The 57,671-nt window shown below is 72.4% G+C and carries 47 protein-coding genes; 18 read left to right on the forward strand and 29 right to left on the reverse strand.

The features are described from left to right. The first annotated feature begins 272 nt into the window (after positions 1 to 272). Positions 273 to 1,811 (forward strand): P-loop ATPase, Sll1717 family, encoded by a 1,539-nt coding sequence (locus MXD59_RS11940; protein ID WP_248824734.1) that lies wholly within the window; start codon positions 273 to 275, stop codon positions 1,809 to 1,811. Between the two features lie 69 nt (positions 1,812 to 1,880). Beyond that, a complete protein-coding gene (locus MXD59_RS11945; RefSeq protein ID WP_248824735.1) occupies positions 1,881 to 2,519 on the forward strand; it encodes a hypothetical protein in 639 nt (212 codons plus the stop codon). An 18-nt stretch (positions 2,520 to 2,537) separates the two neighbouring features. On the opposite strand, the gene MXD59_RS11950 is transcribed toward MXD59_RS11945, so the two are convergent. The 7 genes from MXD59_RS11950 to MXD59_RS11980 all read right to left on the reverse strand — a co-directional run bounded on the left by MXD59_RS11950 (position 2,538) and on the right by MXD59_RS11980 (position 10,467). Beyond that, a complete protein-coding gene (locus tag MXD59_RS11950; protein ID WP_248824736.1) occupies positions 2,538 to 3,911 on the reverse strand; it encodes an alpha/beta hydrolase family protein in 1,374 nt (457 codons plus the stop codon). A 226-nt stretch (positions 3,912 to 4,137) separates the two neighbouring features. Next, positions 4,138 to 4,326, reverse strand: coding sequence for a (2Fe-2S)-binding protein (locus tag MXD59_RS11955; RefSeq protein WP_308222782.1), 189 nt, complete (start codon positions 4,324 to 4,326; stop codon positions 4,138 to 4,140). Positions 4,327 to 4,681: 355 nt separating this feature from the next. Then, complete coding sequence (locus tag MXD59_RS11960) at positions 4,682 to 5,494, reverse strand: family 1 encapsulin nanocompartment shell protein (RefSeq protein WP_248814691.1); 813 nt, start codon at positions 5,492 to 5,494, stop codon at positions 4,682 to 4,684. Further along, complete coding sequence (locus tag MXD59_RS11965) at positions 5,491 to 5,907, reverse strand: encapsulin-associated ferritin-like protein (protein WP_248824737.1); 417 nt, start codon at positions 5,905 to 5,907, stop codon at positions 5,491 to 5,493. Before MXD59_RS11965 ends, MXD59_RS11960 begins: the two co-directional genes overlap by 4 nt. A gap of 68 nt (positions 5,908 to 5,975) precedes the next feature. Further along, positions 5,976 to 7,133 carry an OmpA family protein gene (locus MXD59_RS11970; protein WP_248824738.1) on the reverse strand — a complete coding sequence of 386 codons (1,158 nt, stop codon included), beginning with the start codon at positions 7,131 to 7,133 and terminating at the stop codon, positions 5,976 to 5,978. A gap of 525 nt (positions 7,134 to 7,658) precedes the next feature. Continuing rightward, positions 7,659 to 8,645, reverse strand: a complete 987-nt coding sequence (locus MXD59_RS11975; protein ID WP_248824739.1) for a phosphatase PAP2 family protein — start codon at positions 8,643 to 8,645, stop codon at positions 7,659 to 7,661. A gap of 388 nt (positions 8,646 to 9,033) precedes the next feature. Next, positions 9,034 to 10,467, reverse strand: a complete 1,434-nt coding sequence (locus tag MXD59_RS11980) for a L,D-transpeptidase (RefSeq protein ID WP_248824740.1) — start codon at positions 10,465 to 10,467, stop codon at positions 9,034 to 9,036. An 893-nt stretch (positions 10,468 to 11,360) separates the two neighbouring features. Between MXD59_RS11980 and pucL the strand changes: the two genes are divergently transcribed. Continuing rightward, on the forward strand, positions 11,361 to 12,263 hold the full coding sequence (gene pucL / locus MXD59_RS11985; protein ID WP_248824741.1) for a factor-independent urate hydroxylase: 903 nt from the start codon (positions 11,361 to 11,363) through the stop codon (positions 12,261 to 12,263). A 121-nt stretch (positions 12,264 to 12,384) separates the two neighbouring features. Here the strand turns inward: pucL and MXD59_RS11990 are convergent, their stop codons facing one another. Both MXD59_RS11990 and MXD59_RS11995 read right to left on the reverse strand, forming a co-directional pair. Further along, a complete protein-coding gene (locus MXD59_RS11990; RefSeq protein ID WP_248824872.1) occupies positions 12,385 to 13,248 on the reverse strand; it encodes an SAM hydrolase/SAM-dependent halogenase family protein in 864 nt (287 codons plus the stop codon). Positions 13,249 to 13,321: 73 nt separating this feature from the next. Further along, positions 13,322 to 13,786 carry a DUF3099 domain-containing protein gene (locus tag MXD59_RS11995; protein ID WP_248824742.1) on the reverse strand — a complete coding sequence of 155 codons (465 nt, stop codon included), beginning with the start codon at positions 13,784 to 13,786 and terminating at the stop codon, positions 13,322 to 13,324. 332 nt (positions 13,787 to 14,118) lie between these two features. Between MXD59_RS11995 and MXD59_RS12000 the strand changes: the two genes are divergently transcribed. The 4 genes from MXD59_RS12000 (at position 14,119) to MXD59_RS12015 (ending at position 18,467) form a co-directional block, all read left to right on the forward strand. Next, the gene (locus tag MXD59_RS12000; RefSeq protein ID WP_248824743.1) at positions 14,119 to 15,234 is read left to right on the forward strand and encodes a glycosyltransferase family 4 protein; all 1,116 of its coding nucleotides are present in this window, start codon (positions 14,119 to 14,121) and stop codon (positions 15,232 to 15,234) included. 152 nt (positions 15,235 to 15,386) lie between these two features. Next, positions 15,387 to 16,616: a glycosyltransferase gene (locus MXD59_RS12005; protein WP_248824873.1), complete on the forward strand. Its 1,230-nt coding sequence runs from the start codon at positions 15,387 to 15,389 to the stop codon at positions 16,614 to 16,616. Between the two features lie 10 nt (positions 16,617 to 16,626). Then, complete coding sequence (locus MXD59_RS12010) at positions 16,627 to 17,643, forward strand: SGNH/GDSL hydrolase family protein (protein ID WP_248824744.1); 1,017 nt, start codon at positions 16,627 to 16,629, stop codon at positions 17,641 to 17,643. 29 nt (positions 17,644 to 17,672) lie between these two features. Then, positions 17,673 to 18,467, forward strand: coding sequence for an Rv1486c family protein (locus tag MXD59_RS12015; protein ID WP_248815543.1), 795 nt, complete (start codon positions 17,673 to 17,675; stop codon positions 18,465 to 18,467). 85 nt (positions 18,468 to 18,552) lie between these two features. Here MXD59_RS12015 and MXD59_RS12020 read toward each other — a convergent pair whose 3' ends face one another. From MXD59_RS12020 to fabG, 4 genes are all read right to left on the reverse strand, one after another. Next, on the reverse strand, positions 18,553 to 19,068 hold the full coding sequence (locus MXD59_RS12020; protein ID WP_248815450.1) for a DUF3090 domain-containing protein: 516 nt from the start codon (positions 19,066 to 19,068) through the stop codon (positions 18,553 to 18,555). A 16-nt stretch (positions 19,069 to 19,084) separates the two neighbouring features. Continuing rightward, positions 19,085 to 20,290, reverse strand: coding sequence for a ferrochelatase (locus tag MXD59_RS12025; protein WP_283096791.1), 1,206 nt, complete (start codon positions 20,288 to 20,290; stop codon positions 19,085 to 19,087). Positions 20,291 to 20,352: 62 nt separating this feature from the next. Next, positions 20,353 to 20,658 carry a hypothetical protein gene (locus MXD59_RS12030; protein ID WP_248815451.1) on the reverse strand — a complete coding sequence of 102 codons (306 nt, stop codon included), beginning with the start codon at positions 20,656 to 20,658 and terminating at the stop codon, positions 20,353 to 20,355. A gap of 812 nt (positions 20,659 to 21,470) precedes the next feature. Continuing rightward, positions 21,471 to 22,187 (reverse strand): 3-oxoacyl-ACP reductase FabG, encoded by a 717-nt coding sequence (gene fabG, locus MXD59_RS12035; RefSeq protein WP_248824746.1) that lies wholly within the window; start codon positions 22,185 to 22,187, stop codon positions 21,471 to 21,473. A gap of 232 nt (positions 22,188 to 22,419) precedes the next feature. On the opposite strand from fabG, the gene MXD59_RS12040 reads away from it, so the two are divergent. Further along, positions 22,420 to 25,368 carry a pyruvate dehydrogenase gene (locus tag MXD59_RS12040; RefSeq protein WP_248824747.1) on the forward strand — a complete coding sequence of 983 codons (2,949 nt, stop codon included), beginning with the start codon at positions 22,420 to 22,422 and terminating at the stop codon, positions 25,366 to 25,368. 9 nt (positions 25,369 to 25,377) lie between these two features. Here MXD59_RS12040 and fabI read toward each other — a convergent pair whose 3' ends face one another. From fabI to MXD59_RS12055, 3 genes are all read right to left on the reverse strand, one after another. Further along, positions 25,378 to 26,151, reverse strand: a complete 774-nt coding sequence (gene fabI / locus MXD59_RS12045) for an enoyl-ACP reductase FabI (RefSeq protein WP_163550110.1) — start codon at positions 26,149 to 26,151, stop codon at positions 25,378 to 25,380. Between the two features lie 91 nt (positions 26,152 to 26,242). Next, positions 26,243 to 27,427, reverse strand: a complete 1,185-nt coding sequence (locus MXD59_RS12050) for a cation:proton antiporter (protein WP_248824748.1) — start codon at positions 27,425 to 27,427, stop codon at positions 26,243 to 26,245. Positions 27,428 to 27,446: 19 nt separating this feature from the next. Further along, positions 27,447 to 27,932, reverse strand: coding sequence for a cation:proton antiporter regulatory subunit (locus MXD59_RS12055; RefSeq protein WP_248815454.1), 486 nt, complete (start codon positions 27,930 to 27,932; stop codon positions 27,447 to 27,449). A gap of 358 nt (positions 27,933 to 28,290) precedes the next feature. Here MXD59_RS12055 and MXD59_RS12060 point away from each other — a divergent pair, with 358 nt between their 5' ends. Further along, the gene (locus tag MXD59_RS12060) at positions 28,291 to 28,842 is read left to right on the forward strand and encodes a PGPGW domain-containing protein (protein ID WP_248824749.1); all 552 of its coding nucleotides are present in this window, start codon (positions 28,291 to 28,293) and stop codon (positions 28,840 to 28,842) included. Here MXD59_RS12060 and MXD59_RS12065 read toward each other — a convergent pair. Then, positions 28,808 to 29,206: a hypothetical protein gene (locus MXD59_RS12065; RefSeq protein WP_248824750.1), complete on the reverse strand. Its 399-nt coding sequence runs from the start codon at positions 29,204 to 29,206 to the stop codon at positions 28,808 to 28,810. The two genes, MXD59_RS12060 and MXD59_RS12065, sit on opposite strands and share 35 nt — an antisense overlap. Before the next feature lie 179 nt (positions 29,207 to 29,385). On the opposite strand from MXD59_RS12065, the gene MXD59_RS12070 reads away from it, so the two are divergent. The 4 genes from MXD59_RS12070 (at position 29,386) to MXD59_RS12085 (ending at position 34,758) form a co-directional block, all read left to right on the forward strand. Next, on the forward strand, positions 29,386 to 31,287 hold the full coding sequence (locus MXD59_RS12070; RefSeq protein WP_163549316.1) for a glycoside hydrolase family 15 protein: 1,902 nt from the start codon (positions 29,386 to 29,388) through the stop codon (positions 31,285 to 31,287). Between the two features lie 57 nt (positions 31,288 to 31,344). Beyond that, a complete protein-coding gene (lhgD, locus tag MXD59_RS12075; protein ID WP_163549312.1) occupies positions 31,345 to 32,628 on the forward strand; it encodes an L-2-hydroxyglutarate dehydrogenase in 1,284 nt (427 codons plus the stop codon). A gap of 30 nt (positions 32,629 to 32,658) precedes the next feature. Continuing rightward, on the forward strand, positions 32,659 to 33,858 hold the full coding sequence (locus tag MXD59_RS12080) for an aminotransferase class V-fold PLP-dependent enzyme (RefSeq protein WP_248824751.1): 1,200 nt from the start codon (positions 32,659 to 32,661) through the stop codon (positions 33,856 to 33,858). 234 nt (positions 33,859 to 34,092) lie between these two features. After that, positions 34,093 to 34,758 (forward strand): response regulator, encoded by a 666-nt coding sequence (locus MXD59_RS12085; protein WP_248824752.1) that lies wholly within the window; start codon positions 34,093 to 34,095, stop codon positions 34,756 to 34,758. Between the two features lie 230 nt (positions 34,759 to 34,988). Here the strand turns inward: MXD59_RS12085 and MXD59_RS12090 are convergent, their stop codons facing one another. Continuing rightward, on the reverse strand, positions 34,989 to 35,816 hold the full coding sequence (locus MXD59_RS12090) for a hypothetical protein (protein ID WP_248824753.1): 828 nt from the start codon (positions 35,814 to 35,816) through the stop codon (positions 34,989 to 34,991). Between the two features lie 100 nt (positions 35,817 to 35,916). Beyond that, on the reverse strand, positions 35,917 to 37,125 hold the full coding sequence (locus MXD59_RS12095) for a hypothetical protein (protein WP_248824754.1): 1,209 nt from the start codon (positions 37,123 to 37,125) through the stop codon (positions 35,917 to 35,919). Positions 37,126 to 37,892: 767 nt separating this feature from the next. On the opposite strand from MXD59_RS12095, the gene MXD59_RS12100 reads away from it, so the two are divergent. Next, entirely contained in the window at positions 37,893 to 38,120 is a 228-nt protein-coding gene (locus tag MXD59_RS12100) for a hypothetical protein (RefSeq protein WP_248824755.1), read from the forward strand. Positions 38,121 to 38,842: 722 nt separating this feature from the next. Here MXD59_RS12100 and pyk read toward each other — a convergent pair. Further along, on the reverse strand, positions 38,843 to 40,258 hold the full coding sequence (gene pyk, locus MXD59_RS12105; protein WP_248824756.1) for a pyruvate kinase: 1,416 nt from the start codon (positions 40,256 to 40,258) through the stop codon (positions 38,843 to 38,845). Positions 40,259 to 40,476: 218 nt separating this feature from the next. Here pyk and MXD59_RS12110 point away from each other — a divergent pair, with 218 nt between their 5' ends. Continuing rightward, positions 40,477 to 40,686, forward strand: coding sequence for a hypothetical protein (locus tag MXD59_RS12110; protein ID WP_248824757.1), 210 nt, complete (start codon positions 40,477 to 40,479; stop codon positions 40,684 to 40,686). A gap of 657 nt (positions 40,687 to 41,343) precedes the next feature. Here MXD59_RS12110 and MXD59_RS12115 read toward each other — a convergent pair. Further along, positions 41,344 to 42,171: an enoyl-CoA hydratase/isomerase family protein gene (locus MXD59_RS12115; protein WP_248824758.1), complete on the reverse strand. Its 828-nt coding sequence runs from the start codon at positions 42,169 to 42,171 to the stop codon at positions 41,344 to 41,346. Positions 42,172 to 42,173: 2 nt separating this feature from the next. Beyond that, entirely contained in the window at positions 42,174 to 42,392 is a 219-nt protein-coding gene (locus MXD59_RS12120; RefSeq protein WP_248815464.1) for a helix-turn-helix domain-containing protein, read from the reverse strand. 750 nt (positions 42,393 to 43,142) lie between these two features. On the opposite strand from MXD59_RS12120, the gene MXD59_RS12125 reads away from it, so the two are divergent. Further along, entirely contained in the window at positions 43,143 to 44,678 is a 1,536-nt protein-coding gene (locus tag MXD59_RS12125; protein WP_248824759.1) for a DUF4175 domain-containing protein, read from the forward strand. Positions 44,679 to 44,690: 12 nt separating this feature from the next. Here MXD59_RS12125 and MXD59_RS12130 read toward each other — a convergent pair whose 3' ends face one another. The 3 genes from MXD59_RS12130 to MXD59_RS12140 all read right to left on the reverse strand — a co-directional run bounded on the left by MXD59_RS12130 (position 44,691) and on the right by MXD59_RS12140 (position 48,823). Further along, positions 44,691 to 45,674, reverse strand: coding sequence for a cation diffusion facilitator family transporter (locus MXD59_RS12130; RefSeq protein WP_248824760.1), 984 nt, complete (start codon positions 45,672 to 45,674; stop codon positions 44,691 to 44,693). Positions 45,675 to 45,717: 43 nt separating this feature from the next. After that, a complete protein-coding gene (locus tag MXD59_RS12135; RefSeq protein ID WP_248815467.1) occupies positions 45,718 to 47,331 on the reverse strand; it encodes an ABC-F family ATP-binding cassette domain-containing protein in 1,614 nt (537 codons plus the stop codon). A gap of 127 nt (positions 47,332 to 47,458) precedes the next feature. Continuing rightward, entirely contained in the window at positions 47,459 to 48,823 is a 1,365-nt protein-coding gene (locus tag MXD59_RS12140; protein WP_248824761.1) for a glycosyltransferase 87 family protein, read from the reverse strand. A 539-nt stretch (positions 48,824 to 49,362) separates the two neighbouring features. Here MXD59_RS12140 and MXD59_RS12145 point away from each other — a divergent pair. Beyond that, the gene (locus MXD59_RS12145; RefSeq protein ID WP_248824762.1) at positions 49,363 to 51,399 is read left to right on the forward strand and encodes an ArnT family glycosyltransferase; all 2,037 of its coding nucleotides are present in this window, start codon (positions 49,363 to 49,365) and stop codon (positions 51,397 to 51,399) included. Between the two features lie 7 nt (positions 51,400 to 51,406). On the opposite strand, the gene MXD59_RS12150 is transcribed toward MXD59_RS12145, so the two are convergent. From MXD59_RS12150 to MXD59_RS12160, 3 genes are all read right to left on the reverse strand, one after another. Continuing rightward, the gene (locus MXD59_RS12150) at positions 51,407 to 52,252 is read right to left on the reverse strand and encodes a transglutaminase family protein (RefSeq protein ID WP_163549535.1); all 846 of its coding nucleotides are present in this window, start codon (positions 52,250 to 52,252) and stop codon (positions 51,407 to 51,409) included. 193 nt (positions 52,253 to 52,445) lie between these two features. Beyond that, the gene (locus MXD59_RS12155) at positions 52,446 to 53,399 is read right to left on the reverse strand and encodes an alpha-E domain-containing protein (protein WP_248824763.1); all 954 of its coding nucleotides are present in this window, start codon (positions 53,397 to 53,399) and stop codon (positions 52,446 to 52,448) included. Beyond that, entirely contained in the window at positions 53,393 to 55,042 is a 1,650-nt protein-coding gene (locus MXD59_RS12160) for a circularly permuted type 2 ATP-grasp protein (protein WP_248824764.1), read from the reverse strand. The genes MXD59_RS12155 and MXD59_RS12160 overlap by 7 nt, the downstream gene beginning before the upstream one ends. 327 nt (positions 55,043 to 55,369) lie before the next feature. On the opposite strand from MXD59_RS12160, the gene rfbB reads away from it, so the two are divergent. Next, positions 55,370 to 56,374 carry a dTDP-glucose 4,6-dehydratase gene (rfbB, locus tag MXD59_RS12165; protein ID WP_248824765.1) on the forward strand — a complete coding sequence of 335 codons (1,005 nt, stop codon included), beginning with the start codon at positions 55,370 to 55,372 and terminating at the stop codon, positions 56,372 to 56,374. 9 nt (positions 56,375 to 56,383) lie between these two features. Here the strand turns inward: rfbB and glgA are convergent, their stop codons facing one another. Then, the gene (gene glgA, locus MXD59_RS12170; protein WP_248824766.1) at positions 56,384 to 57,583 is read right to left on the reverse strand and encodes a glycogen synthase; all 1,200 of its coding nucleotides are present in this window, start codon (positions 57,581 to 57,583) and stop codon (positions 56,384 to 56,386) included. Positions 57,584 to 57,671 lie beyond the last annotated feature (88 nt).

The following is a 57,671-nucleotide window of genomic DNA, read 5'->3' on the forward strand; positions in this document are numbered from 1 at the left end:
CCACCCCACCACCCCCCTCGACCTCCTCGGCGAATAACACCCACCCGCGCCACAGGACGCCAGACCCGTCGAACCACCCCGTCCTCGGGCCTGGCTGGTAGGTATCGAAAAGGCGAGGTCCGGACGCGACTGACGTCGCCGGCCCCGGACCTCGCCTTTTGCGTGCGGGTCGGCCGCTTCGCGAATATTTCGCCGACAGCGCTCCAACGTCACGGTATCGTCACATCCCGATCGGCCCGCACCGTCACCATCGTTCGGCCAAAGGGGTCCACATGGTCGACCTTGCCCGGCTCAGTTTCGGCGCGGCCGCAGCGGAACGTGACGTCCGACGTGGCCTCGACGCCTATTTCATCGAGTCCTCCGCCTACACCCAGATGAGTTCGGGCATCAAGACGATCCTCGTCGCCAACCGCGGCGCCGGGAAGAGCGCCATCTTCAAGACGATCGCCCACCGCCAGCGCGATGCGGGTGGCCTGGTGATCGAGCTTGCGCCGGAGGACTACTCCTACGAGTTCCTGAGCTCCGCGATGACCCGCGAACTGGACGGCGCGTGGGCGAAACTGGGCGCCTACGCGACCGCCTGGAAATACCTTCTCCTTGTTCTGATCATGAAAGAGGTGACCCGGCGGCACGGCCGGCTGCGGCGCGGCGCGGAAAGCCAGATCTACACCTACCTGCGGGACAACCACGCCGGCATGTCCGAAAGCCCGTTCGACAGTTTCGTCTCCTACCTGCGTCGCATCGAGTCGGTCAAGGTCGGCCGCTTCGAGGCCGGCATCCGCACCAGGGAACTGCAGCACCTTTACAAGCTGCATGAGATAGACCATCTGGTGGCCCCGCTCATCCGCCTGTGCGAACGCAGCCGGGTCACCGTTCTGGTGGACGAACTGGACCGGGGCTGGGACTCCTCCGAAGACGCCCAGGCCTTCGTCGCGGGCCTGTTCCAGGCCTGTATGACGATCAACGACCTGTCACCGAGCCTGCGAATCCGCATGTCCCTGCGGCAGGAACTCTACGACAGCATTCCCGCGATCTATGATGACGCCCAGAAGTTCCGGGACCTCATCGAGGTCGTCACCTGGGACGAGGAAGGCCTGTGGCAGCTGATCGCCGGCCGGATTCGACACACCGTCGCCGACTGTCACACCCGCGACGACGACGCCTGCTGGAAGGCGGCCTTCACCCGGCCAGCCTGGTCGTTCCGCCATATGGTCGACCGTTCCCTGGGCCGGCCACGGGAGATCATCCAGTTCTGCAGCCACGCGCTTGACCATGCCCGCGCGCACAGCGCACGGCCGTCGGTGCGGATCACACCGCGGGACATCCTGGCGGTGGAACCGACCTACTCGGCCGAACGCACCCGGGACATCGCCGCCGAGTACCGGTTCGGCTCACCCGGTCTGCTCGGGGTCTTCCAGACCTTCCGCGCCGGCCCCGAGGTGTGGTCACGGGCGGAGCTGGAACTGTTCCTGCTGGACATGGCGACCGGCTCGGTGGGGCTGACTCCCGAGGCCCGGCAGTGGATCGACAGTCGGGAGCCGGAGACGATCCTCGAACTGCTGTGGAACGTCGGCTTCCTCACCGCCGCCGACCCGGCGCCCACCGATCCACCCCCCGGCCCAGGCCGGCCAGACGGCGCCGACGACCGCGGCGGCGCCGCGTCGACCGGCGCCGGTCCGGCGGGCGGGTTCGGATCGTGGGTGGATGACATCGGTTTCGCCCGGCAGGTCCGCCGCCCCAGGCCCGCACCGCACAGCGTGCACCACTTCGCGATCCATCCGATGTTCCACCGATTCGTGATGGCCCGCTGATCCCGCTGATTTCACATGGTGCGCTCAACAGCATGGTTTTCCGCGGTGCCGGAGGTCTACCGTGGGCCCATGCCATCGGCGGGTCTGGCCTGGCAGACACTTTCCGACCCAGGAGCACTCGCGTTGGTCGACGCCGAATCCGGCCGCGCCGCAGCTCTGGGGCGCCCGCACCCAGCGGACCTGCCGATGGTGCAGATCGTCGACCTGGAACGGCTGGCCGGTGCCTGGCTTGCCCCGGCCAGCCGCACGCGGTCCGAACAGCATCTGTACGAGCAGGCCCACGCCGATCCCGAACACACTCTGCGGGGGCTGTGCTGGCTGATGGCGATGTGGGCCGTGGCCGTGCATCTACGCACCGGCTGCCAGCCCACCGCGGTCGTCGAGAGCCTTCGGGTTTCCGGTATCTGGCGCGGCGTCGAAGCCCCGGAATGCGAGCGGGTGTGGGAGGAACTCGCCGAGCGCATCAGGCTCGGCGTGCTGGCCGAACTCACCGGCGATCCCGGGGCCACCGCACGCTTCGGGGAATGCGTTCGGCGCCCGTCCGGCATAGCCGTGATCCTGCTGGATCACACCCTGCGGATGGTTTCCGACCTGCACGCGTTGATGCTCAACCATGACATCGATCCGCGTGAGATGGCTGGCACCCTGGCCCTTTACACCGTCGATCCGCAGGATCCGGCCACCGCCTGCTTCCGTCCATTGACCTGAACGGTCGATCCGGGTCCCTCAGAGCACCGCACGGGTTTTCACCGTGCTGGGATCACCCAGGGCCTGTTCGGTGAGGAACCGCCCGCTGTCGGCCCGGCCGCGTAGCTGCCAGTCCAGGAACGCCACGGTGGCCCGTTGAACCAGCAGTTCGGCTCGTACCGGGTCGATCATCGGCGGCCCGCAGGTCGCGGACGCGGTCAGCGCGATCCGCGTGCCCACCTGCGCGGGCATGCCCCGGTCACGGACCAGAGCGGCCTGGCGGCAGACATCGGTGAACGAGTTGTGGGTGTCGTCGGCGACGGTGACCAGCACCCGTGGCCGCGACGAGGTCAGTTGGCCGAACGCGCGCTCGGCGTTCAGCCTCAGCGGAATCGAGGTGTCCCGGGTGCCGCCGAGCAGCAGCGTCGGCACCCGGTTCTCGGCCAGCCACGCGGCGGGTAGCGGCGACGTCGCCGCGGAGAGCCCCACCGACGCCCGCACCCGGGGATCAGCGGGGGCGTCCAGCAGGCCGATGCTGGAGACGATCGACGTCAGGCCGCCGAAGGAGAAGCCGACGGTCGCGATCTGGTCGGACCGGACCAGATCGCGCACCTGGCAGGACGGATCGGTCAACGCGTCCAGCACCGCGGACAGGTCACGGGAGCGCTCGACCGCCATCGGGATCTGCGGTTCGGTCTGGCCGGCCGCCGCGTCCAGCAGGGTGTCGCCCGTGTGGTCGGGGGCGGCGACCACATAGCCGTGGCTGGCCAGCCCCTCCAGCAGGGTCGCGGCCTGCACCCGGCTGCCGGCGCTGCCGTGGGAGAACAGCACCAGCGGGAACGGTCCGCTCGCCGGGGCGGCATCGGTCACGGCCAGCGTCGAGACCAGCCCGACCGGGCCGAGGACCGGATAGAACGCCGCCCGCCCCGGCACGTCCGGCGCCGCCTCGAACGCCGCCACCGGACAGGCCCCGCCCAGCGGCGACCAGCCCCCACCGGCACCGGCATCCGTACCCGCGGCCGCGAAAGCCGCGGCCGCCACCGCTGCGCGAGAGCCCACCGGCCCGAGATCCAGGGGCCGCACGGCACCCGCACCGGCAGGCAGTTCGACCGTGCGCGGCAGGGTCGAACCGGCCGTCGCGTCGGGCCGTGCCGGATACCACAGCGAGGTGGTCAGGACCCGACCGAGGCGATGCGGATCGGCCAGTCGCACCGTTCGGTAGCCCACCGGCCATGGGCCCGCGGCCCCCGGATCGGGCAGGGTGGGCGGCACCACGCCCGAGGCGGCCGGTCGCACCTTGGCGGCCGTCGACGCGACGGGTGCCCCGCTGCCCGGCGGCTGCGCGGGCCCGAGCAGCGTCACCAGACCCAGCATGAGGGCACCCACGACGGCCAGTTGCCACGAATGGGACATACCCGCCACATCCGGGCGCGGTTCAGCGATGCGCGCCAGTCTCCGAGCCACAGCGAGGACGTTACGCAGCGCAGTGAAAGCCCGCCGGACGGACCATCAGATCGTGCTACCTCGTACAGAAACGACCGCTTCGCCAGTAGCGCTCTGTGAGGTGTCTGCGCTGGTCAGCGCGCTGTCAGCGAGTTCCTGACGGGCGTGCCCGGACCGGGAACCCACGTGGGCCCGATCAGGCCACCAATCGGCGGCCGCAGCCCGGGACCATCTCGTCGAGCAGATCCTCGATCTCCTCGACGCACCCGCCGCAGCCCGTGCCGGCCTCGCAGTGTTCGCCGATCTCGTCGACGTCGCGGGCACCACGGATGATCACTTCACGCAGCGTCCGATCGGACACCGCGAAACAGGAACAGACGAGCACCGCACCTCACCAGGCCGAGCCGACCGTGCGCCGCGAGTGCGCCGATCGGCAGTGGGACGACCCTGCCGGGGATGCCTCGCCGGCCGACTACAGGAGCGATGGCTTAGCTAAGGCTTCCCTAAAGACAGGGTGCCACGTCGGGACTCCACGCGCAAGATGACGGGATTCCCCCACGCCTGGCGCCTTGGGCCCCGTCCGGCATGCCAGACCGACCAGGCACAACGGGACGTCCGACCCCGCCGGATGGTGCCCCGCCACGCGGCGCCCCGGCCAGACCAGCGATCGAAGATCCAGAACGGGCGCGGCGGACGGACGCGACGGGCCAGGCCGGCGACAGGCCGGACCCGTCGGCCGGCTAGGCCGTCGGCGGGACCAGCGCGACCGCGGCGTCCGGCTCGGCGACGCGGAACGTGAAGCTCTCCTCGAGGTACAGATCGACGGTCTCAAGGGTGTGCGCGGCGTAGCCGATCGAGAGGTCCTGGCCCGACTCGAGCACGAAGTCGCCGCCACGCAGGCTCAGCACGACCGCCCCGGTGATCCCCGGCGCCTGCACCACCGGGCCGTCGAGGATGTGCTGCAGGTGGGTGAGCAGCAGGTAGCCACCATGCTCGGCGGTCTCGATCACCGCGGTGTAGAGGTCCGGCTCGAGCGCCAGGGCATAGGGCCCGCTGATGCCGGCGCGACGCAGCAGGGCGACGGCCTTCGCGACGCTCGGCGGGTAGGTGTCGGTGCCGGGCGCCAGGGGCAGCGCCGGGTGCGACGACGCCTCGGTGATGCCGATCAGGCCCGCCTGCGGGTAACCGTGGAACACCACCGCGTTCTCGGTGTTGGCGATGCGGCGCACCGCCTCCTGCAGGGGGGCCAGCTCGATGTCATCGGCGCCACGGTCGGCGTCGGCGAGCTGCGCCCGGTCGAGGGTGAACCCGACCCGCAGCTCGATGACCGGCTGCACCTTGCGCACCCGCGCCGACACCCCTGCCGACGGCGGTGACGACAACGCCTCGACCCGGCCGAGCGGGGTCGCGGAGTACTCCCATCCGTGCGGTCCGGCGAAGTCGACGACCTTGCGGGCGGCCAGGTTGGTCGTCAGTCTGGCCTTGGCCTCCTCGTCGACCGCCTTCCAGGCAGCGTCCGTCAGCGGGGCGTGGCCGCGCAGCAGATGATTCATGCTCCTACAACACCTTTCAGACTTCCGATGCCAAGGGAACCGTCACCGGGCGCCGCCGCCCGCTCGGGTGCGGAGGGGACGTCCGGCAGCAGAGCACCGCTGCCATCGGTGACGTTATCCTCTACCTCCGTGACCGGTCCGGTGGTGAACAGGTAGGTCCGCAGCTGGGTGTCCAGCACGGGATCATGGCGCCGCAGCCACTCGAGGGTCATCGCGGCGTGTTCTTTTTCCTCGTCCCGGTTGTGCGCCAGTACCTGCGCCAGTTCCGGGTCCGTCGAGGCGTCGTAGCGCTGGTCGTACCAGTCGACGGCCTCCAGCTCCTCCATCAGCGAGACGATCGCCCGGTGGCGGTCGATCGTCTGCGGCGAGAGCCGATCAGGCTGCTCGTGCAGCCCCATGCTTGAGTCGCCCATGGCGACTGCCTACCACGATCAGCGGCAGTCACACCGGATCCGCGGCGCTGCTACCCGTTCGACCGGACTCAGGAGGTCGGCGCCGCCGCGATCTGGACCCGACGGTTCGCCGCCCGACCGGCCCGGGTGCCGTTGTCACCGACCGGTTCCAGCGCGCCGAAGCCCGCTGCCCTCAGTCGCTCGCGCGGCACACCCCGCCCGGCCAGGTAGTCGGCGACCGCCTCGGCCCGCTGCACCGACAGCGCCTGGTTGACGGTGGACGGCCCCGTGGCATCGGTGTGCCCGGCGACGAGGACCGTCAGATCACCCCCACGCAGCACGTCGGCGACCCGATCCAGCCGGACCCGCACCGCCGGGCTGAGCGTGGCACCGGACACCGGGAAGGTCACGCCCCCCTCCCCCAGCGCCGCCCGCACCGCACCGAGCACCTCCGTCGCGCCATCACCTGCCGCGCCACCGGACCCCACACCACCGGAGGACGCCGCACCACCGCCCGCCGGGGAACCGGTGGACGGCTTCGCGGCGGCCGCCGGGATGGCCAGGTGGTTCTGCACTGTCACTCCGGGGACGCTGGCCCGTGCCGCGTCGAGGGAGGTCGCCTCGAGGCGACGCCCGGCCGCGGGGTCGGCCACCCGTCCGGTCAGCTCCACCGTGGACCCCAGCAGCGTCACCGCGTGATCGCCGGAGACGCCCTGCACCGCCGCTGCCAGCGCCGGCACCGCCCCCAGGGACGGCTCGCCGACCCTGGGATCCAGGGTGATCCGCCCCCGCACCTCCGCCTTGCCGGCCTTACCGGCGGCATCGGCGACAGCGGCCAGCAGCGCGTCCCGGCTCTCCCGGTCCGCCACCGTCGCGGTGACCGTGAGGACCCCACCCGTCACGGCCAGCACCAGCGGCCGAGCCGGTTCGGTGGCGATCACCACGTCGGCCCCGAGTCGAGCCGAGGTCGTGCCGGACACGGCGGCCGACGCCCGCGCCTGCTCGGCCGCGGCCGCGTTCGGGAAACGCCCGGTCACCACCGCCTCCCGCCCCTCGATGCGCACCTGCGCGTGCACCCCACCGACCGCCCTGACCGCCGCACTCGCCCGAGTAGAAAGATCATCCTGGATGGGCCCACGACGCAACGCGAACGCGATCAGGGCCAGCAGCAGCCATGCCAACAACAACGAGACGGCGAAGGCGATCGGCCGAGGACGGTTCATACGCGCGGCCAGAGACTGGGTCATCGAACGGACTCCGTGCGAGATCGGACCGCGTGGCATCACACCACGCGAGGTCAGGCCATGCGGGGCCAAGCAGTGCGGGATCGGGCCAGGCGAGCCGAGTTCGGATCAAGCCAGGCGGGATCAGGCACAACCATCGCACATCGTCCACGGCAGGGACACAGCGGGGCGAACAACCCGCCCGCCCGGGTTACCACCACTCACCCACGCATCCACCTTTGATCCCTCCCCCACCCACCAGCCCACCCACTCCCCCCGCCCCCGAACCCTCACCTCACCCACACACCCACCACCACGGCGCAACCCACCGCCGCGTCCGCCAGCCACGGACACGCAGGGACGGACACGCAGGGGCAGCCCAACCGACACCACGCCCGCCCGCAGCCGATTCACCCAAGGCCACCGTCCAGGGACGCGGCCCGCAGGCTTCGGATGCTCGTCACCGCACAGCGAGGCCCTGGCTCTGTTCGCTGACGGCTTTCTCGTGGCCTCTCGTGGCTCCAACCGTCGCCGGGCGGCTGCTGACGGTCAGCGGACGGGGGCTCCATCGGGCTGCTTGGCGATGCTGGCCTCGGATCCGGCGTCTGAGCCCTCGCCCGACACCGCCGCAGAACCCGAGGTCGCCGTGCCACCCGAGGTGGCCGCACCATTCGAGGTGGCCGCACCATCGGACAGCACCGCGCCGTCCACCTGGGTCGTGCCGTCCGAACCCTTGGCGGAGGTGACGGAATCCGCGCTGGACGCGGCGCTGGACTCGCTGGAAGCGGCGGTGCGGGTGGCCCGGCGGCGGGCGAGGACAAGGGCGACCAGGCCGGCGGAGAAGCCGAGGACGGCCCATCCGGCGACGGCGTCCAACAGGTAGTGGTTCGCGGTGGACATCACGACGAAGACCGTGGCCGCGGGGTAAAGGAGACCGAGGACACGGGTGATCCGGCGGCGGCCGTAGCGGAACAGGAGGAATCCGCACCACAGCGCCCAGGCGCAGTGCAGGGATGGCAGGGCGGCGAACTGGTTGGTGATGCCTTCGAGGCCCTGCGGGGCGGCGCTGGCGGTGCCGGTCCACCAGCCCCAGGCCTCGAAGTGGGCCATGGTGTCGGTGAACGGCTCACCGGGGAGCAGCCGGGGGGGAGCGGTGGGAAACAGGAAGAAGCCGAGCAGGGAGATCAGGGTGGTGACGACCAGCGTCCAGCGGATCTGCGAGTAGTTTCCGACGTTGCGCCGGTGCGTCCAGATCAGCAGGCTCGGCGTGACGACGAAATGCAGCGTGCCGTAGTAGTAGCAGCACAGCACCGCCACCACCGGAACGCTCTGCACCCAGCGGTTGAGCGACAGCTCGATGTCGATGTGCAGCCAGGTCTCGAGCCGCAGCAGGTCGTGCCCCAGCCGAATCGCGTCCGCCGCGGAGGCGTCGGCGAACGATCGCGTGCCGGTGTACGAGTAGTACAACACGGCGAGCATCAGCACCTCTACCCACCAGACCGGCAGACCCGTGGTCTGGTTTCGCAAGCGCCTCACAGTGCACCTCTCGAACGTCGCCCTCGGTCCGCGTTCCGGGCGTGCACCGCCGTGCCCGCCCGGCTCCCGCCGACCGTCACCACGCCCACGCCGGTCCTCCCGGCGCCCGGCGCATCCCGGGCGGTTCGTGGGCGCACAGTCGTCATGGTTCCACTCAACAGCATGGGCCGACCCAGGCTGCCACGGGCCGCCCCATGGGACGATCCGGGGAAATTCGCCGACATGTGGCGTGTTCGTCACCGTTGCCAGGTGTGCGGGCGGGCAGCGGATCGGTGCGGCCGGTGCCCGATGTCACCCCTGTCCGCCGTCCAGGACTCGGACGGCGGACGGACGTGGTTCGGACCGGACGACGGAGGGACGGACCGGACGGTGGCGCCGAACGCCCTGGTCAGGTGCCGCGTGCGGACAGGGCGCCGGGGCTTGGGGCGGTGCCCGGGACAGGTCCGCCGCCCCCGGCGGGTGCGGGGGCCGTCGCCGCAGCGGTCGCCGGGTTGGACGGGGGGGCCGTGGTCTCGGGCTGGTCGGAGACCGGGAGCGCGCTGCCTGCCTTCCAGGCGGCCCACGAGACCGACCAGTAGTTGCCCAGCTGGCTGGTGTCGGCGGGACGGCCGGTGTTGGAAATGTCGACAATGTCACCGAGGCGGCTGAGATTGTAGAACCACTCGGCGTCGGCTGGCGAGGCGTTCACGCAACCGTGGGAGACGTTGTCACGCCCCTGGCTCGGGACCGACCAGGGCGCCGAATGCACGTACTGCCCGCCGCTGGTGTAGTTCACCGCCCACTGGACCTTCTCGTAGTAGTAGTCCGGGTCGCCCTTGGGGACGCCGACCGTCGCCGAGTCCATGATCACCTCGGCGGACTTGCCGAGGATGTTGTGCGGACCGTCCATCGACGGGGTGCTCGGCTTGCCGAGACTGACCGGGAAGCTGCGCAGCAGGGTGCCGTTGCGGTAGACGCGCATGGTGTGGGCCGCGGAGTCGACCTTGGAGATCTGCGCCGAGCCGATGACGAAGTCCATCGCGCGGTCCTTCACGCCGAAGCGGTCACCACCGACGTCCATACCGGCGAGGTTCGCCTCCACGTGCACCTGTGTGCCCGGGGTCCAGTACTGCTGCGGACGCCACACCACCAGCCGGTTGGTCACCCAGTGCCAGGCACCGAGCACCGGTGGGTCGGTGCGCACCGCCAGCCGCGACTGGATGGCGGCCCGGTCGGTCACCGCGGCGTTGAAGGTGAGGCTGATCGGCGCGCCCACCCCGACGGTCTGCCCGGCGACCGGCTCCCAGGAGACCCGCATCGCCCGCTCCGGGGTGCCGGTCTCGAAGCTCGAGCGCACGGCGGTGGTGCCGGTGATGCCGGTGGCCGCGGTGGTGCTGGCGGCCACGTCGTAGCGGGACGCGGCGAACAGCCCCTGGTTGGAGGTCCAGGTCCTGCGGTCGGCGGAGAAGTCACCGAGCACGACACCCGCGTCGGTCTTCTCCGTGGTGCTGGCCTGCCGGTTCACGCTGACCTGTGCGAGCGGGGCGTTGGCCCGCACCACGACGTGATCGCCGACGGCGACCCCGTCGACACCATCGCCCGGGGTGACCGTGACGCTGGCCGCCGGCGGCGGTGGCGCGGCGACCCCGGCCGGCGTGGACGAGCCGTTGCCCGAGGAGCAGGCGGCCAGCCCCAACGCCGCGACCAGTCCGAACGCGGCCCCGAACCGGCGCCCCGCCCGCCCGCCGGGACGACTCAGTGCCACGGTCGTGGCCTTCGAGCCGGACGGAACACCGGGAACGCCCGAGCGAACGGCGGCGGTCGGTTCGGATGCGGTGGCCATGCCGGACGCGGGCGCCTCACACGCGGCTGCCCGCCGGCGCCCCGGGAGCACCCACCCTCCCCGGGACGCACGTGAGGGCTTCATTACCGAGCGAGACATTCAACGCCCTCTTCCAAAGAACACGGCCGGCGCCACTGCCGGACGGAAACCTTGCTTTGAACCGTACCCAGGGGTCGCCGCCCCGTCCCGTCGATCACGAAACGCTGTGCGTCATCCCCACGACAATTACTCGCCGTAGGGCCAATAAATACGGAGGGTAGCCCCCTCCGGGTATTCCCCATAAGCCCCTCCCCCTTCACCCATTCCGACGCACGGCGATCGAACGAAGTTGCCCGGGAACACATCAATTCCTGGACTGCCCGAATGCAGCGACCCACACATCCCACGCCATGGGTGACACAACCCGTCACCATCAGGCGACGTCACGCGCAACCGTCACACGACCACCCGACGTCCGTTTCGACACCCACCGGCCCAGCTCGGGACCGCTGTCGGCGCGGCGGGATTCCCACCGGGAAACTGCGCGCCGGATGACCATCCGGTCCGCACCGGGCCACCCCGCGCACCACGCGTGAGATCCACCATCCGGTGGACGTTCCGCCGACGACCGGTCGAGGGTGCGGCGGCGGGGTGATGCGGAGATGGGGGACGGCCGCCCCGGGCCCTTCTGGCCGGACCGGCCGGACGGGCCCGTCCGAGGTAGTCCGGCCGGGGGCCGCCCGTCCAGGACCGCCGACCGAAGGCGGATGACTCGGCGGAAACAGTGCGGCAACGACGGCGCGGGGCGGCGGTCGGGACGGCCCCGGTCGCGCCAGGGATGAGGGTCGGCGGCACGCTCGGTGGACGGGCCGGGGTACGGCGCCGTGTGACCGGGGCGAGATGAGGGAGACCAGATGGCGATCGTGCTCGGACCGAACCAGTTCGGAAAGGCGGAGGTACGCCTCGTACGGATCGACCGTTCCCGTACGGTGCACCACATCACCGACCTGAACGTCTCGACCGCCCTCCGCGGCGATTTTGACGATGCGCACCTGCTCGGCGACAATTCCCACATCCTCACGACCGACGCTCAGAAGAACACGGTGTACGCGTTCGCCCGGGAGTACGGGACAGGGCAGATCGAGGATTTCGCCCTACGCCTGGGGCGGCACTTCGTCGGTTCCTTCCCCTGGATCCACGGGGCGCGCGTCGAGATCGAGCAGTTCGCCTGGGAACGCATTGTCGTGGACGGCTCCCCACACGACCACGCATTCAGCCAGCCGGGCGGCGAGCGGCGGACCACGGTGGTCACCGTCGACGGACCGTCGGTCAGCGTCGTTTCCGGACTCGCCGGGCTTGTCGTGCTGAAGTCCACCGGTTCGGAGTTCCATGGATTTCCGCGTGACCGGTACACCACACTCGCCGAGACAACAGACCGTATTCTGGCCACCGAGGTAACCGCCCAGTGGCGTTATGTGACGACCGACCTGGACTTCGGGCCGCTTTTCGGCCGGGTCCGCGACGCGTTGGTGACCACCTTCGCCCAGGTGCACAGTCTCGCCCTGCAGCAGACCCTCTACCGGATGGGTGAGGCGGCCCTCACCGCCGTCGAGCAGGTGGCCGAGATTCGCATCTCGATGCCGAACAAGCACCATTTCCTGGTGGACCTGTCCCCGTTTGGCCTGGACAACCCGGACATCGTCTATCAGGTGCCGGACCGTCCGTACGGTCTGATCGAGGCCACCGTTCTACGCGACGACGCCCCCACCGCCTCCGACCGGCCGCAGGCCCGGCCGGACACCACGTCCGCACCGTGACGCGGCGTCGTCGACGGCTGGGAACCGACGCCAGCTCCGTGCGACGCCGCCGTGCGACTCCGGCGAGGCCCAGGGGGTCCTGGGTTCCCTCGACGGCTTCTCGCGGATCGCGAGAGGCGACCTAAAGGTCCGGAGGGCCCAGCGGACGTAGCGCGAGGCGGTCGCCGGGCACCAGTGCCAGCCGGCTGGCCGCGTCGCCGTCCCGGAGGGCGATCGCCACCATCGCGGCGGCATCCACGTACACCAGCACCTCACCCGACGGGACGGACCCGAAGGTCGTCCCCACCGCGACCAGGCGTCCAGCCTCGGACAGGCGCTGACCGGAGGTGGACGGCGCGGGGCCGGTCCGCGGGGTACGTCCGGCCGGCAGCCGCCGTAGTAGCGCCCGGGTGCCGGGGACGAGACCCGCCTCGGCGAGGCAGCCGCCCTCGGCGGCGAGCTGGACGTTGCCGAACCCGTCGACCAGCACGACCTCCGCGTCGAGCCCACCCGCCGACCCCAGCCGCGCGTACGCGGGCGGGAGGCGCACCAGGGTGGCGGGGTCACATGGTTCACCGAGGTCGGGCAGGGCGCGCCCGCCCAGCAGCGCGGCGGCGGCCGGCGCGAAGACGTCCCGGCCATGGAAGGTCGCGGGAACGTCGGGCGCCACCGGCAGCACCACCGCCGCGACGATTCCCCCGAGCCGGTCGGCCGCCGCGATCAGCAGCCCGTTGTCCGGCCCGACGAGCCACCCGTGCGCCGCCCGCAGCGCCAGTGCCCGGCGCGCCGTGCCCACCCCGGGATCGACAACGGCGAGATGCACCGCCGCCGGTGGCAGCGCCGGCACCGTCTGCGCCAGCACGGTCGCGGCCCGCCGCACGTCCCCGGCCGGCACGAGATGGGTGATGTCGAGGATCCTCGCCGTCGGGACCGCCCGAAGGATCACACCGTGGCAGGCGGCCACGAATCCGTCGGCCAGCCCGTAGTCGGTGGTGAAACTGACAATCCCACCGGCGGCGCCCCCGGCGCTGCCAGGGCCCCTGTCGGGGCTGGCGTCGTCGCTCACACCATGCCCTCGCTCACACCGTGCTCTGGTGGACTCCCGCGTCGCCCGTCGTATCCGGCCCGGCGGCCCGGGAACCGTCCTCGGTCTGGCCCGTGGCATGGGTGCCGCCGGTGGACGGGCCGGTATGGACCCAGCCGGCCTCGTCCACCCAGCCGTCGCTGTCGACGACCTGATGGGCGGACGCCTCGATCGCCGCCGGGGCCTCCTGCGCCGCCCGCACCGGATCGTAGGTCACCGGCGTGCCACGTTCGGGCGCCGGGCCGCCGTTGGCGACCACCACCGCGACCCAGGGCAGGATCACGGCGACGCCGACCAGCAGGTAACGCGGCCAGCCGTGGAACACCAGCACGGCGAGCAGGAAGCACACCACCCGAAAGCCCATCGACGCCAGATACCGCAGCTCACGACGGTGGATCTCCCACTGTCGTGACTGCCCGGCGGACGTGATGAGCACCGACCGCTCCTGCCTGAACCTCACCCGCGCACCTCGCCGCCTTCTCCCCGCCCGCCGTCGCCGCCGTCGGCTCCGCTGTCACCACCGGCACAGCTGTCACCACCGGCACAGCTGTCACCACCGGCGCAGCTGGCACCGCTGTGACAGCACCCGACGGGACGCCCCGATGCAACCCGAGCCCGGACCCGGCGGTCACGTCCCGTCCCAATATCCTCTCTGTCGCCCGCACAGGAGAACCATGCCCAGGTGGAACACGCCACGCCCATCGGCGGGGGGCACCAAGCTGTGCCGGAACGTTCATGTGGCGGTCGGCTGTGCGTCCGCGGAACAGCGTCAGGCACTGTCACGGTGCTCGTGTGCGCGTAGCCGTGATCACCGAGTCGTTTCTCCCGCACGTCGACGGGGTGACGAACACGGTGTGCCGAGTCCTGGAACATCTGCGTGACCACGGGCATGAGGCGATGGTGATCGCACCGGCTCCAGCTCCGGCGAGGCGGCGCACCGCGGCCCGGTCGCACGCGGACGCGCCGGTGGTGTGGGCACCGTCGGCACCGTTGCCGGGCTACCCGGCGTTCCGGTTCGCGTTGCCGTGGCCGGCGATGCCGGCGGCGCTGCGCGAGTTCGAACCGGACGTCGTCCACGTCGCGGCGCCCGCGGGGCTGGGCGCGCAGGCGGTGCTCGCCGCGCGTCGGCTCGGGGTGCCCAGTGTCGCCGTCTACCAGACCGATATCGCGGCGTTCGCCGCCCGCTACGGGCTGCGTGCCGCCGAACGCACGATCTGGCACTGGCTCGCCACGGTGCACCGGCACGCGGCGCGCACCCTGGCGCCGTCCTGGGACGCGGTGGACGCGCTGCTGCGTCAGGGGGTGCAGCGGGTGGCCCGGTGGAGTCGAGGGGTGGATCTGGAGCGGTTCGACCCGGGGCACCGGGACGAGCGGCTGCGCGCGGAGCTCGCGCCGAACGGGGAGCTGCTCGTCGGCTATGTCGGCCGGCTCGCCCGGGAGAAGCGGGTGGACCTGCTCGCCTCGGTCGCCGATCTGCCCGGTACCCGGCTGGTGGTCGTCGGCGAGGGGCCGTCCCGCCCGGCCCTGGAGCGGCAGCTGCCGCACGCGGCGTTTCTGGGATTTCGCAGCGGGAACGCGCTCTCGGCGGCGGTGGCGAGCCTGGACGTGTTCGTCCACACGGGCATGCACGAGACGTTCTGCCAGGCGGCGCAGGAGGCCAAGGCATCCGGTGTGCCGGTGGTCGCGCCCGCGGCCGGCGGCCTGTTGGACGTCGTCGAGCACGGCCGCACCGGTCTGCACTACACCCCGGGGGACCCGGCTGCGCTGCGCGGCCAGGTGGCACTGCTCGCGGGTGATCCCGCGCGGCGCGCGGCGATGGCGCGGGCGGCCCAGGAGTCGGTGGCCGGCTGCGGGTGGAGCGCGATCGGGGACGAGCTGCTCGGTCACTACCGCGACGTCCTGGGCTGAACGGGCGACGCCGACGAGTGGACGGGCCGGGGGCGGCCGGGTCGGGAACCCGGACGGTTCCTCGGCGCGGATGACGGAGCACGTGGGCCGCAGCGGATGGACGGGACCCGTCCGGACCGGGCCGGGCGTGCGAGGAGAAAGAGGTGGTCGGCGTGCGGATCGTGCAGGCGGCGAACTTCGTCGCACCGGCATCCGGCGGCATCCGGACGACTCTGCGTCAGCTCGCGGCGGGTTACACCGCCGCCGGGCATGAGGTCATCCAGATCCTGCCCGGCGAGCGGGACAGCGTCGAGGAGCTCGCGCACGCGCGGGTGGTGCGGGTGCGGGCGCCCCGGCTGGGCTCGACCGGCTACCGGGTGATCAGTCAGCCCTGGCGGGTGGCGGCGCTGCTGGAGGCCGAGGCACCCGACCGGCTGGAGGTGCACGACCGGGCGACGCTGGCCGGGCTCGGCCGGTGGGCGCGACGCAACGGGGTGCGCTCGCTGGTGGTCAGCCACGAGCGGCTCGACCGGCTGCTCGGCGCCTGGACTCCCCGGTCGCTGCGCGGCATGCTGCCGACCACCGCGACGGCGGACCGGGCGAACACCGCGCTGGCCGCGCACTTCGACGCGGTGGTGACGACGACGGCGTGGGCGGCCGCCGAGTTCGTCCGCATCCACGCGCCGAACCTGCGCCACATCCCGCTCGGCGTCGAACTGGACGCCTTCCACCCGGACCGTTGTGATCGGACGCTGCGCCGCGCGTTCGCCCGCGACCAGGAGGCGCTGCTGGTGGTCGCGAGCCGGCTCTCGCCGGAGAAGCGGGTCGATCTCGCCCTGGACGCGGTCGCCGAACTGGTCCGTCGGCGGGTGCCGGTGCGGCTGGTGATCGCCGGTGACGGATCGGCCCGCGCCCGCCTCGAACGCCACGCCGCGGGCCTGCCCGTGACGTTCCTCGGTTTCGTGGCCGACCGTTCCCGCCTGGCCGGCCTGCTGGCCAGCGCCGACGTGGCGCTGGCCCCCGGACCGGTGGAGACCTTCGGTCTGGCCGCCCTCGAGGCGCTGGCCAGCGGCACACCGATCGTGGCGCACCATGCCAGCGCCGTCGCCGAACTGGTGGCCCCCGGTGTCGGCCTGGTCGCCGCCGGCAGCGGCTTCACCTTCGCCGACGCCGTCCGCGACCTGCTCGCCGCCCCCGCCCCGCCGGCCCGCCGCAATGCCGCCCGTGCCCGCGCCGAGCAGTTCACCTGGGCCGCGACGATCGCCGGTTTCCTCGCCTGCCACGCCGGCACCCCCCACGCCACCGCCACCGCTGCCGGTGCCGCTGCCGCTGCCGGTGCCGGTGCCGGTGCCGCACCGCCACCCCCGACGCCCGCGCCACCCGCGCCGCCGCTGGCGGCCTGAGGGCCCAGCGGTGGGCGTCAGGGTGGCCGCGGCACGGTTCGTCGCGCTGGGTGACAGCATCACCGTCGGCCTCGGGGACGGGGTGACCATGGGCCGCGAGCATCGCGGGACCGCGCCACCACGTGGTTTCGCCGCCCGGTTCGTCGACCTGCTCGGCCCGCCGGGCACGATCGACTACGCCAACCTGGCCACCACCGGTGCCACCGCCCGGGACGTGCGGCTGCGCCAGCTACCGGCCGCGCTCGAGTGCGCACCGCAGTTGGCGACCGTCGTCGCCGGCATGAACGACGTGCTCAAGCCCTCGTTCGACGCCCTGCGGCTACGCCAGGACCTGGTCTGGACGGTCAGCCGGCTGCGCGCCGAGGGGGCCACCGTGCTGACGGCGACGATGCCCGACCCGGGGCGGCTGCTGCGCCTGCCCACTCCCCTGGCCCGGCTGCTCACCGAACGGGTCGGGCGGCTCAACGCCGCGGTGTGGGCCACCGCCCGTCACGATCCCGGAGTGCTCGTCGTCGACCTCGGCCATCATCCGGCGGTGCGCCGGCGATCCACCTTCGACGTCGACCGGGTCCACCCCGGCCCGCACGGACATCAGCTCATCGCCGAGGCCTTCACCCACCGGCTCAGCCAGGCCGCGGCGCCGCCGGCCGCGGGCCCGTTCACCGTCGGGAGGCCGCCTGCCGGGGTACCCCGCATCGAGGGGCGCGGTGAAACGGGCCGATCCGCCCGCGCACACGGCGCCGGTTCGACCCTCGGCGTCGGCCTCGCCGGAGCACCGGACGCCGCACCGGACGCGGCCCCGGCCGCTCCCGGCACGCTGCGGCACGGATTGTGGCTGGTGCAGGTCGGGATGCCGTGGCTGCTCGGGCGATGCCTGGCCGGCGGACGACGGCCATCGGACGACGCGCCGCACGCCGCGGGGGCACCCGGACATCCATCGGTGAAACCGGCCGGTAATGGGCTGATCGGGCCGTGGGAGGCACTCCGGCACGAAAATCTGGCGCTCAGCCACCCTCGGCGCGCCTGAGCGGCCCACGATTGCCTACCGTAGTGCGTGTGCTTCCCGCCCTGTCAGCCTCGCCCCGGTCCGGCGTCCTCACCGGTTGGGGCAACGCGTGGCTTGCTGGGCTGGTCGGACTGGACGATGTGATCACCCAGGTGCACTGCGCGTTCGGTGGTGAGGCGGCCCCGCACACCCTCGGCGACGAGCCGCTGGTGCTCGGCCTCGGTGCGCTGCGCGCGGCCGGTGCCGAGCGGCTCCGGCTCGTCCTGCCCGCGCCGGGCGACGCCAGCGGCCTGCCCGGACCCCCCGAGGTCAACCGGGACGCGATCACCGCCGGTGAGGCCATCCTCGTCCTCGGGCCGAACCCGCCGCTGCTGCTGGTGCCCGGGGTGGTCGTCCACGGGCCGGCGCTGGAGGGTCGGCTGGAGTCGGTGCACTGGCGGGTGCTGCGGGCCGCGCGGGTCCCCCCGGCGGGTGCGGGGCTGCGCGCCGCCGAACACGAACTGTCCGACGCGATCCGTTCGACGACGGCGGCGTTGCTGTCCCTGGACATCGCCAGCGCCCGCCCGGAGGTTCTCGCGCTGTTGCGTGACCGCGGCGAGGAGGAACCCGGCCCGGGTCTGGGCCCCGGCCATCCGCCGGCCGCCCACGCCCTGCTGGCCCGCGCGGAGCGGCTCTCCACGCTGCTCGATCTCGCCGCCCGCGACGACGGCGCCGCCGTCACCGCCAGCGAGATCGCCCGCCGCACGGCGGCGCTGCGTTCGCTGTCCGCCGCCGTGCGCCGCGCCTACGAGGCGGCCTACGACGCGTTCGACCCCGCCTACCCGCCCGCCCGACGTCCCCGCTGAGCGCCCACGCCCGCTCGAGCCGCGCGGGCGTGGGTCCCGGCGGCGACGGCTCGGCGTTGACGGCCCGGCGGTGACGCTCGCAGCGTCAGTTCAGTCGGGGGCAGAAGTGGCCACCGGGGTCGTCGGGGCGGCCGCAGAGCACACACGGCGGACGGCCGGCGGCGACGATCGTGCGGGCCCGTTCGATGAAGGCGCGGGCCTGACGAATCGACAGACCCACCCGAAGCGAGTCGAGTTCGTCCTCGTTGTCGGGCAGCCGCGGCTCCCCGCCGGACAGCCCGGCGGCTTCGACGAACACACGCTGACCGTCCCAGGAGACGGTGAGCTGGCCGAGGTGGAAGTCCTCCTGGAACGGAGCGTCCAACGGGGCCAGGTCGATCTCGACGTCGGCGGCGGCGGGCAGGGAGATGCCCTGGGTCTGGCCGACCTGGCCGAGCAGCGTGTTCAGCCCCTCGGCGAGCGCCGTGACCTCGGTCTTCTCCAGGCCGACCGTGACGATCTGGCCGCGGCCGGCGGCCTGTAGGAAGAAGTTGCGGTCGCCGGGCTGCCCCACCGTTCCCACCACGAACCGCTCCGGGGATTCGAACACGAAACGCTGCATATCTCCGATCGCTCCGTTACCGTTGTCCCTGCCCTCGTCCGGTGCGCAGGGGCCGCGTGTCGCCGGCCGGCGTCGCCGAACTGGTTGCATCGTCACCGATCAGTATCGCCGGTTCCGGCCGCCCGCCAACCTGTTCACCCGCACTCGCTCCCGGTCGGGTGCGTGACGCGGGCTGGCAGCATCCAGGCGGGCACACATCCGGCCAGGGGCCGAACGCGCTCAGTGAACGCTGTGGGGCGCGCGGATCCGCCCGCTCGGCCAGCAGTTCGCCCACCATCGCCACGAACCGTCGGTCGGTCCCCACCGTACTCGCCCTGGTCACGGCCAGACCATGGTCACGGGCCCGGCCGGTGGCGACCACATCCAGGTCGTGAATGACCTCCATGTGATCACTGACGAACCCGAGTGGCACCATCACCGCGCCCGCGGCGCCCTGCCCGGCGAGCTCGACCAGCCGGTCACCGACGTCCGGATCGAGCCAGGGCACCGAGGGAGGACCGCTGCGGCTGCAGTAGACGATCTCGAACGGATGGCGGACACCCGTGCGCCGCTCGACACCCGCGACGACGAGTTCGGCGACCGTGCGCAACTGCCGCGGATAGGCATGGCCGTGCGGGCCACTGGCACGAGCCTGCGACAACGGCAGCGAATGCGCGGTGAACAGCAAAGGCGCGTCGGCCCGGGCCGGCTCCGGTAGCTGCGCGATCGCCGCGACACTGTGGTCGACCATCGGCTCGACGAATCCCGGATGGTCGAAGAACAGCCGCAACGGCACCAGTTCCGGCACCGGCACATCCGCCGGCAGCGCCGCCAAGGCCCCGGCGAGATCCTCACGGTACTGACGACATCCTGAATAGGACGGGAACGCCGACGTCACGAAACACGCGACCCGCCGCACCCCGGCCGCGGCCAGTTCGGCGACGGTGTCCGTCAGGTACGGCGCCCAGTTTCGGTTTCCCCAGTAGACGGGCAGGTCCGGCAACTGCTCGCGCAGCGCCGCGACGAGCGCCCGGTTCTGGTCGTTGAGCGGACTACGGCCGCCGAACATCCGATACTGCTCGGCGACGACAGCCAGACGTGCCTCGGGGACGTTGCGCCCCGCCGTCACGTTCCGCAGGAACGGCCACACATCCGCCGGCCCCTCCGGCCCGCCGAAGGAGACCACCAGTAACGCGTCGAACTCGCCGGCCGGCACCCGCCCGCCCGGATGCCCCGCGCCCAGCACCGGACAGCCAGCACCGACGGCGCTCCCGCGATCGGCGGTGGCCTCGCTCACCCGCGGGGTCATCGCGGCGCGCGATCGGCGATGTCGGCCAGGTAGGTGGGGAAGTACCGGCCGATCACGGACAGTTCGAACGACGGCAGAATCGACCCCGCCGGTTCGCGGGCGAGCAGATACTCGAACGAGACCCGCACCAACGCCAACAAGGCCGGTTCATCATCGGCCGCGGTACCGGTCGCGGCGAGCACCGCGTCATCAGCCCGCACCCGATAGGTGAAGGACAACCCGCTCACCCCGGGCGGGGTCTCCTCCGCGACCGTCACGTCGAAATCACGGCCGCCGCGCGGTTCCACCCGAATCACGCTCATCGGACCCACTTCCTCGTGGCTGCGCCGGGCCTGCACCTCCACGATATCGGCCCGGGCCGCGACGCACCCGTCCACAGATCCCGCGACGGCCCGGACGGGTGCCACACACCCGCCACCGTGTCGACCAGTGGACCCGCCACACCTCGCGACCCACCCCACTCCACCCCGCGTCCCAACCCCACGCCTCATCCCCCGGGCCTGCCCCAGGCCCCACCCTCAACACCGAGACCCACCCCACGTTCCACCCCGGTCCCCGTCCCACGTTTCACACCGGGCCCCGGTCCCACCCCGACCCCCGCCCCACGGTCCACCCCGGGCCCCGATCCCAGCCCCGGCCCCGATCCCAGCCCGGGCACCGGGGAGCGGACGGCCTCACCCCGAGCCCACTGATACACCTAGCGCTACCATCCTCGGACAAAGAGTGGCAGCAATGGCCTGATGGATGCCCCGCTCTCCGTCCAGACCCCTCCGCCCCCGGGCCGCGGCCACACGCCGAGGGTTGCTCGGCCACATGCCGAGGGATGTTCGGTCCACGGAGGCCTCAGTCCTTGAACAACCCTCGGCATGCCATGATCACGGCCTCGCTCCGGAGGCGTCGGAGCGCTCGCCAAGCGGCCGCCGCACACGCACTGCCGTCTATATCACCTTGTATCGACATATAACGGACGGCCGCGTAGCCATGACCCGACCTTGCCGAGGCCCGAGCGGACGCATCACCCCGGACGCAGCCAGCATCACTTCGGACGCGACCAGCAGCGCCTCAGCCGCGACCAGCAGCGCCTCAGCCGCGGCCAGCAGCGCCTCGGATGCGGTCAGTGGCCCATGCTGAGGCCGCCGTCGACCGGGATGAGAGCGCCGTTGATGTAGGCAGCGGCCGGGGAGGCGAGGAAGGCGACCAGGGCGGCGACGTCCTGCGGGTCGCCCATGCGCTTACCGGGGACCGCGGCGGTCAGGGCTGCACGCTGGTCCTCGGTGAGGGCGTCGGTCATGTCGGTGCGGATGGGGCCGGGGGCGACGACGTTGGCGGTGATGTTGCGGGGGGCGAGCTCCCGGGCCAGTGAGCGGGCGAAGCCGATGAGGCCGGCCTTGGACGCCGCGTAGTTGGCCTGGCCCGGGCCACCGATCGACGCGACGACGGACGAGATGAAGATCAGACGCCCGCGGCGCAGCCGCATCATCGGGCGGGTGGCTCGCTTGGCGACCCGGTAGGCGCCGACCAGGTTCGTGTCGATCACGTCGTGGAACGCCTCCTCGCTCATCGTGGCGAGCAGGGTGTCGCGCACGATGCCGGCGTTGGAGACCACGATCTCCACCGGGCCGAGCTCGGCCTCGATCTTGCCGAATGCCTTGTCGACGCTGTCGGCATCGGCCACGTCCATGGTGACGCCGAGCATCCCCTCGGGGGCCGAGCCACCACGGCTGGCCACGGCGACCCGCTCGCCGGCGGCGGCGAGCGCGGCGGCGCAGGCGGCACCGATGCCGCGGTTACCACCTGTTACCAGAGCGACGCGACCTTCGTTTTCGACCATGACCGGTGATAGTAGCCGCCCGGCCGGCCTGGGCCGGACCGTCCACGCTCGCACCCGGGACGCGTCGCCGGCCGGCCGGCGACGCCGCATCCCACTGCGGATGCTGAAATGGTGCGTAACACCGCACGGTGGACGCGGCTGTCCGCATCCGGCGGGACACCCAGCGGCGAGACCAGTCCGGCGGGCAACCTCCGGCCCGCGTCGCACGTCCGGACATGGGGAGGGCTGCGCCGTGGGACGAAGGCCGAACATTCGCAGACCGGAACCTCGAGGATTCGAGTCGGCGCATGCCTACCCGGAGCTGATCCTGGCCACCGATGGCGACGGTCCTCCCGCCCAGGCCGCCCTGGGCGAACCCGACGACTCCGCCACCGGGCCCGCCAGCACCACCCCGGCAGCCGACCGCCGCGCCCCGACCCCGGCCAGTACCGCCCCCGCGGTCGCCGGCCCGGACCCAGGGTCCGCCGGCCCGGAACCGGGGCCTGCCAGTCTCGACCCGGAGCCCAGGGGTCCGGGATCGGGGACCGACCGTGAGAACGGATCGGGGACCTACCGTGAGAACGAGGACGAGATGGCGACATCGGCACTCACCCCACGTGACGTCTCCCAGCCCGCCAACGGTTCCCCGCTCCACCCCGGCGGCGGATCCTCCACTCCGGTCGAGCCGCCACCGCCACCGCCCGCGCCCGTCCCCGGTCCGCCGGACGGCATCCTCGATCTGGCCGCCCTGGCCACGTTGGACGGGCGACTCCGCAGCCGGGCCGCCGCCCTCATCGAGGCCGGGGTGCGGGCGGGGCTTCGTTCACCGGGAGACGCCCGGCGGGACCGGGCCGCGGTGGCGTCGGCGTCCAGTGTGGCCACCGTGCTGTGGTTCGACGCGCTGCGCGCCGAGGACCGGGTGAGCGTCACCCCGCACACCGCGCCCCTGCTGCTGGCGGTGCACGAAGCACTCGGCGAGACGCAGCCACCGTCACCGGACGCGCTGGCCGTGGCACCGCCGGCCGCCACGGCGGCGCTGCCATGGGAGACGCAGACAGCGGCGGTCGCTGGTCCGGGGCGTCCGCTGCGCCGGCTCGGCAGCGGCAATGTCGGACCCAGCGGCACGGTCTGGGCGGCGCTGGCGCACCGCTTCGCCGGCAGCCGGTTCGACCACACCCCCGGCGGACGACAGATCTGCCTGATCGATTTCACCGAGCTGCGGGACCCGTCCGTCTGGGAGTCGATCACCGACGAGCGGGTCGCGCATCTGGGCGAGCTGTTCTGGGTCGTGCTGGTCTCCGGCACCGGAATCTCGGACGGCTGGCAGCCCGGCGCGACCGGTGCGGCCCGGGAGTCCGGCGGCGTCGGCGGGCCGGGTCGGGCGGCGCGGATGTTCGAGGCGGCCGGCTGGCAGGTGCTCACCGTCCGGCATGGTCGACGGCTCGGTGCGCTCTCCCGCGCGCCCGGCGGTCCCGCGCTGATGGCTCGGCTCGACCAGCTCACCCCGGCGCAGTATCAGGAGCTGCTGCACACCCGGGGTGCGGAGCTGCGCCGCCGGCTGGCCGGCCCGGGCGCCGCGGGCGTCGGCATCAGCCGACTGCTCGACACGCTGCCCGACGAGGAGATCCTCGCCTGCCTGCGTGATCTCGGTGGGCACGACATTCCGCTGCTCATCGACGCCTTCGACGAGGTCGCCGGCGACCGGCCCACCGTCCTGTTCGCCTACACCGACAACCGGCTCACCCCGGACGACGCACCCCCCACCAGCCCGGACGACCTCGACGACCCCGACCGCCCCGCGGCCCTGGACCGTCCAGACGATGTGGACCACCCCGACGATGTGGTCACCGAGCTGGACCGGCCCGGCGACCAGACCCGGCCCGAGCACCCGGCCCACGCCGCCGACATCAAACCGGCCGACATCAAACCGGCCGACATCAAACCGGCCGACATCGAACCGGCCGACATCGAACCGGCCGACATCGAACCGGCCGCAGCCGTGGCGGGCGGGAGGAACCAGGAGGGACGGACGGCGGCCGGGCCGCTGCTGGCGCCCGTGCCGTGGACGCCGGGGGCGCGCCGGCTGGCCCGTCATGTCGGCACCTACCTGGACCGCGCGCCGATCGCCCCCCGCGCGGCCGCACCCGTGCCGGGGCACGTCGATCGGCGCGCCGACGGCGTGAGCTCCACCCAGGAGGCGCTCGGCCAGCTGCTGCGCGATCTGCCCGCGCTCGCCCCGCAGGCCGCGACGGCGGTGGTCACCGTCAGCACCCGCGCCGCGGATCCGATCCTCGCCAACTGGCTGGCCGCGGCCGGACGGCATGTGGCCGGCGGGCTGTCGGCGCCGGCGTTCGGCGGGGTGCTGGCGTCCCTGGGAGTGGCGTGGAGCCGGCAGGGACTTCCGCTGCTGCCGATCGGGGTCGCCGACGAACTGGCCGCGGGCCAGGTGCTGCCGGGGTGGCTCGCGGCCGGCAGCGGGGACGCGCGCAGCATGCTCGCCGTCGCCGACACCGGTCTTGACCCGGCGTCCCGGGCGTTGGCCTTCGGCGGTGGCGACGGGGTGCCCGAGCGGGTGGCGGCGGTGTGGACGCCGGCGTTCGCCCAGGATCTCGCCTGGTGCCTGCTCGCGGGCCTCGGTCAGCTGGGCCGACCGGGCGGTGTGTCCAGCCTGCTGCGGCTGAGCGCACGTCCGATCGACCAGCGACTGGCCGCGCTGCCGAGCGATCCGGTCGCCCTGCGCCAGCGCCACGCCCTGGCTCTCGCGGGCGGCTACCGGCTCTACGAGGGCGGCCCGGACGCGGTGCTCACCCTGGTCGGCGTCGGGGCGGTGCTGCCGGAGGTGCTGGGTGCGGCGGCCCGGCTGTGCGCGGGCCTGCGCCGCGAGGTGAGCGTCGTGTGTCTCACCTCGCCGAACGCGGTGTTCGCCGCGCTGCAGGCCCGGCGTGGGCTCCAGGACGGCTCCGACGCGTTGCTGGGCGAGATCCTGCCGGCGCGGCGACGCACCCCGCTGGTCACCGTCGTCGACGGCGATCCCCGCTCGCTGGCCTTCCTGGCCGGTGTGCACGGCGATCCGATCGCCACGCTCGGATCGGCCGCGCCGGCCCCGGGCACCGAACCGCCGGGGCCCGGGGACGCCCCCGTCCCCCTGGAGACGATCATCGGGGCAGCCCTGGACCTCCTGGACGAGACCAGCGGGCGCTGACGTCCGCTCTCAGACGCCGACGGCGTGGACTCCCCCGTCCACGTGGACGATCTCGCCGGTCGTCGCCGGGAACCAGTCGGAGAGCAGGGCGACGCAGGCCTGGGCGGCGGGGGTGGTGTCGTGGACGCTCCAGCCGAGGGGGGCACGGCCGTCCCAGACGTCCTCGAACTGGCTGAAACCGGGGATGGACTTGGCCGCCATGGTGCGCAGCGGGCCGGCCGCGACGAGGTTGACCCGCACGCCACGCGGCCCGAGGTCGCGGGCCAGGTAGCGGGCGGCGGAGGCCAGCCCCGCCTTGGCGACGCCCATCCAGTCGTAGGACGGCCAGGCGACCGAGGCGTCGAAGTCGAGGCCGACGACGGAGGCCCGCTCGCCGAACAGCGGCAGGGTCGCGCGGGTCAGCGAGGCCAACGACCAGGTGGACACCTGCAACGCGGTGCCGACCTCGGACCAGGCCGCCTCGACGAACGGTTTGCCGCCGAGGACCGACTCGGGGGCGAAACCGATCGCGTGCATCACGCCGTCCAGGCCGTCGACGTGCTCACGGAGCCGCTCGGCGAGGCTGCCGAGCTGCTCCTCGTCGGTGACGTCCAGTTCGACGACGGGAGCCTCGGTGGGCAGCCGGCGGGCGATGCGTCGGGTCAGGGACAGGCCCCGGCCGAAGCCGGAGAGGACCACCCGGGCGCCCTGTTCCTGGGCGATGCGGGCGACGCTGAAGGCGATCGACGCCTCGGTGAGGACGCCGGTGACGAGAATGCGTTTACCTTCGAGAAGACCGCTCATGGGCCGCATCCTGCCAAACATCGCCGCGGTGGTGAGCGGTCCCCGCCGCGGAGCGTCGCCGCCGGGGCCAGGGGCGGCGGGCGAGAGCGGCTCAGGTACGCGCGAGCAGGCGTTTGCGGGTGGCGCGGGTGACCGGTTCGACGAACCGGGCGGCCAGCGGGCCGATAATCGCCATCAGCAGCACATAGCAGGCGGCCAGCGGGCCCAGTTTCGGTTCGATGCCGGCGGCGACGGCAAGGCCCGCGATGACGATCGAGAACTCACCGCGGGCGACCAGGGCCGCGCCGGCGCGGAAGCGGCCCATCGTGGCGATCCCGGCGCGTCGCGCCGCCCACCAGCCGGTGATCATCTTCGTGGTGACGCCGGCGACGGCCAGCAGCGAACCGGCCAGCAGCGCCGACGGGATCGACTCGGGGTCGGTCTGCATGCCGAAGAACACGAAGAACACCGCCGCGAACAGGTCCCGCAGCGGGCTGAGCACCTCCGCCGCGCCCTCGGCGATCGGGCCGGACAGCGCGATACCGACCAGGAACGCGCCCACCGCGGTGGAGACCTGCATCCTCTGCGCCAGTCCGGCGACCAGCAGGGCGAAGCCGAGCACCCGCAGCAGCAGGATCTCGTCGTTGCGGTCGGCCTTCGGGTCGAAGACCAGTCGGGTCACCTTGTCGCTGTGGCGCACCGCCAGGTACAGCACGGCGACCAGCAGGCCGAGCGCGATCGCGACGGTCAGCGAGCCGCGGGCGAACGTCTGATGGGCCAGCAGCGCGGTGAGCACCGGCAGGTAGACGGCCATCGCCAGGTCCTCGAGTACCAGGACCGACAGGACCACCGGCGTCTCCCGGTTACCGAGTCGACCCAGGTCGCCGAGGACCTTCGCGATGATCCCGGACGACGAGATCGCGGTGACACCGCCCATCACGACCGCGGCGGTCGGCCCCCAGCCCAGGATGAACGCCGCGACGACGCCGGGCAGCGCGTTGAGGACCAGGTCCAGCACCCCGGCGGGAGCCGCCTGGCGCAGCCCGGAGATCAGCTCACTGGCGGTGTACTCGAGTCCGAGGGTGAGCAGCAGCAGCACGACGCCGATCTCGGCGCCGATCTGGATGAACTCCTCGCTCGCCCCGAGCGAGATGACCCCACCATGCCCGACGGTGAGCCCGCCGAGCAGGTAGAGGGGGATCGGTGAGATGCCGACCCGGATGGCCAGATGTCCCAGGACGCCCAGGGAGAACAGAACTGCCCCGAGCTCGATGAAGATCGTGGTTGTCGCGTGCACTCGCGGCGGCCGTCCGCCGTCAACCGGTTCGGAGCAACGTCGCGACGGACGCGGTGTTCTCCGGCGTCCCGACGACCACGACGATGTCCCCGGCCTCGAACTGGAAGTCCGGTCGCGGTGACGCCTGCACGATGTGGTCACGCACCACGGCGACGATGGACGCGCCGGTGCGGGTACGGGCCTGGGTGTCACCGAGCAGCCGGCCGGCGAACGGCGAACCCGGGGTGATGGTGATCTGTTCGCCGACCAGCCCGGCGAACACCTTGCTGATGTCGGCCAGTTTCTCGACGAAGCGCGGAGCCCCGAGCAGCTCGGACAGGATGTCGCTTTCCTCCGCGGTCAGTGTGACGCACTCGCCCACGGCGTCGCTGTCCTGCGCGTCGTAGAGAACGATGTCGCGGCGGCCATGATGATGATGGGAGACCACACCCACCCGCCGGCCGCCCCGAGTCTGGAAGTCGTGGCGCAGCCCGATACCAGGCAACGCCGTCTCCTCAATGTCCACAGCAACCCTCTCGCACGTCCTCGCCCACTCCGCCGTGGGAGTTCTGGTGACTGGATGACCCGACTGTGCCCCGACCGGTCGCGTTCCGGCCCGGGGGCACGCGTGTGGCGTCCCGGCCAGGCACCGCCACAGCCCGGCTGTGACCCTAGCCAACGACCGGCGCACGCACATAGTTCGCGCGGATCGTCCGGCGCTGTCCCCCATGTGGCATCGGACGCTGCCCACCTGACCCGACAGCGGTGCGGACGGCCCAGGTCAGCGCGGTGCGACGAGATCAGTGCCACGATTGCGGGGCGTCCTGCGTTGGTAGGTCCAGGACGGGCCGTCCGGTCCGCCGTCCGACAGGGAGTCACCCGAGGTGTTTTCCGGAAGTGCCCGGCTGCTGCGCCGGATCGCCGTGACCGTGCTGGGTGTGGCCGTGCTCGGCGTGGGCATCGCGATGCTCGTGCTGCCCGGGCCGGGGTTCCTCGTGGTCGCGCTGGGGTTCTTCATCCTCAGCCTGGAGTACGAGTGGGCGCGCAGCCGCTTCGAGCAGGCGCGCACCAAGGCCGCCGACCTCGCCGATCAGGCCGCCGGGCGGCCGCTGTACTCGGTGTTCACGATCCTGTTCGGCCTCGGGATGGTCGCCGCGGGCCTCTGGTGGGCCCTCGACGACGGCCTGCCCGCGTCCGGGCCGTGGACGGGCGGCAGCATCATCTTCAGCGGCCTGGTCGTGCTCGCCACGATGGTCGTCAGCCTGTGGCAGGCCCACCAGGCCCGCGAACACGGTCAGCCCACACCGGCCGAGCTCCTCGAACGCCGCGAGCACGCCGAGCACACCGAGCACACCGGGCAACAGGAGCAGGACGGGCATCAGGAGCGGGCCGGTGGGGCGGCTACTGCCCCTGGGTCTCCTGGTTCACACCCCTGACACCGGGCTGGCGGTAGATGCAGGCGTAGAGGCTGGCCCGGTCCTCGGTGGTGGCCTCGCTGACGTTGTAGCGCAGCGGGTAGACGCGGCTGGTCGCGAGGTTGTTGCGGTCCGGCGGCTCCTGGCGGGCCTTGCCGACGGTGGGGCAGGCGGCGCGCACGGCGTCCTTCTGCGCCTTCGTCGCGTCGGTGTCGAAGTACACCACCGCCTCCTGCAACGGCGGCGGGCCACTCACCGACGCGTACACCCCGAACGCGATCAGGCCGATGGCGGCCAGGGCCACACCCACCGCGGCCAGGCGACGCTGCGGGTCCCACACGTACTGCCAGACGCGCCCGACGGCGCTCGGCGACGATACGGCCACGATGTGATTCCTGTCACGCGGGGGAAAGAAATGTGGTCCGGATGACGACCGGACCACGCTGAAATCCAGACCCCCAACGTAGCCGCCCGGCGCTCTTCGTATGGTGAACGCCTTTGTGCAGCCACCCACACCGTCGATCATGCCCCACCGATCGCGCCCACATGAGCGAGGAACCGGCCGTGCCATCCCTGATCGAGGACTACGCGCTGATAGGCGACACCCATTCGGCCGCGCTGGTGTCGCGCAATGGTTCGATCGACTGGCTGTGCCTGCCACGGTTCGACTCGCCGGCCTGCTTCTCGGCGCTGCTGGGCGACCCTGACCACGGGCACTGGCAGATCGCGCCGGTCGAACCGGTGCTGGGGGTCAGCCGCCGCTACCGGGGCGACACCCTGGTGCTGGAGACCGACCTGACGACGGCGTCCGGCACGGTGCGCATCGTGGACGCGATGTTCCCGCACGCCGGCAGCCACACCGTGCTGCGTCTGGTGGAGTGCCTCGAGGGTTCGGTACGGATGCGCTCGGAGACCCGGTTCCGCTTCGACTATGGCTCGATCGTGCCGTGGGTGCGCCGGGTGGACGAGCACACGATCGCCGCGGTCGCCGGGCCCGACGCCATCACGCTGCGCACCACCGCCCCGATGGAGGGGCACGACATGGCCACCTACGCCGAGTTCGGCGTGGCCGCCGGCCAGTCGGTGCCGTTCTCGCTGACCTGGACCCCCTCGCATCAGGCCACCCCGCCGGCGCAGGACGTCCGCCGCATGATCACCCTCACCGAGGCGTGGTGGTCGGACTGGATGGCCGGCTGCACCTACGACGGCCAGTGGCAGCCCGCGGTGCGCCGCTCGCTGATCACGCTGAAGGCACTGACGTACGCGCCGACCGGTGGCATCGTCGCCGCCGTCACCACCTCGCTGCCCGAGCACATCGGCGGGGTGCGCAACTGGGACTACCGCTACTGCTGGCTGCGCGACGCCACGATCACCCTGCTCGCCCTGCTCGACGCCGGGTTCACCAGCGAGGCGACCGCGTGGCGGGAGTGGCTGCTGCGCGCGGTCGCCGGCGACCCGTCCCGGGTGCAGATCATGTACGGCGTCGCCGGTGAGCGCCGACTGCCCGAGTACGAGGTGCCGTGGCTGCCCGGCTACGAGCAGTCCTCGCCGGTGCGGGTCGGCAACGCCGCCGTCGACCAGTTCCAGCTCGACGTCTACGGCGAGGTCCTCGACGCGCTGCACGTCGCCCGGGTGGCCGTCGCCGGGCGCCGTCCCGGCGTCAGCGGCCTGGTCAGCGTCGACGGTGCGCCGCTGTCGGGTCTCGGCGGCGCCCCCGCCCACGGCGACGACTCCTGGCCGTTGCAGACCAAGCTGATGGACTTCCTCGAGACCGGCTGGCGCAAGACCGACGAGGGCATCTGGGAGGTCCGCGGGCCACGGCGGCACTTCGTGCACTCCAAGGTGATGGCCTGGGTCGCCGCCGACCGGGCGGTGCGGGGCATCGTCGAGTCGGGGCTGCCCGGCCCGGTCGAACGCTGGTCGGCGCTGCGCGACGAGATCCACACCGAGGTGTGCGCCCGCGGTTTCGACCACGACCGCGGCACGTTCACCCAGTTCTACGGCTCCCGGGAACTGGACGCGGCGCTGCTCTACATGCCGCTGGTCGGCTTCCTGCCGGCGACCGACCCGCGGGTGGTCGGCACGGTCGCCTCGATCGAACGCGAACTGATGGAGGACGGGTTCGTGCTGCGCTACCCGACCGCCGAGGACGGTGCCGTCGACGGTCTGCCCGCCGGTGAGGGCGCGTTCCTCGCCTGTACGTTCTGGCTCGCCGACAACTACGCGTTGTCGGGCCGCGTGGAGGAGGCGCAGGAACTGTTCGAACGGCTGCTGTCGCTGCGCAACGACGTGGGTCTGCTCGCCGAGGAGTACGACCCGCGGCTGGGTCGGATGACCGGCAACTTCCCGCAGGCGTTCAGCCATGTGCCGCTGGTCAACACCGCGCGCACCCTCACCGACGCGCTGCGCGGTGTGCCGCGTTCGCGCACCGACCGGGCCGACCCGCCCGGCCACTTCTTCGGCTGACGGTCACGGTAGCGTCGGCGCGTCGGGTGTGGGTGAGGTGAGGGTGAGGGGACAGGCGTGACGCGGCGTATCGCGGTGATCGGTGGCGGCATTCTGGGGCTCGCGGTCGCCCGGCGACTCGGGCAGGTCGAGCCCGAGGCCACGGTGACCGTGTTCGAGAAGGAGCCGGATGTCGCCCGTCACCAGACCGGGCGCAACAGCGGTGTCGTGCACGCCGGGCTGTACTACGTCCCCGGTTCGCTGAAGGCGACGCTGTGCCGGCGTGGCGTCGGTCTGCTGCGGGAGTTCTGCGCGGCGCACGATGTCCGTTACTCCGAGTGCGGAAAGATCGTCGTCGCGGTGGACGACAGCGAACTCGAGCGGCTCGCCGAGATCGAGCGGCGCGCGGCGGCCAACGGTGTGCCGGGCACACGGATGCTGGACGCCGCCGGCCTGCGCGCGATCGAACCGCACGCCCGCGGCGTCGCCGCCCTGCACTCCCCCACCACCGCGATCGTCGACTACGTCGGGGTGGCGCGGGCGCTGCGCACCGAGATCGTCGCCGCGGGCGGGGCGGTGCGCACCGGCGCCGAGGTGGTCGGCGTCGACGAGCGGCCCGACGGCGTGCACCTGACCCTCACGGTGCGGGCCTCGGCCCGGTCCCGGCCCAACGGCACCCGGGCGACCGCCGCGCACGACAGCGGACGGGTGTCGCAGGCCACCGAGCGGATCGGCCCGTTCGACCTGCTTGTCACCTGCGCGGGCCTGCAGTCCGATCTGGTCGCGACGCTGACCGGCGAGGACCCGTCGCCGCAGATCGTCCCGTTTCGCGGCGACTACTGGCTGCTGCGCCCGCAGCGCCGCGACCTGGTCCGCGGCCTGATCTACCCGGTGCCGGACCCGCGCTACCCGTTCCTGGGCATCCACCTGACCAAGCGCATCGACGGTGAGGTCCTCGTCGGCCCGAACGCGGTGCTCGCCACCGCCCGCGAGGGCTACACCGTGGCCACGCTCAACGCCGCCGACCTGCGTCGCACCCTGGGCTGGCCCGGCTTCCACAAGATGGCCCGCACCCACTGGAAGACCGGGGCGAAGGAGGTCCTGCACACCGTCAGCAAGCGGGCGTTCGTCGCCGAGGCCCGCCGCTACGTCCCCGATCTGCGCAGCGACGACGTCGTGCGCGGCCCGGCCGGGGTGCGGGCCCAGGCGGTCGCCCGCGACGGCAGCCTCGTCGACGACTTCGTGCTCGCCCACACCGACCGGGTCGTCCATGTGCGCAACGCCCCGTCGCCCGGTGCCACCGCCTCCCTGGCGATCGCCGAACACATCGTCGCCAAGGTCGTCCCGGACCACGCCAGCTGACCGGCGGTTCGCGGTGATCGGCGGTTCGCGGTGACCGGCGGACAGGTCGTCCATCTGGATGCGGCCGGGGCGGCGCGGATGAGCCCGGCGAGCGTCGCCGCGCAGACGGCGTTTCTGGCCGAGGAGGGCCGGCTGGGGGCGTACACCGCGCAGGCCGCGGCCGGGGACGTCCTGCGGACCGCCCGGGCGACCCTCGCCGACCTGCTCGGTCCTGGCCCGCGGGCCGAGGATGTGGTGTTCGGGCACAGTGCCAGCGACGCGTTCGCCACGCTGCTGCACGCCTGGCCGTTGCGCGCCGGCGCGCGGATCGGGGTGGTGCCCAGCGAGTACGGCTCCAACCAGCTGCTGCTGGCCTCGCTCGCCGCCCGGATCGGCGCCACCCTGCACGACCTGCCGGTGGACGCGGACGGCATCATCGACCTCGACGCCCTCGACCGTGACGGCCTGCCCGCCGCCACCGCGGGCGGGCGCGGCGTCGGTGGCGGCGGTGGCGGTGGCGGTGGCGGCGGGCTTGAGCATCTCGACCTGGTCGTCTTCCCGCAGGTACCCAGCCAGCGGGGAATCGTGCAGCCGGCCGCCGCGCTGGGCCGGCGGTGCGCCGCGGCCGGGGTGGGGCTCGTCGTCGACGTCGCCCAGTCCGCCGGTCAGCTCGACACCACCGGCATCGGAGCCGACGCGTATGTCGGGACGTCCCGTAAATGGCTGCGCGGCCCGCGGGGAGCCGGTTTCATCGCGTTGCGCCCGGGGTTGGCCGACCGGCTCGGTATCGGCGTGCCCAGCCTGTACAGCGCCGAGAGCGTGGCCGGCACGGCACCACGTCCGCTGCCCGGCATCGCGCGGATCAGCGTCGGCGAGGCGTCGGTGACGGCCCACATCGGCCTCGCGGCGGCGCTCGCCGACCTCGTCGACGCCGGACCGCACCAGGTGTTCGCGCGGGTGGCGGCGCTGGCCGCGCAGGGTCGGCGGATTCTGGCCGGCGCCGGCGGCTTCCAGGTCCGTGAGCCGGCCGACACCGCCAGCGCCATCATCACGCTGCGGCCACCGCCGGGCCTGGACCCGTTCGCCGTGCGCGACCGGCTGTTGCGCGAACACGGCGTGCTCACCAGCGCCATTCCCACGGTCCGCGCGCGTGAGCTGCGGGGCCCACTGCTGCGTGCCAGCGCCCACAGCTACAACACCGCGAGCGACTTCGAGCGTCTGGCCGAGGCCCTGGCCGCCCTCGTCGCCTGAGTTCCCGCCGAACGCGCCGCGGGGGAGCACTTCGATCCCGTTACGCAAACGCGTACCGACAGGTGACGTCCGGTAGGGATCTGCTGAAATAGTGGGCGTTGCACGGATGGGCCCCGACCGTCCGCGCAACGCGGGAGCGCCCCCACGTTCCCACCCTGCGGGCACAGACGCCCAAAGCTGCCGGTGGCGGGTCCGCCGTCCGGTCGCTCGGCCGGGATGATCGACTGGATCAGCATGAGCTCAGAGGACGGCACGCCAGTTGCTGACACCATCACCATTGCCGCGGTAGACGATCACCCGATCGTGCTGCACGGACTCGCCGATCTGCTCCAGGGTGTCGAGGGACTCGACCTCGTCGGCACGGCCCCGTCCATCAACGCCCTGCTGGACGGGCCGGGCGCGCGGGCCCAGGTCATCCTGCTCGACCTTGATCTGGGTGATGGCACCCGACCTCCGGACAACATCCGCCGGCTGCTGACCGGCGAGCGTGCGGTCATCGTGTTCAGCGCCGCGGCCACCGCGGCGACCGTGCGCTCGGCGATGCACGCGGGCGCCTGCGGCTATGTCCCGAAGACCGATGACGTCCAGGGGCTGGCCACGGCGATCCGGGCCGCGGCCTCGGGTAGTGGATGGGTCTCCCCGCAGCTGGCGTTCCTGCTGCTCACCGACGACTCACCGGACCGCCCGGCGCTGTCGCCCAAGGAGGCCGAGGCGCTGCGGCTGTACGCGACCGGTATGCCGCTCAAGACCGTCGCCCGCCGGATGGGGGTCTCCGCGGAGACCGCCAAGCAGTACATCGACCGGGTGCGCCAGAAGTACCGCCGCGTGGGCCGAGACGCCGGAACCAAGATTGACCTTCGCAAGCGCGCCATCGAGGACGGCCACCTCGACCAGGACTGACCGCCGCCCCGGCCGGCCGTCGCCCGACAGGGCGACAGAAAGTCGAATGGGCGCTGGCACCCCCATGCCAGCGCCCATCGGCTGACGCATACCGGATCCCCGTGCCCGGTACGCGCCCGCGCGCTACCTCCCGCAGAACGGGAGGGCGCGTGTTGGGGTCAAAGGCTGAACGAACCCGGCGTGTCCCCCGACCGCGCCCGGCCGTTCCCCCCGTGCGCCCTTGACCTCGTTTATCGTGCCTGATGGTCATGGTTGCTGTCATGACCCCACATTCCCGCTCCCGGGAGTCCCCCTGATGGGGGTCTTCTCCGGTACGCGCGGGGCTTGGCGATACCCGCGGCGGACACCAGCAGCCCACAGACCAACACCAGCCACACCCCGGGCCCGACGGTGACACTCGCGTCCAACCCGGAGTCCTCGAACGGACCGGACCCGCCCAACCGGGTCAGGTCGATGATCGCCGTGACGGCCACCATCAGCCCCGCCACACTGGCCAGCAGCCGACCCCACTGCGCGCGGCGGCCGGTGAGCAGCAGCCCCGCGAGCACGGCGAGAATCCCGAGGAGGACGGTCAGCCGCCCATGCTGGCCCGGATCGGTGCCCCGCAGCGAGAACTCGATGAACCCGTAGGCCCGCACCGTCGCCCAGCTCATCCCGGACGCGACGATCACCCCCAGACCGGCCCCCATCGCCACCGGCCCAGCCAGCAGGCCCCGACGGCGCGCGGCCGGCCGGGTCTCGCCAAGCCGTTCGGTGGCCGCCGGCGGCGCGCCGGAGCCATCCTCCCCGGTGGTGGGCAGCTCCCAGGGGGCCGCGATCAGCGGAGTCGCCACGTTCACCCAGTCGGGCCCACGTGTCTCGGCCGCGCCGTCACGCGCCCAGACCGGATTGGCGGTCGCCGCGGCCCTGGCTCGCCATGCGCGTAGGTCCGCCGCCACCTGGGCTGCGCGATCCCCACCGCCCTCGGGTGTATCGGCCACCGACGCTGGACGCCCGGGCTGGTCGATGTGCGCGGGCGCCGTGGGGCGTGCCCAGGGGCTACGCGGCTGATCGGTCACCACCCACCACCGTCCGACGACGCCGACGGGGAGCCTCGCGACCGCCCCTGACGGTAGTACCACGCCGCGCCGACGATCGCACCGGCACGGGCCCGGCTCGTCACGAACGGGCGGACTTCCCGCCGTCCGCCCCGGTCCGTCCCGGGGGACGAACCTGCAGCGCCGCGCTACCGGCCAGCGCCAGGACCCCCGACACCAGGGCGAGCGTGAGGCCGCTGTGCGGGGCGATGATGATCGCATCGGCCGAGACCGCCCGGAAGGACGCCAGCGTCGGCGGCCCGTACATCCGGTCCAGGCCGGTCAGCACCACGATCGCCACCGCGCTCAGCCGGACGAACACGATGTCGACCCGGCCAGCGCCGAACGGCCGGTAGGCCAGCCGGGAGAGCGCCACCGCGGCCAGTGCCACGGCCAGCACCAGCACGACCCGGCCGTCGCCCACCTCGACCCCGCTGAACTGGCGGACCTGCTCACCGTCGGACAGCGAACTCCACGGCATCACGCTGCCGGCGCCCGCACCGATCGCCCCCACCAGCACCGCCAACGCCGCCACCGGCCGAACCCGCACCGGCGTCGACACCGCCGACGCGGGCTCCGCGACGGTCGCCACCGGCTCGGGCGCCGTGGCCGGAACCGACTTCGCCGCCGGCTCGGGCACCGTCACCGTCGCTGTCGCCGTCGAGCCGGCGGGCCGCGGCGCGCGCGCACCGTCTCGGTCGCGAGCCCCATCTCGGTCGCGCGCCCCATCTCGGTCGCGGGCCCCGTCCTGGTCGCGGGCCCCGTCCCGGTCACGAGCTGTCTCCCGGTGGTCCCGAGCCGAACTGGATGGTCGCCGCCCCTCGGCGGGATCCGCGCCACCGGCGGGCTGCGCGGTGTCCGAGCGAGGCTCGCGGGCGAGCATCCGAGCCGCTTCCCGGGCCGGGCTCCGGGAATCGGCCACAGGCGAGGCCAGGGTGGTCTCCACTGACCGGACGGGCTCCGCGGATCGCAGCGCCGACGTCGAAGGGGCGTCCGCGGCCGGCGCCGGCGCCGGCTCCCGGCGTAGCGCCACCTGCATGGTCGGCGGGTCCAGCGACGGCTGTTCGGTCCGCCGGTGGCTGACCGTCTGCTGGTCGGCGACCGCGGGGCCGCTCGGGGCGGCCTGGGGGGCCTCCGCCGGGCGCGCGCCGAACCAGTCGACCTGTGACTGCTCGCCGCCGGGACGCTGCCCTGGCGACGCGGGCCCGGCCAGCGCACTGGCCGGCGTGGTGCCGGGCAACGAGACGTCATGATCGAACCAGACGGGCCGTGCCCGGCTCCGCTCGTCCACCCTGGTGTTGACGGCCCGCGTCCCCGTGACGGCTGACGTCCCCGTGGCGGCCGGCGCCGACCCGGTGTCCGGCCGCGCGGTACCGGGTGCGACAGGAGCATCCCGACCGGGAACCGCCCGCCCCCCCGGCTGCACCGCCTCCCCGGGGTGCGCCGACGACGCGGGATGTCCCGACGACGCGGGGGGCGGTTCCGCGGAACCGGGTGTCCCCGGGACGGAACGACCCGTCGGCGGCGCCGGGCTCGGTGAACTACCAGCCGACGCCGGCGTCGCGGGCGAGACGGACCCGGCCAACGCCGACGCGAAGCCGGACGGTGTGGCCCGTGCGGCAGGTGCGCCTGACGAAGCGGATCTGCCCGCGGAGCCCGGCATCGCCGGTGCGGCCAGGCGGTTGGCAGAAGGGGGTGGCCGGTTGGCGGAAGCGGGTGGCGGCGCAGAGGCGGGGCTTCCAGGCGTGGCCCGCGCCGCGGGCGACACCGGTGAGGACGCCTGCCCGGGGGCGGCCGCGGCCGGACGGATGCGCAGCGACGGGGTTCCGGAGCCCGCGGAGGCCGCACTACCAGCGGGCTGCGAGCGGATCGGCATACCGCGCTGTTCTATGGAGCGGGAGTCTCCCGCGCTCGCCCGCGGCGGTGTCGAGCTCGCGGAGTCGGAGGCCCGATCCGCTCCCTTCACCGCGGCCCCAGCCGAACCGGCCGCGGCCGGCTGCACCGGGCTCCGCGACGGCGGAGGGCTACCCTGCCGCGGCGAGCCGACCGGCGCCGAGGATGGCGCCGCTGGCGGCGACGAGGACGCCGCTGGTCGGGATGGCGCCGCTGGTGGGGATGATGCTGACGCCGACGAGGGCGCTGGCGCCGAAGATGTTGCCGGTGCGGGGGGTGCTGCTGGCGGCGGGGGCGCCGCGGACGGGATGGGTGCCGCGGACGATGCCGCTGACCGGGCAGGTCCTACCGGTCTGGCAGGCGCCGCTGACCGAGCCGGCGGTGCTGACCTAGCCGGCGGCGCTGCGCGGGACGATGCCGCTGCGGGAGGCGGTGCTGCCGCTGGACCAGCCGACGCCTGCTGGCGCGGGTCGGCTGATCCTGGCGTTCCCCGGTGGGGTGTCCCGGCGGCGGCCGCCCCCGCGGCGCGTGCCGTCCCAGGCGTCCCGGTCGGTGCCGGTGTGGATGCCGCGGGCGCGGGCGACGACCTGGTCGGCGACGGCGGAGCGGGAGCAGGCGGTGGGGTCGAGCGTGGCGCCGCGACGCGGGGCGGTACGCCCCGGGACCGCGGCGGCTCGCCCGATCGTGGCTGAACCGGCTGGGAGCGGACCGGCGGGGAGCCGACCGGCTGTGGTTGGGCCGGCGGTGACTGGCCCGGGCGCCGTTGCGCCTGCCGTGGCTCGGCGGGCCGCGACTCGGGCGGTCCTGCCGGGGTCGGTCGCGCGTCCTGGCCGGAGCGGGGGCTGGGCGATCCGCCACCCCCGCTGCCGCCCGCGGCCGGTGTCGACCGCTCGGTCGACTGCTGAGCGTCCGGTTCCGACCCCTGTGCCACCATCCGACCACTCCCTGATGTCCACCTGGCGTGTGGCGTCCCCTCCCAACGGGGGACGCCACCAATCCCCGCGGGGCGCGATCCGCCGCGGGCGGAACACCGGCTCAGGCAGCGGATGCGACAGGTCACATCATGACAGCCGCCCGACGGGGGACGGAACGGGTGTATCGGGTCAGGGCACCCGTCAGATCACCTCACCGATCCGGTGCACGCGCATCGTGTTGGTCATCCCGGCCACGCCCGGCGGGGTGCCGGCGACGACGACGACGAGCTCACCCGGCCGGCAGCGGCCGACCTGGAGCAGCGCGGTGTCCACCTGGCGGACCATCTCGTCGGTGTTCTCGGCGAACGGAACCACGAAGGTCTCCACTCCCCAGAACAGCGCCATCTGGTTGCGCACGGCGGGGATGGGGGTGAAGGCGAGGACCGGGACCTCGCTGCGGTAGCGGGCGAGCCGGCGGGCGGTGTCCCCCGACAGGGTGTGCGCGACGAGGTACCGCGCGCCGACGGCGTTGCCGACGGACGTGGCCGCCTGGGCGAGCGCCCCTCCGAGCGTGCGCGGCTCGGTGCGCAGCAGCGGGATGCGCCCCAGGTCCGCCTCGGCGGTCTCGATGATCCGCGCCATCGTGGCGACCGACTCGATCGGGTAGGCCCCGACGCTGGTCTCCGCGGACAGCATGATCGCGTCGGCGCCGTCGAGGACGGCGTTGGCGCAGTCGCTGGCCTCGGCACGGGTCGGCCGCGGCGCGCTGACCATCGACTCGAGCACCTGGGTGGCGACGATGACGGGCTTGGCCCGCTCCCGCGCCTGGCTGACGGCCCGCTTCTGCACCAGCGGGACGTCCTCGAGGGGCAGTTCGACGCCGAGGTCACCACGGGCGATCATCAGGCCGTCGAAGGCCTCGATGATGCCGTCGAGGGCCTCGACCGCCTGCGGCTTCTCGATCTTGGCGTGGACGGGGAGGCGGATACCGACCTCGTCCATGATCGCATGGACGGACTTGATGTCGGCGGCGCTGCGCACGAACGACAGCGCGATCATGTCGACCCCGAGCTGGAGGGCGAACCGCAGGTCCTCGCCGTCCTTGTCGCTCATCGCGGGCACCGTCAGGGCGGCGCCGGGGATGTTCATCCCCTTGTGGTTGCTGACCGGGCCACCAATGATCACGATGGTGTGGACGTCGGTCTCGGTGACGCCCTCGATCTGCAGGACGAGCCGGCCGTCATCCACGAGGATGCGGTCACCGGCGGAGACGTCCGCCGGTAGGTCGGAGTAGGTCGTGCCGACCTGCTCGGCGTCGCCGGGCACGTCGCGCACGGTGATGGTGAACCGCTGACCGGGGGTGAGGGTGACCTTGCCGTCGGCGAAGGTGCCCAGCCGGATCTTCGGGCCCTGGAGGTCGGCGAGGATGCCGACGTTGCGCCCGGCGGCCTCCGCCGCCTCGCGCACCCGGGCGTAGACCGCGGCGTGCTGTTCGTGCGTTCCATGGGAGAAGTTCAGGCGGGCGATGTCCATTCCCGCGTCGATGAGGGCCCGGACGTTCTCCGGCGAGCTGGTTGCCGGGCCGAGGGTACAGACAATCTTGGCTCTACGAGGCACACACAAAGCCTAAGTAATGATCGTCGGTCATTGCGCGCGGGGGCCGTCGGAGGCGGCAGGTGGCGCACCAAGCAGTAGTCACATCAGGTCAATCAGGTACAGGCTGCGTGTGGCCGCCCAAGGGCGTACCGTCCGTATCGTCGCCCAAGCGACGCGTGTCCGGTGACGCACCATACAGGACACATCTTCGAGACGCCGTCGAGCACCCGGAGTCCGGCATGAATCGAAATCCCGCCATTCACCGCCAGCCCTCCGGCGACATCGACATCGCGCTCGCCGAGCCCGACCCGGGCGCCGCGGGCGCGGCCGCGACACTCAGCGCCGCCACCGGCCCCGGTACGCCCGGCAGCCCGGCCACGACCGGCGCCTCGGTCACCGCGGGCGCCCTCGCGGACGGTGTCGTGGCCAGCGGGCACGGCGGGGCGTAGCCGGACCGCGGTCCGCTCACCAGGGGGTCTCGCCCGGCGCGCGACCACGAAACACCGTGCGCCGCGGATCGCCACCTTCGCACCACCCCAGCTCGCCGGCGAGCATGGCTGGGGTCACATCCGGCCATGCCGTCCGGGGGTCCCCGCGTCGCCTCCATGCTTCTCCCACGGCTCACGCGGAGACGCCGGTCACGCCGTGACCAGGTACGGGGCGGGCCCGACCCGGCATCAACACCGGTCCGAGACCTTGCTCACGGCGCCCCGCGCAGCGACACGGCCGTGCCAGGTCGGTCCGGAAGCGCGCCCGTGCGGCCGCACGCCGTCCGGCGGGTTCGTGGGCGCCAAAGCCCTACACCACCGTGGTGGCGAACGCGTTGTCCAGACCGGACCAGACGAAGAAGATTCGGCCATACCCGGCCGACGAAACACCAATGTCACGCACCCGCCCCGCTCGACGGCGAAAAATCCCCTCTTCTCACCCGGGAGACCCCACCGTCGCATCAGCGACGCGTCCGGACAGGCGAAGTACGCGGTCATTGTGCGGGTGCATCCGCCCGTTCAGCATGACAACGCGTGGATGAACGTGGGTGAACGCCGACCGGACCACCAGGACACGCTGGTATTACGGCCGAAGTCCGACGACCCGCGGGTCGTCGCTCAGCCGGCGGCGAGGTCGTCCGACGCGCCCAGCAGACGCTGCCAGGCCTGGAGTTCCGGGCCGAGGGATCGATTCACCGTGGCCGACCCGCGGGGCCGCAGCAGCGCCTTGATCTCGGCCGCGGTTTCAGGTGGGACGGCGAGCAGCGCCGCTTCGACGGCGGCCAGTTCCGCGTCGAGACGCGGCGCGGGCACCACCCGTTGGGCCAGCCCGATCCGCAGGGCCTCCGCGGCGCCGAGAGGACGTCCGGTCAGGCTCAGGTCGAGTGCCACGGCCGGGCCCGTGAGACGGGCGAGATCGGTCAGAGCTCCGGCGGCGGGAAGGAGCCCCCACCGGGTCGCCCATTCCAGGCGCAGGCCCGCCTGGGCGGTGAGGATTCGCAGGTCGCAGGATGCTGCCAGGGACGCGCCCACATCCCCGGTCCAGCCGGAGAGCGCGGCGACGCTGATCAGATCGGGAGCGCTCGCGAGCCGCTCCAACGCCCGTCGCCACCCGAGCAGACCGTCCAACCCGAGCTGATCGCCTGGCGGCTGATCGGCGGGCGGCTGATCGGACGTCGACTGTGTGGGCGTCGACTGTGTGGACGTCCGATGCCCGGGTGTGGGGGCTTCGGACGCCGCGGCGACGGCCGCGGCTGGTGCGTCGATCACTACGACGGCGATGCGGATGTCACCCGTCAACCGTCGTAAGGCCTCACTCAGAGTGAAGCCGGCAACTCCCAGCTGGTCGGGGTGGGCCCGGCCCTGGAGCCGGATCCGGACGACCGGGCCGAGTACGTCGACCCGAAGCCCGGCCGCCGCCGGTGCGGCGGCGGCCGGCACCGTCATGGTCAGGGAGTTTTCTTCTTGGTGCCCCGGGTCGCACCGCCACGGCCGCGCAGGGTGGTACCGGACTCCGAAAGGATCCGGTGGACAAACCCGTACGAACGGCCAGAGGACTCGGCAAGCAGACGGATGCTCTGCCCTCCTTCGTACTTCTTCCGAAGCTCGGCAGCCAGCTTGTCACGCTCGGCGCCGGTGATCCGGGTTCCTTTCCTAAGCTCGGCCAACGTGGCCCCCTCCGTGCTCGATGATCTGCGAACCGATCTTCACTCAGCTCGAGCAAACGCGCCACTCGAAGCAGATGTGATCCATCACACGCGCTGCTTCGCAGCGTGACCGCCCCGAAGCACCGCTTCCTCCACTTGTTCCCCGCCGGCCATGGCTCAGGGCATACCCACCCATGCACGTGCCGGCACACCGCCGACGAGCACGGGACCATGCACGGGGACCAGTGTCCCCAATCCCCCGCGCCCGACCTAACAGCGGCAACGGCGCGTCGCACGAACATCGCCACAGGACTCGGAGCGATCTTCCAACGACGCGATTCCGCAGGTACAGCCAACAGTCGATCACTGTACCGAGCCGATCCGGAAACGGCGAACGGGCCAGATCAAACCGACTGATTCCTCACATCACCGCTCAGAGCACGCAACCATAAAGACATCCCGCAACGCCGACATCCACTCCCACTCACGCTCCGGCGCAGCACTACGCCCGGCGGTGGGCACCCACCGGGACGCGTCGTTGACGCATCGTTCATCCTCGTCTGCCACGTCGTACCCACTCCCCCACCTCCGGCTACCGATCCGCCTGCCCACCGATCAGACGTCGACCCCGGGCCAGTCCCGCCGCCGGACTCGTTACGGTGCAGATGTGGTCCGTGCGGCGGTGGCGACTCCTCGGAGGACAACCCAGGCATGCCCGATCACCACCGCTCTCGCCGCGGGCCCGGCGCCGCAGGTGCCCAGGGAAGCCTGGTGAGCCTCGCCGAGGACACCAACGGATCACCCGGACGTCCACCCGCCGAGCCAGCCAGCCGCGTGTCGGTGCCGCCGGCCTCCCCCGGCGACACCCCACCAGCCGCCCCACCGCCGGTGGCCTCGGCGGCTGGCGCCGGGTCATCCGAAGCGGGGTCGTCCGATGCGAGGCCGTCCGATGCGGGGTCGTCCCAGGTCAGGTCGACGATGCGAGCCGAATGGGCCGAGGCCGGGATCTGGCTGGTGCTGGTGGCCTTCGGCCTGGTCGGCACCGCCGTTCTCGCGCGTTCCCACGTCGCGCTGGGTCTGCGCGAGCCGCCGTGGCAGGACGGCTGGCAGGCCCGGTTCGACGCGCTGATCGTGGTGCCCGTGACCGTCGCCGCGATCATCCTCGCGGTGGTGGGACGATGGGCGTCCGCCTCGTCGGGGACGGTGGCCGTGTTCCGGCTGCCCTGGCCGCTGGTGCTCGTGATGGGCTACGCCGGGTCACTGCTGTGGACCCTCGCACTCGCTTTGATCACTCCCGGTGGCGTCCGGGCTGGCCTGCGCGCACCGACGGACCTGGTCACGGCCGCGGCGGCGATCGGCAGCAACCCGCTCGACATGGTCGCCGCCTACACCGACCGTGTGCCCCCCGCGACCGCCGGCTCGGTGGACGTCCTGCCCGCCCATCCGCCGGGCCCGCTGCTGGCCGCCTGGGCTCTCGCCCGGCTCGGACTGTCCGGCGCCGTGCCGCTGGGTATCGCCTTCACCCTGGTCGGCGCGCTGACCGTCCCGGTGGTGTGCGTGGCGGTGCGCTCACTGTGCCACGAGACCGCGGCCCGCCGGTTGGTGCCGATCCTGGTGCTCGCCCCGTGGAGTGGCTGGATGACCGCCTCGCCCGACGCGGTGACGGCGCTGCTGGCGGCGCTCGCGGTCGCGGTCGGGGTGGTCGGTTGCGAACCGGGGCGCCGCGACCGCACCTGGTGGGCGCTGGCCAGCGGTGTGCTGCTCGGGCTCGCCGCGCTGTTCGGCTACGCGCCGGTCTGGCTCGGCGTGGCCGTCGCCGCCGCCTACTTCGTCCGGCGCCGTCCACTGCTCAACGTGGTGACCGGGCTCGGCGCGCTGCTGCCCCTGTTCCTGTTCGCGGCCTGGGGCTTCTCCTGGCCGGACGGACTCGCCCTGGCCCGGGTCCCCCACCGTCCCCTGACGGCGACGCTGGCCTGGGTGTTCCTCGACCTCACCGTCGCCCTGCTGGGTGCCGGGCCGGTCGCTGTGCGCGCGGCGCGCCGGCTGCGGCACACTCCCGGCTGGCCGTTCCTGGTCGGCGCCGCGGCGACGGCCCTGTTCGCGGCCCTCGCCCGGCTGGCCGAGGGTGGGACCCAACGCACCTGGCTGCCGCTGTTCCCCTGGCTGCTGGTCGCCGCGGTCGCCCCTCATCCCCGACCCGCCGCCCCCGGCGACCGGGTGCGCGCCGGCACACTGCCCGTCATCCTGATCTCACTCGGCGCTGCTGGTGCGATCACTCTGCGCCTGTTCATGGCCGGCCCGTCCTGACCGACCGCTCGCTCAGACCGCGGGCGCGCCGGCCGCGGTCGCCCCGGTCCCGGCGACGGGCGGGACGACGGACCCGGACGCCTCGGCGTCCCGGGGCACATCGGGTTCGAGGAAGATGCGCAGCTGGGTCGGCACCGCGGCACGCAGGGCCGCCTCGGCGCCGTCGATGGTCGCGGCCACCTCGCGCATCGTCACCGACGGTGGCAGCCCGATCTTGGCGGCGACGAGGAGTTCGTCCGGGCCAAGGTGCAGGGTCCGCAGGTGGACGATGCCGCTGACCCCGGGCGCGGCGGCGAGCGTGGTGCGGATGGTCGAGACCGTGGCCGGGGTGGCCGCCTCACCGACCAGCATCCCGTAGGCCTCGATGGCGACCAGGATGGCGACGACGAGCAGCAGGATGCCGATGGCCAGGGTGCCCACGCCGTCCCAGATGGGGTCGTCGAGCAGCAGGGTGAGGCCCACACCGCCGAGGGCGAACAGCAGGCCCAGTTCGGCGGCCAGGTCCTCGAGCAGGACGATCGGCAGTTCGGGCGCCCGAGCCTCCCGGATGAACTGCCACCAGGAGCGGTCCCCGCGGGTGTGGTTGGACTCGCGGATGGCGGTGGCGAACGAGAAGCTCTCCATGCCGACGGCGAGCACGAGCACCACGATGGCGATCAGCCCGCTCTCCAGCTCGTGCGGATGCCGGACCTTCTCGATGCCCTCGTAGACGGAGAACAGGCCGCCGACGCTGAACAGCACGATCCCGACCAGGAACGCCGCGATGTAACGGGCCCGTCCGAAGCCGAAGGGATGCTCCTCGTCGGCCGGGCGGGCGGACTGACGCTGGCCGAGCAGCAGCAGACCCTGGTTCCCGGAGTCTGCGAGCGAGTGGATGGACTCGGCGAGCATCGACGACGACTGGGTGAACAGGAACGCCACGAACTTCGTGACCGCGATGCCGAGGTTCGCGGCCAACGCCGCGAGAACCGCCTTCGTGCCGCCCTGCGTGCTCACAGACCGCTCTCCCGTGTCGTCCGACGAGGTGCTGTTCCCGGGATCATGCCAGGGTGATGAGTTCCATCAGATCCGGGGACCAGTTGTCCTCGACACCGTCGGGAAGCATGAGCACCTTCTGCGGGTCAAGCGCTTCGACCGCACCCGGGTCGTGACTGACGAGCACCACCGCTCCCTTGTACGTGGTGAGCGCGGCGAGCACCTCGTCGCGCGACGCCGGGTCGAGGTTGTTGGTGGGCTCGTCGAGCAGCAGCACGTTCGCCGAGCTGCAGACCAGCCCGGCGAGTGCGAGGCGGGTCTTCTCACCGCCCGAGAGCGTCTTCGCCCGCTGCTCCACCACGTCCCCGCTGAACAGGAACGCGCCGAGGATGCGGCGCAGCTCCACATCGGAGGTGTTCGGCGCCGCGGCCCGCATGTTGTCGATCACCGAACGGTCGGCGTCCAGCGTCTCGTGTTCCTGGGCGTAGTAGCCCAGCCGCAGGCCGTGGCCGGGCTCGACCTGCCCGGTGTCGGGCTGTTCCTGCCCGGCGAGCATCCGCAGCAGCGTCGTCTTGCCGGCGCCGTTGAGGCCGAGGATGACGACCCGCGACCCGCGGTCGATCGCGAGGTCGACGTCGGTGAACACCTCCAGCGACCCGTACGACTTCGACAGGCCGCTGGCGGTCAGCGGGGTGCGCCCGCACGGCGCCGGGTCGGGGAAACGCAGCTTCGCGACCCGGTCGGAGACGCGGATATCGGCGAGCCCGGCGGCGAGCCGCTCGGCCCGGCGGTCCATCTGGTGGGCGGCCCGGGCCTTGGTCGCCTTCGCCCGCATCTTGTCGGCCTGGACCTTGAGCGCGTCGATCTTCTTCTCGGCGTTGGCCCGTTCCCGCTTACGACGCCGCTCATCCTGCTCACGCTGGGTGAGATAGGTCTTCCAGTTGACGTTGTAGACGTCGAGGGCGGCCCGGTTGGCGTCCAGGTGGAAGACCTTGTTGATGCACCGGTCGAGCAGGTCGACGTCGTGGCTGACCACGATCAGACCACCGACGTGGGCGCGCAGGTAGTCGCGCAGCCAGACGATCGAGTCGGCGTCGAGGTGGTTGGTCGGCTCGTCGAGCAGCAGGGTGGCATCGGCGTTGCCGGCCCCGGCGAACAGGATGCGGGCGAGTTCCACCCGTCGACGCTGCCCACCGGACAACGTCCCGAGCCGCTGGCTGAGAACCCGGTCGGCCAGCCCCAGCGACGAGCAGATCCGGGCCGCCTCGGCCTCCGCGGAGTAGCCGCCGAGCGTGCCGAACCGGTCCTCCAGGTTGCCGTAGCGGCGGATCGCCGCGTCCCGCTCCCGGCCGTCGACCAGCTCCGCCATCTCGACCTGCAGCTTCTCCATGTCGCGCAGGATCACGTCCAGCCCGCGGGCGGACAGCACCCGGTCACGGGCGGAGTCGGTCGGGTCGCCGGCACGTGGGTCCTGCGGCAGGTAACCAAGCTCACCGCGGACGTCCACGGAGCCCGCGAACGGGATGCCCTCGCGGGCCAGCACCTTCAGCAGTGTCGTCTTGCCGGCGCCGTTACGCCCGACCAGACCGATCCGGTCCCCACCCTGAACCCGGAAGGAGACGGGCTCGATCAGGGTGCGGGCTCCGGCACGCAGTTCGAGCTCGGACACGATGATCATCCAGGCCTCTTTCGGGCTTGCGAACTTTGGGCTGACGGGCCGGCGGGCGACGCGTCCGGCGACGCGTCCAGCGGCCCGTCCGGACCGCGCGCGTCCTCACGATGCCGCGACGCACATGGCCTCCAGCCTACGGGGCGGCGCCGTCCGGCATACGGGGCAGGGCGGCCGGGCCGACCACAGACGCCACCGCCCGGCCGGCCACCGGGCCTCCCGCATGGGCGACCACCGGGGCCATCGCGGCGCCCACACCGACGTCGAGGTAGCCGGAATCACTGTCCACCGGTGCGCGGACGCCGCCCACCGCGGGCATCCGCACGGCCAGTACCAGCGCGTGGATCGCGAGGAGCGTGAACAGCAGCAGACCGGCGCCGACGTAGCAGTTCCCGGCGACCAGCTGCCAGCCGTGATGGGTGAACTCGACGTCGCCGGTGCTGGGCACCCACCAGATCGGGGCGAGCGTGAACAGCGCGCCGCCGACGATGGCACCACACCGGCCCCAGGCCGGACGGTCGGGATGGCAGCCGAGATACAGGAGCACGGGTACCAGCCACACCCAGTGATGACTCCAGGAGATCGGGGACACGAGCAGACCGGTCAGCGCGCAGGTCAGGTCGGCGAGCAGGCGACGCCCACCGTGATGGAGCAGACCGCAGACCACCAGACCGATCAGCATCACGGCGCCGGCCAGTGGCAGGTACAGCGGCCGCGCCCGATCCGCTCCGGACATCAGTCGGGAAAGGAGCCCGAGCAGGGACTGGTTTCCCACGAAGGGAACGCCGCCGACGTGGTCCACGTCCAGGACGGTGCTTCCCCAGTAGATCGACGAGGAGCGGAAACTGACGGCGAACCCGGCGGCGATGGTACCGAGGAAGGCCACGGCCGCCCACCCGGCGCTGCGCCATCGGCGGGTGACCAGCAGGTACGGCAGGAAGATCAGCGGCGTCAGTTTGACACCGGCCGCCACACCGATCAGGACTCCGCGCGGTAACCGGGCGCGGCGGCCAAAAAGATCGACGGCGATGAGCAGGGCCAGGACAATGTTGATCTGACCCAGTTCGAAGTTCCTTCTGATCGGCTCCAGCAGCAGAGCGGCGCCGGCGATCGACCCGTACGCCACCAGCCGACCGCTGTTCGCCGAACCACGAACGGCCGAACCACGAACGGCCGAACCGCGAACGGCACTGCAGGAGACAGCGCAGAACAGGTACAGCGCCACCGCCACAAGGACCGTCCAGGAACCCTGGGAGAGCCGCCAGGGCAGGATCGACACCGGAACGAACAGCACCGCGGCGAACGGCGTGTAGGTGAAAGGCAGATCCGAATTCGGGTCAACGGCGGAATAAAGGTCTCCACCATGCCGGATCGCACTGCCGCCCATCCGGTACACCTGAATATCCGTCTGTCTACTGAGCATCGAGACGACGACGAAGGCGATGATCACCAGAACTCCCAGCAGTGCTAGGGCCGCCTGGAATCCAGCCGACGCGACCACCTTCGGGTTCATCCGCACACTCAGACTCCCCGACAGAGAAGAAACGGCCGGATGGCGAACCGCTCCGCATCGACCGCGGCACAACCCCTGGGATACCACGGGAACCCGCGATCCACCCAAGAACGAATGATCATTGTTTTTCAGCATACTACGGACAGCTTCCTTGCTGGAAAGCATCCGTTCTGCGCCGCCCGCCACCGAGCGGACCTGCACTTTTCTGAAACGTTCGGCCGGACGTCGCTACGCCCGACACAGGGCGTGGCCCACAGCACGGCGGGGTACGCCTCCCGCCGCGAACGCCGGGCCACGCCGGGCCGGCGGCGACCACCGCCGGCCCGGGCCACCCGACCGCGGGCTTCCGACGCCCGCGACGTCGGCCGAAATATCGCCCCAACGACCACGGAACGCGCCCCGGCCACACAGAAAGTCCACAGGAAAGGCACAGCCCGAGCATTTCCCTGGAGATTTCTTAAAGAAGATTCCAGGACCATCAACCTGTACTCAGCATTCCCACAGGTTGCACCACGAGTATCGGCCCCATGACGCAGCCGCCGGATCCGACCGGCCTCACCGTGCCCTTCGGCGCCCCCTTGGCGGCGGCCACCGGCGACGCACCGACGAAGGATCCATGGTGGGTACGGCCCGGGCTGGTCGGACTGCTCGGCGGCACGGCACTGCTTTACCTGTGGGACCTGAGTGCCTCGGGCTACGGCAACAGCTTCTACGCCGCCGCCGTCCAGGCCGCGACCAGAAGCTGGAAGGCCCTGCTGTTCGGGTCGCTGGACCAGGGCAACTTCATCACCGTCGACAAGCCGCCGGCGTCGCTGTGGCTGATGGGGCTGTCCGGGCGGATCTTCGGGTTCTCCAGCTGGAGCATGCTCGTTCCCGACGCCCTGTGCGGGGTGGGCGCGGTCGCCCTGATGTACGCGCTGACGCGCCGCTGGTTCGGCCCGGCGGCAGGGCTGCTCGCCGGTGCGGTCCTGGCCCTCACCCCGGTGGCCGCCCTGATGTTCCGCTATGACAATCCGGACGGCGTGCTGACGTTCGTGCTGGTCGTGGCCGCCTACTGTCTGGTGCGCGCGCTGGACCGGGCGTCGGTGTGGTGGCTGGTCGGGGCCGGCGCGGCGCTGGGCCTGGCGTTCCTGACGAAGATGCTGCAGGGTTTCGTCGTCCTGCCGGCGTTCGCGCTGGTCTACCTGGTCGCGGCGCCGACCGGGCTGTGGCGGCGAAGCTGGCAGACGCTGGTCGGGGGCGCGGCCGTGGTGGTCGCCGCCGGCTGGTGGGTGGCGACGGTGCAGCTGTGGCCGCAGGGTTCCCGTCCGTACGTCGGCGGATCGACCGACAACAGTGTGCTCAACCTCGCGTTCGGCTACAACGGCCTGGGCCGGGTCTTCGGCGGCAGCGGCAACCGCGGCGGCGGAGGGGGATTCGCGGCAGGCGGTGGCGGGTTCGGCGGCGACCGGCCGGGCTGGCTACGACTGTTCGGCGACCAGATCGGCGGGCAGGTCAGCTGGCTGCTTCCGGGCTGCCTGGTGCTGCTGGTGGCCGGCCTGTGGCTGACCCGCCGCGCACCGCGCGTCGACCGTTCCCGCGCCGCCCTGGTGCTCTGGGGAGCCTGGACGGTCATCACCTCCGTCACCCTCAGCCTGGCCAGGGGGACGTTCCATCCGTACTACACGGCGTCGATCGCCCCCGGGATCGCGGGCCTTGCCGCCGCCGGCATCGCCGTGCTGTGGCGGGAACGGGTCGCCGTCCAGGCGCGGGCGGCCCGGGTCGCCCGGGGCGCACTGGCCGTGGCGGTCACGATCAGCGGGGTCTGGGCGTTCGTGCTGCTGGGCCGCACGTCGGACTGGTATCCGTGGCTGCGGGTGGTGGTGCTCGTCGCCGCGCTCGGCGCCGGACTGGCCGCTCTCACCCGCCGTGCCCTGACCGGACGCGGCGCGACCGTGCTCGTCGGCGCCGGGCTCCTGGCCGTGCTCGGCGGCCCGGCCGCCTACACCGCCGCCACCGTGACCACAGCCCAGAGCGGCGGTCAGCCCACGGCGGGCCCGTCCACCCGCGGCGGGGGACGCGGCACCTTCCGCCTCGCCGCCGGCCGCGGGACGGGCGGTTTCGGTGGACCGGGCGGAGGCGGTTTCGGCGGCGGGGCCGCCACGAGCGGCCAGCTCACCGCGCTGTTGCGGGGCAGCCGGGGTTACCGCTGGTCCGCCGCGGTCGCGGGATCGTCGACGGCGGCGGGGCTGGAGCTCGCCACGCACACGTCCGTGATGGCCATGGGCGGTTTCACCGGCCGCGACCCGGCCCCCACCCTGACCCGCTTCGAGCAGTACGTCCGTTCCGGCCAGGTGCGCTACTACCTCGCCGGCGGCCAGAGCGGCACCACCACCGGGCGTGGTGGATTCGGGCGCGCCGGCGGGTCGACGTCCGCGATTTCCAGCTGGGTGGAGCAGCACTTCACGCCGCTGACGGTCGGCGGTCAGACCCTCTACGACCTGACCAGACCGCTCCCCGCCACCTCACCGACCGCCCGGCGGTCCGCCGCGGCGGCCGCGAGCCCGGCAGGCCGCGACAGCTGACCCGGGTTCAGGCGAGACGGGTGACGTTGACGGTGACGCCGAGGGAGGTGGAGGCGCCGCCTGAGTAGACGCCGCGCATGGGGGGGACGTCGTTGTAGTCGCGGCCGCGGGCGACGACGACATGCTGCTCACCGGCGGGCACGGCGTTGGTCGGGTCGAAGCCCCACCATTCGCCGATCCAGCCCTCCACCCAGGCGTGTGACTGGCCGGCCACCGTCTCGCCGACGGCGGCGGAGGCGGACGGGTGCTGGTAGCCGGAGACGTAACGGGCGGGCATCCCGGCGGCGCGCATCAGCACCAGGGCGAGGTGGGCGAAGTCCTGGCAGACGCCCTCGCCCTGGTGCCAGGCCTCGACCGCGGCGGTGTGCACACCGGTGGTGCCGGGACGGTAGGTGAGCCGTTCCCGGACCCAGTCGCCCACGGCGGGGATGAACTCGGACGGGCTGTGCCGGGCGGCGAGTTCCCGGGCGGCCTCGACGAGCGCCGGGTCGTCCCCGGTGGAGGCGGAGGGGCGCAGGTACTCGACGAACTCGTCGGCGACCGGATCGGAGGCGAGCTGGGCCCAGGTGGGTGTGTCCGTCGGACGGACCGGCGCGGTGGCGGTCTGCACGATGGACCGGCCGGTGACGACCAGTTCGGTGTGCGGGGTGTGCAGGTCGAACGCGGTGACCTGGGTGCCCCAGTAGTCCCAGTAACGGTAGGTGGTCGCCGCGGGTTCGGTGCGGACCGTGGCCTCGAGGGTGAGCTGGGCATCGGCGGTCTGCGGGATGATCCGCACCTCGTTGTACGAGGACAGCACCGGACTCGCGTACCGGTAGCCGGTGGAGTGCTCGATCCGGATCTGCCAGCTCACCGGGCACCTCCCCGGGTGGATCGGCTCGGCCGGGTCGGGCTGACCGACCAGCGGGTGCTCACCGGGCCGCCGCGCCGGGTCGCGGGTACGGCCCGGCGCCGCCAGATCCCGGTGCCGGCGCCTCGCCGGGGTGGCCGGGCGATGCGGGTCGGGCTGGCCGGCCGCGTCAGGCGGTTCGACCGCGACGGTCGGTTCACGCCGGCACCTCCATCGCCCACGAACGGGGCGCCTCACGGGCGAAGTAGCGGGCGGTCACCTCGGCGCTGACCGTCGAACAGGTGCTCTGCAACGAGGCAAGCAGATCGGGCATGTCGGCCACCAGGTCGTCGACGCTGTGGAACTCGAGTTCGGTGCGGGTCCGCCCGACCAGACGTCGGGCGGTGTCGTCGACGGTGGAACGCGGGCTGCCTCGGCCGCGTCCGCCGTCCAGTTCGGCGAGGATCTGCTCGGCCAGCGCCAGCGACCAGTAGACCGAGCGCGGGAAGAGCCGGTCGAGCAGCAGGAACTCGGCGACCCGGGAGGCGTCCACCGCCCGGCGGTAGGTCCGCAGGTAGGCCTCGTGGGCGCCGCAGGAACGCAGCAGGCTGATCCAGCTCTGCGAATGCGGATGGTCACTGATGCTGGACGACAGCAGCCGCGAGGTCATGTCGACCCGTTCGAGGCTGCGGCCGAGCACCAGGAAGCGCCAGCCGTCGTCCCGGGCGAGGGTCGCGTCGACCAGACCGGCGAGCATCGCGGTGCGCTCCCGGACGTAGCGGAAGAACACGTGCGGGCCCATCCGGCGGGCCAGCTCCTCGGTGTGCGGCAGGTCGTTCCAGGTGACGTTGAGGCACTCCCAGACATCGCTGGAGACGACCACCCGGGCGGCCCGGGCGTTCTCCCGGGCCGCGCAGAGCGCCCCGGTGATGCTGAACGGACGGTCGGGGTCGTAGGCGAGGGTCTCGGTGACCCGCCGCGAGTCCACCGGCAGGCCGAAATCGGCCGGCTGACCCATCGCGGCGAGCAGTTCACGCCCGGCGGACGCCCCGTCCAGCCACGGATCCTCGAGCACCCGGTGCACGTGGACGTCGAGGATGCGCGCCGTCGACTCGGCCCGTTCGACATACCGGCCGATCCAGAACAGTGACTCGGCGATCCGGCTCAGCATGCCGCGTCCCCGCTCTCCTGAGCGACCAGGTTCCGCCGCACCGCCTGGTGCTGGTGTGCCTGGTTCTGGTGTGCCTGGTTCTGTTGTTGCTGCTGTTGCTGGTCGGACGAGTCGACCGGGCCGAGGTCCGGGCCGGCCGCGGGGCGGACGTTGCCCACGGGGATACGTCCGGGCGGGGCCTGCGGCACGCCACGGCCGGGTTCGCCGGCGAGCACCCAGGTGTCCTTCGACCCGCCGCCCTGACTGGAGTTGACCACCAGGCTGCCCCGGGGCAGCGCGACCCGGGTCAGGCCCCCGGGCAGCACCCACACCCGGTTGCCGTCGTTGACCGCGAACGGCCGCAGGTCGACGTGGCGGGGGCCGAGCCGTTCGTCCGCCAGCGTCGGGGACGTGGACAGCCGCACCACCCGCTGGGCGATCCAGCCACGCGGGTCCTCACTCACCCGTTCCCGCAGTGCCGCCAGCTCCTCGTCGCTGGCCTGCGGGCCGATGACGATGCCCTTGCCACCCGAGCCGTCCACCGGTTTGACCACGAGGGAGTCGAGATGGTCCAACACGTGGGCGCGCTGGTCGGGGTCCTCCAGGCGGTAGGTGTCGACGTTGGCGAGGATCGGCTCCTCACCCAGGTAGTAGCGGATCAGCTCGGGGACGTAGGTGTACATCAGCTTGTCGTCGGCGACACCGTTGCCGAGCGCGTTGGCGATCGTGACGTGCCCGGCGCGGGCGGCGTTGACCAGCCCGGCGCAGCCCACCATCGACTCGGGCCGAAAGTGCACCGGGTCGAGCCAGTCGTCGTCGACACGCCGGTAGACGACGTGCACCGGCTGCTCACCCTCGGTCGTGCGCATCGTCACCTTGTTGTCGCGCACCGACAGATCACGGCCCTCGACGAGCTCGACCCCCATCTGCCGGGCCAGCAGCGCGTGCTCGAAGTACGCCGAGTTGTAGACACCCGGGGTGAGCACGACGACCGTCGGGTCGGCGACCTCCGGCGGCGCCGAGGCGCGCAGCGCGTGCAGCAGATGGGTGGCGTAGTCCGCCACCGGACGGACCCGGTGCGTGGCGAACAGCTCCGGGAACACCCGGGTCATCGCCCGCCGGTTCTCGACCACGTAGCTGACCCCGGACGGCACCCGGACGTTGTCCTCCAGCACCCGGAACCGGCCGGCCTCATCCCGGATCAGGTCGATACCGGACACATGTGCCCGCACCCCGTTCGGCGGGTCGATGCCATGCGCCGCCCGGTGGTAGTGCGCGCTGGTCAGCACGAGGCGACGCGGCACGATGCCGTCCGCGAGCACCTCGGCCGAACCGTAGAGGTCGGCGAGGAACGCCTCCAGCGCGAGCACCCGCTGGGTGACTCCCCGCTCGATGACCGACCACTCGTCGTCCGCGATCAGCCGGGGCACCAGGTCCAGCGGGAACGGGCGTTCCTCACCGAACAGGTTGAAGGTGATCCCGGCGTCGCGAAACGCGCGGTCCAACGCGGCCTTGCGCGCGGCGAGGTCCGCGCTGGTCAACGGCTGCAACGCGTCGTACAGCGCGGCGTACACCTCCCGGGGGGTGTTCGATGTCTCGAACACCTCGTCCCAGGCCGCCGTGGCCGCCGCTTCCGCCGGATAACCCTCGAACAGGTCCGCCACGAAGCCGAGCGTAAAGTGCCCGTGTTACCTCCGCATGACGTCACGGCATGACGATCGGATGCTCACGGCCACCCCAAGGTGGCGACGTCGACGCCCGAAGGTGGGATGCCGCCGCCCCCGAGGCGGGATGCCAGCGGGCCCAGGGGCGCGCGGGTGATCGCGGGCGCCGGGCGACTCGCGGCGGGAGCACCCCACCCGTCCGCCCCCGGCACGAGACGATGTACCCGTCCGGGTACCTCCGACCGCCCCGCCACCCTCCAGAACCGCCGCACGACCATCCACCCGCCGCGTGCACCGGAGCACGCGCGCTGACCGAAAGGCCGCACGATGTCGACGTTGCTGGTGACCGGAGCCGCTGGGTTCATCGGATCGAACTTCGTCCGCTACTGGCGTGAGCGGCACCCCGCGGACACGGTGATCGCGCTCGACGCGCTGACCTACGCCGGCTGCCGGGAGAACCTCGCCGACGTCGCCGATCGGATCACGTTCGTGCACGGCGACATCCGCGACGGTGGGCTCATCGAGGCCACCCTGCGCGAGCACTCCGTCGACATCATCGTCAACTTCGCCGCCGAGTCGCACAACAGCCTCGCGATCCTGCGCCCCGGTGACTTCTTCTCCACCAACGTGATGGGCACCCAGAGCCTGCTCGAGGCCGCCCGGACCGTCGGCGTCGCCCGCTTCCACCAGATCTCCACCTGCGAGGTCTACGGCGACATGGACCTCAACGACCCCGGCGCGTTCACCGAGAACTCCCCGTACCTGCCCCGCACCCCGTACAACGCGGCCAAGGCCGGCAGCGACCACGCCGTGCGCGCCTACGGCCTCACCTACGACCTGCCGATCACCATCACGAACTGCTCGAACAACTACGGCCCGTACCAGTTCCCCGAGAAGGTCATCCCGCTGTTCGTCACCCGCGCGCTGCAGGGCGAGCAGCTCCCGCTCTACGCGTCGACCACGAACCGACGCGAGTGGCTGCACGTGATGGATCACTGCCGGGCGATCGACGCCGTGCTCGATCGCGGGCGGGTCGGCGAGACCTACCATGTCGGCTCCGGCGTCGAGGCCGACATCGAGACGATCGCCGACACGGTGCTCGCGGAGCTTGGCCTGCCCTCGTCGCTGAAGACGATCGTGCCCGACCGCCCGTCCCACGACCGCCGCTACCTGCTCGACTCCACCAAGCTGCGTTCCGAGCTCGGCTGGTCCCCGCTGATCGGTTTCAGCGAGGGCATGCGTTCCACCGTCGCCTGGTACAAGGAGAACGAGTCGTGGTGGCGCCCCCTGCTCGGCCGCTCCCCCGTCTCCGAGACCGCCTGGAAGAGCTGACCCTCGGGCTCACGCGGGCCGCTGACCGCCCACCACGGAGGTGTAGAGGGCGGCGGTGCGCTCGGCCACGGCGGCCCAGCCGAACTCGGTGACGGCCCGGTCGCGGCCAGCTCGACCCATCGCCGTGGCTCTCGACGGGTCGGCGAGCACGGTGTTGATCGCGTCGGCGAGGGCCGGCGGGTCATCCGGCGGGACGAGCAGGCCCGTCACGCCGTCGTCGACGACCTCGGGGATGCCCCCGACCCGGGAGGCGACCACGGCGGTGCCACAGGCCATCGCCTCCAGGTTGACGATGCCCAGCGGCTCGTACACCGACGGGCAGACGAACACGGTGGCGTGCGAGAGCAGCTGGATGATCTCGGGCTTGGGCAGCATCCCGGACAGCCACACCACCCCGTCCCGGTCGGCCTGCAACCCGTCGACCAGCTTGGTCGTCTCCGCGAGCAGCTCGGGCGTGTCCGGCGCACCGGCGCACAGGACGAGCTGGGCCCGCCGGTCCAGCGCCGCGGCGGCGCGCAGCAGCACCGGCAGGCCCTTCTGCCGGGTGATCCGTCCCACGAAGGTCACAATGGGGCGGTCGGGGTCGATGCCGTACTTCTCGAGGACGTCGGTGGCCGGGTCGGGCTGGTACTCCTCGGTGTCGATGCCGTTGCGGATGACGTGCACCCGGGCGGGGTCGACACTCGGATAGGCCGTGAGGATGTCGGTACGCATCCCGGCGCTGACCGCGACGACGGCCGCCGCCCCCTCGATCGCCACCCGCTCACACCACGACGACAGCCGGTAGCCGCCGCCGAGCTGCTCGGCCTTCCACGGCCGCTGCGGCTCGAGCGAGTGCGACGTCATGACGTGCGGCACCCCACCGAGCAGGGCGGCGAGGTGGCCGCCGAGGTTCGCGTACCAGGTGTGCGAGTGGATGACGGCCGCCCCGGCCGCCGCGGCGGCCATCGACACGTCCATGGACACGGTGCGCAGCGCGTCGTTCACCCCGTCCAGCGCCGCCCACGGACGGTGCGCGGTGACGCCCACCGTCCCCGGCCCACCGGCGATCTCGACCACCGGGGCGTCCTGTGGTGCGGGGCCGCGTCCCTCCCGGTGCACGCTCAGGTCGACCAGCCGGGCGAGCTCACGGGCGAGGTACTCGACGTGCACCCCCGCCCCGCCGTAGACGTCCGGGGGGAACTCGCGGGTGAGCAGCGCGACGCGCATGGACGGTCTGTCTCCTCGACGTGATGGCACAGCCCAGGCGGGCTGCGCGGATGGCACCGGTGGCGCGGGCGGTTCCGCGGAACCCGGC

Source organism: Frankia umida (assembly GCF_023242945.1).
In the GTDB taxonomy this organism is placed as follows: domain Bacteria; phylum Actinomycetota; class Actinomycetes; order Frankiales; family Frankiaceae; genus Frankia; species Frankia umida.

Coding starts and splice junctions, on each gene's coding strand:
- MXD59_RS11940 (WP_248824734.1), top strand. CDS start 273: ATGGTCGACCTTGCCCGGCTCAGTTTCGGCGCGGCCGCAGCGGAACGT.
- MXD59_RS11945 (WP_248824735.1), top strand. CDS start 1,881: ATGCCATCGGCGGGTCTGGCCTGGCAGACACTTTCCGACCCAGGAGCA.
- MXD59_RS11950 (WP_248824736.1), bottom strand. CDS start 3,911: ATGTCCCATTCGTGGCAACTGGCCGTCGTGGGTGCCCTCATGCTGGGT.
- MXD59_RS11960 (WP_248814691.1), bottom strand. CDS start 5,494: ATGAATCATCTGCTGCGCGGCCACGCCCCGCTGACGGACGCTGCCTGG.
- MXD59_RS11965 (WP_248824737.1), bottom strand. CDS start 5,907: ATGGGCGACTCAAGCATGGGGCTGCACGAGCAGCCTGATCGGCTCTCG.
- MXD59_RS11970 (WP_248824738.1), bottom strand. CDS start 7,133: ATGACCCAGTCTCTGGCCGCGCGTATGAACCGTCCTCGGCCGATCGCC.
- MXD59_RS11980 (WP_248824740.1), bottom strand. CDS start 10,467: ATGGCCACCGCATCCGAACCGACCGCCGCCGTTCGCTCGGGCGTTCCC.
- pucL (WP_248824741.1), top strand. CDS start 11,361: ATGGCGATCGTGCTCGGACCGAACCAGTTCGGAAAGGCGGAGGTACGC.
- MXD59_RS12020 (WP_248815450.1), bottom strand. CDS start 19,068: ATGCAGCGTTTCGTGTTCGAATCCCCGGAGCGGTTCGTGGTGGGAACG.
- MXD59_RS12030 (WP_248815451.1), bottom strand. CDS start 20,658: ATGAGCGTGATTCGGGTGGAACCGCGCGGCGGCCGTGATTTCGACGTG.
- fabG (WP_248824746.1), bottom strand. CDS start 22,187: ATGGTCGAAAACGAAGGTCGCGTCGCTCTGGTAACAGGTGGTAACCGC.
- fabI (WP_163550110.1), bottom strand. CDS start 26,151: ATGAGCGGTCTTCTCGAAGGTAAACGCATTCTCGTCACCGGCGTCCTC.
- MXD59_RS12085 (WP_248824752.1), top strand. CDS start 34,093: ATGAGCTCAGAGGACGGCACGCCAGTTGCTGACACCATCACCATTGCC.
- MXD59_RS12100 (WP_248824755.1), top strand. CDS start 37,893: ATGGCGCCGCTGGCGGCGACGAGGACGCCGCTGGTCGGGATGGCGCCG.
- MXD59_RS12110 (WP_248824757.1), top strand. CDS start 40,477: ATGAATCGAAATCCCGCCATTCACCGCCAGCCCTCCGGCGACATCGAC.
- MXD59_RS12115 (WP_248824758.1), bottom strand. CDS start 42,171: ATGACGGTGCCGGCCGCCGCCGCACCGGCGGCGGCCGGGCTTCGGGTC.
- MXD59_RS12135 (WP_248815467.1), bottom strand. CDS start 47,331: ATGATCATCGTGTCCGAGCTCGAACTGCGTGCCGGAGCCCGCACCCTG.
- MXD59_RS12145 (WP_248824762.1), top strand. CDS start 49,363: ATGACGCAGCCGCCGGATCCGACCGGCCTCACCGTGCCCTTCGGCGCC.
- MXD59_RS12155 (WP_248824763.1), bottom strand. CDS start 53,399: ATGCTGAGCCGGATCGCCGAGTCACTGTTCTGGATCGGCCGGTATGTC.
- rfbB (WP_248824765.1), top strand. CDS start 55,370: ATGTCGACGTTGCTGGTGACCGGAGCCGCTGGGTTCATCGGATCGAAC.
- glgA (WP_248824766.1), bottom strand. CDS start 57,583: ATGCGCGTCGCGCTGCTCACCCGCGAGTTCCCCCCGGACGTCTACGGC.